Raw genomic sequence first — 49,875 nt, 5'->3', positions numbered from 1 at the left:
CCACCAGCGTTATTGCCGCCGCCCTGGTTTGCACCAGCCTTAGCATTGTCGCCACCGCCTGCGTTATTGCCGCCAGCGTTAGCGTTGTTACCGCCTGCGTTATTGCCGCCAGCCTTAGCATTGTCGCCGCCGCCAGCGTTATTACCGCCAGCGTTTACATTACCACCAGCGTTATTGCCGCCGCCCTGGTTTGCACCAGCCTTGGCATTGTTGCCGCCACCAGCGTTGTTACCACCAGCATTATTACCGCCACCAGCAACAATAGTCACATCGTTAGCTTCACCACCACGAGGGGTATCACCCTTCTTCATGGAGCCACTCAGCAGGTTAACGCTGACCTCATCACCAACGTTCGGTACAGCAACACCCTCCTTCACCTGATCTGCACCCGGGAAAGGAATCTCAGCGGTGAAGTTACCGTTAGCATCTGCCTGGATGTACAACCACACACCGGTGCTGTTACCCTTCTTACCCTCAAAAGTAGCGTCCACCTTAGGAGCCAGAGCACCACCATTGAGCTTAACAGCGATCACCGAACCGCTAGTACCATCCTGAGTCTTGAAACCCTCACCACGGATCTTCAGCGGCTGACCAACCTGCCACTGCTCAGGAATGTACACCTTGGCACCATCATCGTAGGTGTGAACATCTACTTCACCAACTACGTTATTGCCACCCTGGTTGGGGTTAGCCTGGTTACCACCCTTGTTCGGGTCGGCCTGGTTACCACCAGCATTATTACCAGCGTTGTTGCCGCCCTTATTGGGGTCGGCCTGGTTACCGCCCTGGTTGGGGTCGGCCTGGTTTCCGCCCTGGTTGGGGTCGGCCTGGTTTCCGCCCTGGTTGGGGTCGGCCTGGTTTCCGCCCTGGTTGGGGTCGGCCTGGTTTCCGCCCTTGTTCGGGTCGGCCTGGTTACCACCCTGGTTGGGGTTAGCCTGGTTTCCGCCCTTGTTCGGGTCGGCCTGGTTACCGCCCTTGTTCGGGTCGGCCTGGTTACCACCCTGGTTGGGGTCGGCCTGGTTACCACCCTGGTTGGGGTCGGCCTGGTTACCACCCTGGTTGGGGTCGGCCTGGTTACCACCCTGGTTGGGGTCGGCCTGGTTACCACCCTGGTTGGGGTTAGCCTGGTTTCCGCCCTGGTTGGGGTCGGCCTGGTTGCCACCAGCATTATTACCAGCGTTGTTGCCGCCCTTATTGGGGTCGGCCTGGTTACCGCCCTTGTTCGGGTCGGCCTGGTTACCACCAGCATTATTACCAGCGTTGTTGCCGCCCTGGTTGTTATTAACCGTGGGGGTGGAGGAAGCACCACCGTTAGGCTGCTGGCTTGCGCCAGAAGACTGGCTAGCACTCTCAACCTGAAGGGTGACGGTGTTCACAATAATCAACGCACCGGAGTTCTGGCCATAAGCGAAGAGCTTACCGCCAGAGAAAGACATATTACCGACAATATCGAACTGACCGGTGGAGGTCTTCAGATCGATAGTCTTCACCACTGCACGAGTCTGCAGGTCAATAACAGTCACATAGCCGTAGCTTGAGATATATGCCTTGCCAGAGTCCTGGTCAATCTTAATCTCACGTGCCTGGAAGCTGGACTGGCCCTGCGCACCCTGAACGGCGCCATTGCTAGTCCACAGTTCCTTCATGGTGTTCTGGTCGTAAACAGTCACCGTGCTCTTCTCGGTGTTAACAACCCAGACGGTACCGTTCACGTCATCAATAGCAATGCTGTAGGAGCTGGAACCCTGGGTAGCACCGGGCAACTGAACAGTTGCCTCAACCTGCTGGGTATCAGCGTTCACGCGGGTGACGCACCCTGCGCGGTACGAATCATAGGAAGAGTAAGTCTTCCAAGCCTTGTTGTTCTTGGCAGAGTATGCGGACTGCGACGACTGGTACTGACCAGCCAAATCCTTGCTCTGCTCAGCCTGGCCCTGGCCTTGCTGCTGGTTGCCAGCCTGGCCCTGCTGCTGTTGCTGCTGAGCGGGCTGCTGCTGTTGGTTAGCCTGGCCCTGCTGCTGGGCAGGCTGCTGCTGTTGCTGCTGAGCGGGCTGCTGCGCCTCCTGACGGGCGCCTCCCCCCAACTGCTCAGTGGGTGCATTAGCAAATGCTGCGGGAATGGTTCCCAGCGAACCTGCTACGACTGACAGTGCGCCAGCCGAAGCCAAAAGCTTGCGGGAAGTTACTTTCTTGGACGAAGAAGTCATATTCTGATCCTCGATGTCTTTGGCGATTGACCTTTAGGGTCCGTAAACCTCAAAGATTACTTGACTAACACAGTAATTAACTTAAACCTGAGATGTAGACAAGTACAGTTCGATACTAGAGATTGCATTTCCAAGAATCAACCACTAGACAGGAATTGTAATCAGATATTTATATTTTTCTTGCTTACGTTCCGTCATCAAATTTTATTTTTGTACGCAAACAAATACCCACAGCAAAGGGCCCTTCCCCGGGAAAACGGGGAAGGGCCCTTCCTCTACATACACGCCATACAGAGCGTTCGTTCTAGAAAAGCTTACTTAGCTTTTTCCAGAATCTCTACGACACGCCAACGCTTGGTAGCGGATAGCGGACGGGTCTCTGCCAACAGAACATAGTCACCAACGCCGCAGACATTCTGCTCATCGTGTGCCTTGATCTTAGAGCTACGGCGCATCACTTTGCCGTAGAGTGCGTGCTTCACGCGGTCCTCGACCTCGACGACAACGGTCTTGTCCATCTTGTCGGAGACGACGTAGCCGCGGCGGGTCTTGCGGTAGCCGCGCTCTTCGTTCTTTACTTCACTCACTTGGACTCACCTTCGGTTGCGGGACGAATACCGAGCTCACGCTCACGAAGCACGGTGTAGATACGTGCAATGTCACGCTTGATGGTGCGGCGACGACCAGCGTTAGCCTGACCGGTGACTTCCTGGAAACGGATGTTGAAGAGTTCCTTCTTCGACTCGCTCAGCTTCTCAGCCAGCTCTTCATTGGAGAGCTCTGCGAGCTTGTCGATGCTAAGATCCTTGGATCCAACTGCCATCTCTCTTATTCACCACCTTCGCGACGCACAATACGTGCCTTCATCGGGAGCTTGTGGATTGCCAGGCGCATTGCCTCACGAGCCACTTCTTCGGACACGCCATCGAGTTCAAACATGACTCGACCGGGCTTAACATTGGCAACCCACCACTCGGGTGAACCCTTACCGGAACCCATACGAGTTTCGGCAGGTTTCTTTGTCAGCGGGCGGTCCGGATAAATGTTAATCCAGACCTTACCGCCACGCTTAATGTGACGGGTCATTGCGATACGGGCAGCCTCAATCTGGCGGTTGGTCACGTACGCAGGGCTCAGGGCCTGAATGCCCCACTCACCGAAGCTAACCTCGGTGCCGCCCTTAGCCAGACCATGACGCTTGGGGTGGTGCTGCTTGCGGTACTTTACTCGACGGGGAATAAGCATTTATGCCTCACCGTTCTCTGCAGTCTTGGCTTCGGTGTTTGCCGAAGCGTTCTCGTTGCGGCGCTCACGACGGGGGCCACGGCCACCGGAGCGGCGGCGGTCACCGTCACGGCGGTTGCCGCGTCGGTTGTTGGCTGCCTGCTGAGCTGCCAGTTCCTTGTCGGTCAGATCGCCCTTGTAGATCCAAACCTTCACGCCAATACGGCCGAAGGTGGTCTTAGCCTCGAAGAAGCCGTAGTCGATATTCGCGCGAAGAGTGTGCAGGGGCACACGGCCTTCACGGTAGAACTCGGAACGGGACATTTCAGCACCGCCCAGACGACCGGAGCACTGGATACGAATACCCTTTGCACCTGCACGCTGTGCGGACTGGATAGCCTTCTTCATGGCGCGGCGGAAAGCAACACGGGATGCGAGCTGTTCCGCGATGCCCTGTGCAACCAGCTGAGCAGACAGGTCGGGGTTAGCGACCTCCAGAATGTTCAGCTGAATCTGCTTACCGGTGAGCTTCTCAAGCTCAGCGCGGATACGGTCTGCTTCAGCACCGCGGCGGCCGATCACGATACCGGGGCGAGCAGTGTGGATGTCCACACGTACACGGTCACGGGTACGCTCGATCTCAACCTTTGCAACGCCTGCGCGATCCAGGTTCTTCGCCAGCAGTTCGCGGATCTTTACGTCCTCACGGACAAAATCTGCGTAACGCTCGCCGGGCTTATTGGAATCAGCGAACCACTTAGAGACGTGTTCGGTGGTGATGCCCAGTCGGAAACCGTTCGGGTGAATTTTCTGGCCCATTTAGCGGTTCTCCTCCTTTTCGGGGGTAGCAACGACCACGGTAATGTGGCTGGTGCGCTTGTTGATGCGGTATGCACGACCCTGAGCGCGGGGCTGAATGCGCTTCATGGTCGGGCCCTCGTCCGCGTATACTTCGCTGATAAACAGCTCTTCTTCGCGGAAAGCCACACCTTCCTGGTTTGCTTTCTGGCGTGCGTTAGCCATCGCCGAAGCAACAATCTTGTATACCGGCTCCGAAGCTGCCTGCGGGGCGAACTTCAGAATCGCCAGAGCCTCTTCCGCTTGCTTACCACGGATCAGGTTGACGACACGGCGGGCCTTCATAGGCGTAACGCGAACGTAGCGCGCTGATGCCTTGGCTTCCATTGCCTATCTCTCTTTCGTCTATTGCCGAAAGGGAAACGTTAGCTGATCGGGAAAACCCGATTAGCGACGCTTGCCCTTACGGTCGTCCTTCACATGGCTGCGGAAAGTGCGGGTCGGTGCAAACTCGCCGAGCTTGTGACCAACCATCGACTCGGTGATGAACACCGGCACGTGCTTGCGTCCGTCGTACACTGCGATGGTGTGCCCGAGCATGTCGGGAATAATCATCGAGCGGCGGGACCAAGTCTTAATAACATTCTTGGTGCCCTTCTCGTTCTGAGCTGCGACCTTCAGGTAAAGGTGCTGATCAACGAAAGGGCCCTTCTTCAAACTACGAGGCATGTGTCAGGCTCCTTAGCGCTTCTTGCCAGTACGACGGCGACGAACGATGAGCTTGTCGCTTTCCTTGTTGGGGCGGCGGGTGCGGCCCTCAGGCTTACCGTTGGGGTTAACCGGGTGACGACCACCGGAGGTTTTACCTTCACCACCACCGTGCGGGTGGTCCACCGGGTTCATGACCACACCACGAACGGTCGGGCGGATGCCCTTCCAGCGGTTACGGCCAGCCTTACCCCAGTTAATGTTGGACTGTTCGGCGTTGCCGACCTCGCCCACGGTTGCACGGCAGCGAACATCCACGTTGCGGATTTCGCCGGAGGGCAGACGGAGCTGGCCGTACTTACCCTCCTTAGCAACCAGCTGAACCGAGGCACCAGCGGAACGTGCCAGCTTTGCACCACCGCCGGGACGCAGCTCAACGCAGTGGAGCACGGTACCTACGGGGATGTTGCGCAGCGGCAGGTTATTGCCGGGTTTAATATCGGCTGCGGGGCCGGATTCAACGATGTCGCCCTGTGCGAGCTTGTTCGGAGCGATAATGTAACGCTTGGAACCATCGAAGTAGTGCAGAAGCGCGATGCGTGCGGTGCGGTTCGGGTCGTACTCGATGTGTGCAACGCGTGCGTTCACACCGTCTTTGTCGTGACGACGGAAGTCGATCAGACGGTACTGACGCTTGTGCCCACCGCCCTTGTGGCGAGCGGTGATGCGACCGGTGTTGTTACGGCCGCCCTTCTTAGGGAGCGGACGAACCAGGGACTTTTCCGGGGTGGAGCGGGTGATTTCAGTGAAATCAGCAACGCTCGAACCGCGGCGACCCGGGGTCGTCGGATTGTACTTACGAATACCCATTGTTAGATATTTCTTCCTTCGTTAAAGTGGTCTCCGCTGGCCTTATGCCTGCGGACCGCCGAAGATGTCGATGTGGTGGCCGTCCTTGAGGGTCACAATGGCACGCTTGGTGTCTTTGCGAGAACCCCAACCGAAGCGGGTGCGCTTGCGCTTACCCTTGCGGTTAATGGTGTTCACGGACGCTACTTCAACCCCAAAGATCTTCTCGATGGCCTGCTTAATCTCCAGTTTGTTGGAGTTGGGGGCAACCTCGAAGGTAACTTTACCTTCGTCGATCTGGCTGTAGCTCTTTTCGGATACGACGGGGGCGATGATCACGTCGTACACAGACTTGGTGGAAACGCTCATTACTTAGCGCCCTCCTTCTTCTGGTTAGCAGTTACGAATGCATCGTATGCTGCCTTGGTGAAGACCACGTCGTCTGAAATCAGCACATCGTAGGTGTTGAGCTGGTCAGCGTACAGCACGTGTACATTCTGCAGGTTACGTGCGGACAGGGCCGCAATATCCTCGTCGCGGCCGATCACTACGAGCACGTTCTTACGCTCGGTGATGGACGCCAAAGCTGCCTTAGCAGCCTTAGTCGAGGGGGTTTCGCCTGCAACGAGGGTCTCTACCACGTGGATACGGCCGTGACGAGCGCGATCAGAAAGAGCGCCGCGCAGTGCTGCAGCAATCATCTTCTTGGGGGTGCGCTGTGCGTAGTTACGCGGGGTGGGGCCGTGCACCACACCGCCACCGGTCATATGCGGTGCGCGGATGGAGCCCTGACGTGCGTTACCGGTGCCCTTCTGCTTAAAAGGCTTACGGCCTGCACCGGACACCTCGCCACGGTTCTTGGTCTTGTGGGTGCCCTGACGTGCGGCAGCAAGCTGTGCAACGACAACCTGGTGCAGCAGGGGCACGGATGCCTGCGCGTCAAAAATCTCTGCGGGCAGGTCTACTTTAAGGGTTTTGACAGCCATGATGTACTAGGCTCCCTTCACAGCGGTACGAACTAGAACAACGCCGCCCTTAGGACCGGGGATTGCACCCTTGATCAGCAGCACATTGTTCTCAGCGTCCACACCCTGGATAGTCAGGTTCAAAGTGGTGTGGCGTGCTGCGCCCATACGGCCAGCCATGCGCATACCCTTGAACACGCGTGCGGGGTAGGATGCACCACCAATGGAACCGGGCTTACGGTGGTTCTTGTGCTGACCGTGCGATGCGCCAACACCCTTGAAGCCGTGACGCTTCATAACACCTGCGAAGCCCTTACCCTTGGTCTTGCCTACGACGTCTACCTTCTGGCCGACCTCGAACATCTCAACAGTCAGTTCCTGACCGGGGGTGTATTCTGCGGCATCTGCGGTACGTACCTCAACGAGGTGACGACGAGGGGTAACACCGGCTTTCTCGAAGTGACCAGCCAGCGGCTTGGTGACCTTACGAGAATCGATGGCACCGAAACCAATCTGCACGGCGGTGTAGCCGTCAGTTTCCTGGTTACGGATCTGGGTAACAACGTTAGAATCAGCCTTGACGACGGTAACGGGCACGAACTTCCCGTCCTCGTCCCAGACCTGGGTCATGCCAAGCTTGGTGCCCAGCAGGCCCTTCACCTGGCGCTCGAATTTGTTAGTCATTTAGATGCGATCCTCTACAGCTTGATCTCGATGTTCACGTCTGCCGGCAGGTCAAGACGCATGAGGGCATCAACAGCCTTAGGGGTCGGATCAACGACGTCGATCAGACGCTTGTGCGTACGCATCTCAAAGTGCTCGCGGCTGTCCTTGTACTTGTGGGGAGAACGGATAACGCAGTATACGTTCTTCTCGGTCGGAAGCGGCACGGGGCCAACTACAGTTGCGCCTGCACCCTTGACCGTTTCGACGATTTTCCGTGCCGAAGAATCAATGACCTCGTGATCATAGGACTTCAGACGGATGCGGATTTTCTGTCCCGCCATCTGTCGGACTCTCTTTCTTGATGTATTCCCTGTATCGGGGCGTGTGCCCCTTATAGCGGCGCTTAAGGAACGCGATATATTCATCACGTGCGCCTCCCGATACGGACTGAATCCGGCAATGCCGGGTTCCTCACCCCGCTCAGGCACCGACCCCCGAACTCGGGCGTGTCGCCTGTGCGTAGACAGACTCATCCCTTGTGTCTTTGAATCGGGTCATACGTGGGCCTGTTTTGAACAACAGACACTTTTACAACGCCGTCTATTCTCTCAAATAGGAAGGTACCGCGCAAGCGGGAATACATTAAGTGCGGAAGAACACTTAAACGGCACCTGCCATAAGCCCAACAAGCACAGCAGCCCCCTCCCATCAGACACCTGGGCACCAAGCATCCTCCAACACCCCTCACACTGGGCCGTCGGATTTTACTCAGGAAATCTGCAGAAACAATACATCTCTAAAAACACTAAAATGATATATTAGTGATTTATACATAACTAAATAGAGGTTATGAATTCTTTACACCTCTGATTCCCCCCAGGAATCTTCAAAGTTTTTCTCAGTAAGCTTTTGGCCCGCTACAGCCCAAAACATAGTGACCCGGGGTATCTGTTCAACTAAGGTGGAAGTAAACACCCGTTACCGTCACGAGGAGACTACGATGTCAGAACCTAATCAAGGGTTCCCCCCTCAGCTTCCCCCCGAGCCGGGGCAGCCTGCGCCGCAGCAGGAGGCACCCCCCAACTATGGCTCACCCCAGTACGCCCAGCAGGTTCCCCAGGGGGTACCACCACAGCCTTACCCCGGCTACTATCCCCCAGCTCCTGCCCCTTCTAACAGCCGCAGGAAAACAGAGGATCTGCTTCTGAACGTTCTGCTCTACTTAGGGTCGCTGCTGCTTATTGGCTCAGCAGCGCTGTTTATCACCAGCGTCACTTCCGAAGAAACCATCGGTCTACGTGTTGCAGCGCTCGGTTTAGGCAGCGCCCTCTTCTACGGTGCTGGCCTGATCATCTATAAAACAGTGGCACGCCTGCGTCTGGCTTCTTATTCCTTCACAGGCACCGGTTTAGCTCTTCTGCCACTAACCGGTATAGCAACCTACCATCTGGGAGTGTGGGATAACGGCCGCATGATCTGGCTCATCACCTCTTTAGTAGGTACTGTAGCCATCGTGCTGGCCTGCACCATGATGCGTAACCGTATTATGGCGTACCTGCTCGTATCCTTCTTCATTTCGGATGCCTTAGCCGCCACCCGAGTCGCAGAACTACCCTTCGTATGGTACTTCGTGCTGCTGACAGTGCTCGCCACCATCCTGGGTCTTATTCTGCGGCTCAACGCGAAGCTTGTGCCTACCGGGCTCCGTGAAGGACTCGTAGAATCCTCCCGTATTTTTGTGCCCGTCACGGCAGCGGTCGTGTTCTTCTTCGTCTCGAATATGAGCTTTCTTGAGGTGGGCGTTGTATTCGCCATTATGAGTGTGTACGCCCTCGTGTTTTTCACCCTCGACAATAAACTCGACTACTATATCCAGCTGCGTATCTACCCGCTGCTGGCCGTCATCTACTTCTGCATAGAACTGCACAATCTGCCGCTGCTGTTCACGTTCTTATTCCTTGCTGTTTTGCTCAGCAACACCCTAGCAGCCCTACTGTGCTACCCGATTATTATGCAGCGCAAAGGTTACGACCAGAATGGCGCCCCCCGCCTAGAGGTGGTTGGTCATCTTGATGCAGCCCTCAGCATCGCCGCTGCTGGTTTCACGCTCTTAGAAGCTACCATCACCATATTGTCTCACCGCTCCATTGATGGGGGAAACGTCCTAGAGCGCCTACTACCCTTCTTCGAGTCACAGAACAATGGCGGATTCCTGCCCGCGCTCTGGGTTTTGAGCGTATTCTTCCTTGTGGGCATGCTCCCCTACAAGCGTATACTGCCTGCAAACGCCATCCTCTACACGGTTTATGGCGTTGCTCTGCTTCTGTCTCTGGCCACGGCACGTTCTGATGGGGCGTTCTATGTATGCTTCGCGGTCATCCCCATAGCCCTGCTGCTAAAGCGTGCACCGGGCGTTGAGCCATTAGCGGTCTCCATCGGCGCCAAGGTGAGCGCGTTCCTCGGTATTATGCACCTGTCATACGTGACGTTCAGTGATTTCAGTGGGCGCGGCATTATCCTGCTCATGGCCGCTGTCATGGCAGGTTTCGGGGTGATCACCCTTTCCTTCGCGCACTCCGCTCAGGGCGCTAAGAGCAACAGCCGTATTGTTGAAGCGCTCGTGTATACCATCACCTCCGCCACGTTCCTGTTTCTCCGTTCGGTACTGAGCTTCCGTTACCCCGAAGGTTCCACCGAGATTCTCACCGCGATGCTCTACAGCGCGGCTCTTATCGCCCTCACCGCACTGTGCATTTGGATGATCCGCCTGGCTGTCGATACCGCCTCAGCCAACATTAACCTAGGGGCCCGCTGGGCGTTGGGTATCGCCCTCAGTGGAACAGCCATAGCATCCGTCCTTATGCCCTACTACCTGCTGTCCATCATTATGCTGGTCATACTAGGTGGCACTATCGCATTCTTAGGGTTCATCATGATCCCGGCAGGCAGCCCAAGCCGCACCTTCCTGCTCAATATGGCACGCGGACCCATCTGCTGGATAGCCCCAGTACTGTGGGCCTCAGATACGGCACGTTTTGCTGACTTCCTGCTGCTGCTATCCGGGCTCTGCCTGCTGCTGGGTGTGCTCAGCGCCGTGCTATACCGTACCAGCGGCAGCCGCGGCGAGATGGTGACTTTCCAGGTGTTCTTCTATATCGCCTGTGTACCAGCAGGTATTGCCGGACTATTCATGGTCCGCTCCGAACCGCTCGCTGCTACCCTGTGCCCGCTGGCTGTAGTGCTCATGTGGGGTATCGGAGAATGGACTAACGTACTGTTCCTTCGCTTAGCAGCCGCCTCCGCTTTGGTGCTCACGTTACAGTCCATAGCTGATGTAACTTTCAAACCATCATTCTTTGCGCTGCACAGCAATACCGGTGGACCGTTTACCTGGGTGGCGGATTTCCCCACCGTCTATGGCCTCAGCGCTCTCTTCGCCACACTGCTGCTGTACGTTGGCAAGGTACTGCTGCCCCTTGAAATTGGGGGTACCCAAAATGTACGCCCCAGCATCTCGGTACAGCTTCCGAGCACACCGCCGCGTGTGGTGCTGCTGCCGATGCACGGTCCGCTTACCAGCCCCTATCCGTATCGAAAAGCACAACACGGTTCGTTCGCCAACCGTGCATGCGGTGTACAGAATTTGCTGGTTATTATTCCTGGCATTATCGCCCTGGTTCTTTACGGGATGTTCTCCCTCGCATCAGCTAATACAACTATTAGTGCTTTCCTTTGCGCCTTCGCGGTGCTTTCTATCGCGTCGGTCTTGCCGAAGGAGAAAACGTACATAGCGTTCTTGCTCTCAGTTGTGGCTTTTGTGGGCCGGTTCCTCTTGACGATTAACAGCGGAAGCTTCTTCATTAGCTTCCTGGAACTGATATCGCTTATCCTGCTAGCACTCAGCACCGCCCCGGTACTGCGCAACGTCATGTCCAACCGTCCGGCTCGGGAAGGCATTGACGCATCGGTCGCTGGCCTGTACGCCACATTTGCTCTTCAAGGAATGGTCACCTTCATTGCGTGGGCTTCCCCACACGATATTGCCCAAGGCACCGTGATTATGACCATCAGCCTGCTCATGACCATTCTTGCGGCACTGCTGGTTGACCGTATCTGGGTCATTATTGGGGCTGTCATCGTCACCATAGACCTGGCGCTGCTGCTGAACAGCATGAACCCGCTGATGCTGATGATCATCGCGATTATCCTGATTTCCGGTGTGGTGTGGCGTTTGCTTACCCGCGATAAGAAAAACCCACCCACCGATGCTGACCGCAACGGTATGCCGCAGCCAAGCGCCCCACTACCCTATAACCCGCAGGACCACATGCCTGCCCCGGTGCAGGGTATGGGAGCCCCGCAGGGCGAACCGCAGCAGTACTACCCTCAACAGCAGCCCCCGCTGTCCCCCGACTACGCTCAGGGTCAGCAATGGCAGGGGCAACAGTACCCGCAACAGTAGCCCGCTCACCCTAACATGACGGTAACAATGGGGGCCTGGAAGGAACACTAATTGTTCCTTCCAGGCCCCCATCGTTTATTGTGTTGTGTTCACTATGCTGTACTTTAGCGTTCGCCCTGACCGTTCAGGTACCGCACCAGCTGTAAGAGGCGGCGAGCCCAGCTGTCCCAGTTCAGCCTCTCCCGCACATCCCGCACAGCCCACAGTGATGCATTGTCAATATCAACAGCCTTCATAAATTGCAGGCGCTTATACGAGTTCTGTTGGAACATGTCGGTTCGGTACAGCCAACCGCTACGATCGTGCCGCACCAGCGAAGCAATCCCCTCTACCTGCTCCCCCAGCACCGGCAGACCGCAGTACAGCGCATCGGTAACCAGCGCATCCTTACCCGCGGCAACAGGGACAAGAAGCACATCATGTTCAATATACACTTTCGCGGCTTCGTCATAGCTTGAGGGGGCCGGAACCCGACGGATCTCATACAGTAAATCTTCCGGGGAATCGCCTACGATACACAACTGCACCTTACGGACCTTCACCAGCCGCTCATACAAGTCGAGTATCATCGGCCCACCGTCCCGCTTCCAGTCCTCGCTGACAAACAGAAGCTTAAGCACATCACGGTCTGTGATGCGTGTGGGGCGGATAATCTTCGACTCCCCCACGAAGGAGCCCATCGGCACAACCTCAACCTTGCTGCTGGGAATATTCAAATCATCAATCAGCACGTCTTTAATCCATCGGTTCGCCACCGCGAACAGGCTCACCCCCGACGCGGACGCCTTCTCAAGGATCCGGCCCTGTACCGACATGAGTCGGCTAATGCCGCCGCCGCGCCGTTTCTCGGCGCGCAGTCGGGTTCCAAAAGACGAATCCGCCACCTGAATAACAGGGATTTTCCCGGATATCATAATCGTCTCAGTGGGTGGTGCTAAAGAGATAAGCGCAGCAACCCCCTGCAAATCAGCCACCTGGGAGCGGGCACGCAAACTGGTTTTCGCGGAACTAAACAAAGTATGAGTGGTCGTGTACTCCCGCCCCAAAAGTGAAGCGACCCTGCCCACCAACCGGTCAGCCAAAGGATCCTGCCCCTCGGCCACACGCACGATTAGTACCTCAGTGAGGTTCTGCAGGGCACGCACCGCAGCTGAGTTCTCCAGACCATAGGCGGGTGCCTGACTTTCGCGGCTTCCCAGAATCACGGCAACCGGCGGGTACTTTTGACCTGGCACTCATCTCTCCTAAAAGTACTGGTGTAAACTTTTATGCCACACCCCTAGAGTACCGTACCGGACTGTACGTCACTACCGTCACCATCTCAACCCCCACCGTTTAAATACAAAAGGACCCCCACAATACTGCGGGGGTCCCCTGTGTAAGATTCGCTACCTTCTAGAGGCAGAGCCTGCTACAAGAGCATAAGCGAATTGTCGTTGTTACGGCAATTACTTGATGATCTTGGTAACGCGGCCCGAACCAACGGTGCGGCCACCCTCACGGATAGCGAAGCCGAGGCCCTCTTCCATAGCGATGGGCTGGATCAGCTCAACGGTCATCTCGGTGTTGTCACCGGGCATAACCATCTCGGTGCCCTCAGGCAGCTTAATAACACCGGTCACGTCAGTGGTACGGAAGTAGAACTGAGGACGGTAGTTCGAGTAGAACGGGTTGTGACGGCCGCCCTCATCCTTGGAGAGGATGTAGACGTTTGCCTCGAACTCGGTGTGGGGGGTGATGGAGCCCGGCTCCACAACAACCTGACCACGCTCAACGTCGTCACGCTTGAGACCACGCAGAAGCAGACCACAGTTCTCGCCAGCCCATGCCTCGTCGAGCTGCTTGTGGAACATCTCGATACCGGTCACGGTGGTCTTCTGGATGGGTCGGATACCAACGATCTCAACCTCGGAGTTGATCTTCAGGGTACCGCGCTCTGCACGACCGGTCACAACGGTGCCGCGACCGGTAATGGTGAAGACGTCCTCGATGGGCATGAGGAAGGGCTTGTCCTTCTCACGAACCGGGTCGGGGATGTAGCTGTCAACAGCTTCCATGAGCTCCTCAACCTTAGCAACCCACTCGGGGTCACCCTCAAGAGCCTTCAGAGCGGAAACGCGGATCACGGGAGCCTCGTCACCGTCGAACTCCTGCGAGGAGAGAAGGTCACGGACCTCCATCTCGACGAGGTCAAGAAGCTCTTCGTCGTCAACCATGTCAGCCTTGTTCAGTGCCACCAGCAGGGTGGGCACGCCAACCTGGCGAGCGAGCAGCACGTGCTCACGGGTCTGAGCCATAGGACCGTCGGTAGCAGCAACCACGAGGATTGCGCCGTCCATCTGAGCAGCACCGGTGATCATGTTCTTGACGTAGTCGGCGTGGCCGGGTGCGTCAACGTGTGCGTAGTGGCGCTTGTCGGTCTGGTACTCAATGTGCGCGATGTTAATGGTAATACCGCGCTGACGCTCCTCAGGAGCGGAGTCGATCATGCCGAAGTCACGCTTCTCGTTCAGGTCCGGGTACTTGTCAGCCAGCACCTTGGAGATGGCAGCGGTCAGGGTGGTCTTACCGTGGTCAACGTGACCAATGGTACCGACGTTAACGTGAGGCTTGGAGCGCTCGAACTTAGCCTTAGCCAAGAGTGTTCCTCCTAGAACGTATCGAAAACATGCACCCGAATCTTATCTCCGGCGCAATCCGTAGAAAAACGGTCTAGCGTCTACAATAGCGGATTACGACGCAGAGATGAAACTGTCCATGCCTTCAATGATGGATTTTAATTAAAAATTTTAGAGTGTGGGCTGCGCGTTTCTCAACCCGCAGCCCACGGGATGAGAGCGGTGATTACTCGCCGCGGCTCTTCTGGATGATCTCGTCAGCGACGTTCTTGGGAACTTCACCGTAGCTGTCGAAGGCCATCGAGAACACTGCACGGCCCTGGGTCTTACCACGCAGGTCACCAATGTAGCCGAACATTTCGGTCAGCGGCACGAGAGCTTTCACGATCTTCACGCCGGATGCATCCTCCATGGAACGCACGTGACCACGACGGGAGTTCAGGTCGCCGATAACATCGCCCATGTACTCCTCGGGGGTACGTACCTCAACGTCCATGAGCGGTTCCAGCAGAACCGGGTTAGCGCGCTTAGCGCCTTCCTTGAACACCATGGAACCGGCGATCTTGAACGCCATTTCAGAGGAGTCAACATCGTGGTACGCACCGTCGATCAGGGTTGCTTTCACACCGACCATCGGGTAGCCAGCCAGGATACCGAACTTCATAGCGTCCTGGATACCGGCGTCAACAGAAGGAATGTACTCGCGAGGCACGCGACCACCGGTCACCTTGTCCTCAAACTCGTACAGTTCCTCGCCATCCAAGGGCAGCGGCTCGAAGGAAACCTGCACCTTTGCGAACTGACCGGAACCACCGGTCTGCTTCTTGTGGGTGTAGTCAACCTTCTCGACAGCCTTCTTAATGGTCTCGCGGTACGCCACCTGAGGCTTACCAACGTTAGCCTCAACCTTGAACTCACGCTTCATACGGTCAACAATGATGTCCAAGTGGAGCTCGCCCATACCACCGATTTCGGTCTGGCCGGTCTCTTCGTTCAGCGACACGGTGAAGGTGGGGTCCTCAGCGGAAAGCTTCTGGATAGCGGTCGACATCTTCTCCTGGTCACCCTTGGTCTTAGGCTCAATAGCCACGAAGATCACGGGGGCGGGGAAGGTCATCGACTCAAGCACAATCGGGTTTGCCGGATCGCACAGGGTATCACCAGTAGTGGTGTCCTTCAGACCAATCGCAGCATAGATGTGGCCTGCGGTGACTTCCTCAACAGGGTTCTCCTTGTTGGACTGCATCTGGAAGAGCTTGCCGAGGCGTTCCTTCTTACCCTTAGTAGAGTTAAGAACCTGCTGACCCTGGGCCGCGTGACCGGAGTACACACGGGTGTAGATGAGCTGACCGTAGAACGGGTGAGCTGCAACCTTGTAGGCCAGAGCCGCGAAAGGCTCATCAGCGGAAGCCTTACGGGTGAGCTTCTCTTCCTCATCCGAGGGGCTAGAGCCCTCCACAGCGGGCACATCCAGCGGGGAAGGCAGGTACTCGATCACGGCATCCAGCATGGGCTGAACACCACGGTTCTTGAAAGCAGAACCACAGAGCACGGGGAACGCCTCACCGTTAATGGTCAGCTGACGGATACCAGCTTTGAGCTCGTCAACGGTCAGTTCGCCCTCTTCGAGGTACTTCTCCATGAGCTCTTCGCTGGACTCAGCAACAGCCTCAACCATCTCGGCACGGTACTCTTCAGCCTTAGCCTGCAGGTCGGCGGGGATTTCCTGAACCTCGTAGGAGGCACCCATGGTCACGTCACCCTTAGAGTCACCGGGCCATACGTATGCCTTCATTTCGAGCAGGTCAACCACACCAACGAAGTCGCTCTCAGCACCAATGGGCAGCTGCAGAACGAGCGGCTTAGCGCCCAAGCGGTCGATAATGGTCTGAACAGTGAAGTAGAAGTCCGCGCCCATCTTGTCCATCTTATTGACGAAGCAGATGCGGGGAACGTCGTACTTATCAGCCTGACGCCACACGGTCTCAGACTGAGGCTCAACACCTTCCTTGCCGTCAAACACTGCTACCGCGCCGTCAAGCACGCGCAGCGAACGCTCCACCTCAACGGTGAAGTCAACGTGACCGGGGGTGTCGATAATGTTGATCTGGTTGTTTTTCCAGAAGCAGGTGATAGCTGCGGAGGTAATGGTAATACCTCGCTCCTGCTCCTGAGCCATCCAGTCCATAGTTGACGCGCCATCGTGAGTCTCACCGATCTTGTGGTTAATACCGGTGTAGAACAGGATGCGCTCAGTTGTGGTGGTCTTACCGGCGTCAATGTGCGCCATAATACCGATGTTGCGGACCTTGTTCAGGTCAGTGTACACATCATGTGCCACGTTTTTCTCCCTAAATGAGATACTCCGAAAGCCTGACGGAAAACCCGGCAGGCTCTAAACGGAGAATTACCAGCGGTAGTGAGCGAAGGCCTTGTTGGACTCGGCCATCTTGTGAGTGTCTTCGCGACGCTTCACAGCGGCACCGAGACCATTGGACGCATCCAGGATCTCGTTCATCAGACGCTCAGTCATGGTCTTCTCGCGGCGCTGCTTTGAGAAGCCAACAAGCCAGCGAAGAGCCAGAGCGGTGGAACGGCCGGGGCGAACCTCGACCGGAACCTGGTAGGTAGCGCCACCAACACGGCGGGAACGAACCTCAAGCGAGGGCTTGATGTTGTCCATAGCCTTCTTCAGGGTAACAACCGGATCAGAACCGGTCTTCTTCTCAACACCCTCAAGAGCACCGTATACGATGCGCTGGGCAACAGACTTCTTGCCGTCCAGCAGAACCTTGTTAATGAGCTGGGTGACCAGTGTCGAACCGTACACCGGATCGTTGACGAGGGGACGCTTGGGAGCGGGACCCTTACGAGGCATTACTTCTTCTCCTTCTTAGCGCCGTAGCGGGAGCGAGCCTGCCCGCGACCCTTAACACCCTGGGTATCCAGAGCGCCACGAACGATCTTGTAACGAACACCGGGGAGGTCTTTCACACGACCACCGCGAACGAGCACAATCGAGTGCTCCTGCAGGTTGTGACCTTCACCGGGAATGTATGCGGTAACCTCGACGCCGCCGTTGAGCTTGACACGAGCGACCTTACGCAGTGCCGAGTTCGGCTTCTTCGGGGTGGTGGTGTACACACGGGTGCACACGCCACGCTTCATGGGGTTGCCCTTCAGTGCGGGCGCCTTGGTCTTGACGACCTTGGGAGTCCGGCCCTTACGGACCAGCTGCTGAATAGTAGGCACGTTTTCTCCGTTGCATTGATGGGCTTATCTGTCTTCAAGCCCGCTAAACTGACTAGCTCCCGGCGCTTTCACCCCGGGCGCTCTCGGTTATAGAAGCCCGCACACACTAGCACCCCGCATGAGGTGATAAAGGGCGCGGGTTCTTGGCTCCCAGCGAATCACTTGCTACCTTACGACCGAGCTCGATTCGACCGGGGTTAGAAGTTTTTGGGCACACTTAAAAATGGCATTTAGGTGTCAGCACAAAAAGCAACACCAAAGGACGGTATCCATACTGCCATTGATTCGTTTGCCCGCGTGCCGGAATCTTCACGGCACCCGCGTAATAGCGGGCACCCCAGCACTGAGGCCAAGTACTTCGACATACGACTATACAGGTTAAAACCCGCTTAATCCAGCGGGTTTTACTGCCAAGAAGGCAACCACCGCTTTAAACCCTGTGTGATTACTCACCATCTTGGTGCGGGAGATGTTTCCACCCCGCAGGCGCATACCGTGTTTAAAGCCTCAGGAGGCGGCCCCGGCACAATGCCGAAGCCGCCTCCCTCAACTGCCCCAGTGGTTAGCACCAGAAGCAGACCGGATAGAACCTCAGGTGAGGCTACTCCATACCGCGACCGTACTCTTCCAAGGGAACCGCCATAAACCCGTTATTCGCATACGGGTACGGCTCGTCGCCCATCGGGCTAAAGACGCTCTGGTAACCGAATGCCTCCAGCGCGTTAAGCTGCTCCTGACGGGCCTGCGGGCTGGGCTCAACCTCAATATCGTTGTAGCGAGCCAAACCGGTACCGGCCGGAACCAGCTTACCGATAATGACGTTCTCCTTCAGGCCAAGCAGCGGGTCGGTCTTAGCCTCCATTGCGGCCTGAGTAAGCACGCGGGTGGTCTCCTGGAAGGATGCGGCAGAGAGCCAGGACTCGGTGGCCAGCGACGCCTTGGTAATACCCATCATCTCAGGGCGACCGGCGGCAGGTTTCTTACCCTCCGTCAGGGCCTTACGGTTAGCGCGCTGGAACACAATATTATCCACCAGCTCACCCGGAAGCAGCTCAGTATCGCCAGACTCAATGACGGTCACGCGACGCAGCATCTGACGCACAATAACCTCAACGTGCTTATCGTGAATCTCCACACCCTGAGACTTGTACACGCCCTGAACCTCGCTCACCAGGTGCTTCTGCGCCTCACGCGGGCCGCGAATACGCAGCACCTCCTTCGGATCCACCGAACCGGCGGCAAGCTGCTCGCCCACCTGCACGTGATCGCCATCCTGAAGCTTCGAAGCGGCACGGCGCAGCACCGTGTAAGACTGCGGATCAGAACCGTCATCCGGGGTCACCACAATCTTGTAGGAACGCTCCGTGTCCTCAATGCTCACCCGACCGGCAACCTCAGAAATAGGTGCCACACCCTTGGGGGTACGGGCCTCAAACAGCTCCTGGATACGAGGCAGACCCTGGGTAATGTCGTCAGCCGATGCCACACCACCGGTGTGGAAGGTACGCATGGTCAGCTGGGTACCGGGCTCACCAATAGACTGAGCCGCAATAATACCCACGGCCTCGCCAATATCGACCAGGGTGTTCGACGCCATCGAACGGCCATAGCACAGGGCGCACACGCCAATACCGGACTCACAGGTGAGCACCGAACGCACGCGCACATCCTTCACACCAGCCTTGAACAGCTTCTCAATCAGCACATCCGAGACATCCTCACCGGCGGCTGCAAGTACGCTGCCCTCAGCGTCCTTCACATCCACCGCAAGGGTGCGTCCGTGAATGGAGGTCTCAACATCCGGATGCAAGTTTGCCTCATCATCAATGAGCGGAAGCACCAGGCCGCGGCGGGTACCGCAGTCATGCTCACGCACAATCACATCCTGCGACACATCCACCAGACGACGGGTCAGGTAACCCGAGTTAGCGGTACGCAGCGCGGTATCGGCAAGACCCTTACGGGCACCGTGGGTTGCGATGAAGTACTCCAGCACCGACAGGCCCTCACGGTAGGAGGACTTAATCGGGCGGGGCATAATCTCGCCCTTCGGGTTCGACACCAGACCACGGATACCCGCAATCTGACGAACCTGCATCCAGTTACCACGTGCACCGGAAGTCACCATACGGTAAATGGTGTTCTGACCGCCATTAGCGCTCAAATTATCGCGCATCGCCTCAGCAACCTCATCAGTTGCCTGGGTCCAAATCTCGATCAGTTCCTCACGGCGCTCATCATCGCCAATGGTACCCATCTCAAAGTTCGCCTGGATAGCGGCTGCCTGCTGCTCATAGTTCTCCATGATCGCAGGTTTCATCGACGGGGTGGCAATATCAGAAACCGCCACGGTCACGCCCGAACGTGAAGCCCAGTAGAAGCCAGCGTTCTTCAGGTTATCCAGGGTGCGGGCCACGATATCCATCGGGTACTTCTCAGCAAGATCGTTAATGAGCTTGCCCAGCCCCTTCTTATCAGCAACACCAGAGAACCACGGGTAATCCTTCGGCAGAGTCTGGTTGAACAGGATCTGACCGACGGTGCACTCCAGCAGAATCGGGCCGCCCGAGGTGTAACCCTCAGGAGCTTCCCAGCCCTCAGGTGCCACGAACTCGTCACTGGCAAGACGCACCTTCACCTTGGTGTACAGCTCAATCTCGTGACGATCCATCGCCATCAGAGCCTCGGCAATCGACGAGAATGCGTGGCCCTCGTTCTTTTCACCCTCACGGGGAGTGGTCAGGTGGTACAGGCCAATGATCATATCCTGCGACGGAACAGCCACAGGGCGACCATCCGAAGGCTTCAAAATATTGTTCGAGGAGAGCATCAGGATGCGCGCCTCAGCCTGAGCCTCGGGCGAAAGCGGCAGGTGAACCGCCATCTGGTCACCGTCAAAGTCAGCGTTGAACGCGGAGCACACGAGCGGGTGCAGCTGAATAGCCTTACCCTCAACCAGCTTCGGCTCGAACGCCTGAATACCCAGACGGTGCAGGGTAGGTGCACGGTTCAGCAGCACAGGGTGCTCGGTAATGATCTCTTCGAGAACATCCCACACCTGCGGGCGGAAACGCTCCACCATACGCTTTGCACTCTTAATGTTCTGTGCGTGCGAAAGCTCCACCAGGCGCTTCATGACGAAGGGCTTGAACAGCTCCAGCGCCATCTGCTTCGGCAGACCACACTGATGCATTTCCAACTGCGGACCAACCACAATCACGGAACGGCCAGAGTAGTCCACGCGCTTACCAAGCAGGTTCTGACGGAAACGCCCCTGCTTACCCTTGAGCATATCGGAGAGCGACTTCAACGGGCGGTTACCGGGGCCGGTCACGGGGCGACCGCGACGACCGTTATCGAAGAGCGAATCCACAGCTTCCTGCAGCATGCGCTTCTCGTTATTCACGATAATCTCGGGGGCGCCAAGCTCCAGCAGGCGCTTGAGGCGGTTATTACGGTTAATCACACGACGGTACAGGTCGTTCAGGTCAGAAGTTGCGAAACGGCCACCATCGAGCTGAACCATCGGGCGCAGCTCCGGCGGGATAACCGGAACAACATCCAGCACCATACCCAGCGGGGAGTTATTGGTGGTCAAAAACGCGTTAACAACTTTCAGACGCTTCAGCGCGCGGGTCTTCTTCTGGCCCTTGCCGTTCTGGATGACCTCCTTCAGCGCCTCGGCTTCGGCCTCAAGGTCGAAATCTTCCAGGCGCTTCTTAATAGCTTCAGCACCCATTGCGCCCTCAAAGTACACGCCGTACTTATCAACCATTGAGCGGTACAGCGCCTCATCGCCTTCAAGGTCAGCGACCTTCAGGTTCTTAAAGCGGTCCCACACCTTCTCCAGGTGCTCAATCTCGCGGTCAGCGCGCTTACGGGCCGAAGCCATCTGACGTTCAGCGTTCTCACGCAGCTTACGCTTCTCAGCAGCCTTGCCGCCGTCAGCCTCAATACGCGCCAGCTCCTGCTCAACCTCGCGGGAAATAGCGGCAATATCGGCGTCGCGCTGGGTCTCCAGGGCCTTCTTATCGCGGTCATGTGCGGCCTGCAGGTTCGGCAGGTCCTCATGGCGGGAGGCCTCATCCACGCTCGTAATCATGTACGCGGCGAAGTAGATGACCTTCTCCAGGTCCTTCGGAGCCAGATCCAGCAGGTACCCCAGGCGGGAGGGAACGCCCTTGAAGTACCAGATGTGGGTGACGGGGGCAGCCAGCTCAATGTGGCCCATACGCTCACGGCGCACCTTTGAGCGGGTCACCTCAACACCGCAACGCTCACAAATGATGCCCTTAAAACGTACGCGCTTGTACTTGCCGCAGTAGCATTCCCAGTCCTTAGTAGGGCCAAAAATGCGCTCGTCGAACAGGCCCTCCTTCTCGGGCTTGAGGGTACGGTAGTTGATGGTCTCGGGCTTCTTAACCTCGCCGTAAGACCAGCGACGAATATCGTCGGCGGTGGCAAGGCCAATTCGCATCAAACCAAGCGAAGATTCGTTGGACATATCGGTCCTAATCTCTTTCTGTAGTTTACGAAGACTTCGGTTTAGCGGGCGGGGCAACCGCAGCGGCGCCCCACCCTAGAAGGAAGGCGGATTATGCCTCGTCCACAGAGCTGGGCTCTGCGTGGGTGAGGCTCACGCCCATATCTTCTGCTGCCCGGAAGCCTTCTTCCTCCGAGTCGCTCATCTCAATGGTCTTCCCGTCGGTAGAGAGCACCTCAACGTTCAGACACAGGGACTGCATTTCCTTAATAAGAACCTTGAAGGATTCGGGGATGCCCGGTTCGGGGATGTTCTCGCCCTTAACGATTGCCTCGTATACCTTCACACGACCAGCCACATCGTCAGACTTGACGGTCAAGATTTCCTGCAGGGTGTAGGCGGCGCCGTACGCTTCCAGCGCCCACACTTCCATCTCTCCGAAACGCTGACCACCGAACTGGGCCTTACCACCCAGCGGCTGCTGCGTAATCATCGAGTACGGGCCGGTGGAGCGGGCGTGAATCTTATCGTCCACCAAGTGGTGCAGCTTCAGGATGTACTGGTACCCCACCGAGATCGGGTCAGGGAACGGCTCACCTGAACGACCATCAATCAGACGGGCCTTGCCGGAGCGGTTAATCAGGCGGTCACCATCACGGTTCGGGTTTGCGTGGTCCATGAGGTCAAACAGCTCGTCCTCATGAGCGCCGTCAAACACGGGGGTTGCCAGGCGGGTGGGGCCGGACTCCTTCGGGAAGTTCGGCATATTCTTCAACCAGGCCGGGTCGCCCTCAATCTTCCAGCCCTGCTTGGCCAGCCAGCCGGTGTGAACCTCAAGCACCTGCCCAATGTTCATACGGCCGGGCACACCCAGCGGGTTCAGGATGACGTCCACGGGGGTACCGTCTTCCAGGAAGGGCATATCCTCAATCGGCAGGATCTTGGAAATAACACCCTTGTTGCCGTGGCGGCCCGCGAGCTTGTCACCATCGGTGATCTTACGCTTCTGCGCCACGTACACGCGCACCAGCTGGTTCACGCCCGGGGGCAGATCGTCTTCGTCGTCGCTTTCGCGGTCGAAGATACGAACACCGATCACAGTACCGGATTCGCCGTGAGGAACCTTCAGGGAGGTATCGCGCACCTCGCGGGACTTCTCACCAAAGATCGCGCGCAGCAGGCGCTCCTCCGGGGTCAGGTCAGTCTCGCCCTTGGGGGTGACCTTACCGACCAGAATGTCGCCAGCCTCAACTTCGGCACCAATGTGGATCACACCGCGCTCATCCAGCGCGGACAGGGCCTCATCCGAGACGTTGGGGATATCGCGGGTGATTTCCTCAGGCCCGAGCTTGGTGTCGCGGGCATCGATCTCGTGCTCCTCAATGTGGATGGAGGTCAGCACATCCTCGGAAACCATGCGCTGGGAGAGGATAATCGCATCCTCATAGTTCAGGCCCTCCCACGGCATGTATGCCACGAGCAGGTTCTTGCCCAGAGCGAGCTCGCCACGGTCGGTGGAGGGGCCGTCCGCAATAACGTCACGCTCTTCCACACGCTGACCGGCCTTGACCACAACACGCTGGTTGTAGCAGTTGCCAGGGTTCGAGCGGGAGAACTTCATGATCGGGTACGAGCTGCTGGTGCCGTCATCATTACGGACCATCACCAGGTCAGCCGAGACCTCAGAGACTACACCAGCTTTCTTCGCCAGCACGGAGTCACCGGAGTCAAGCGCAGCGTACTTCTCCATGCCGGTACCCACCACGGGAGCCTCAGACTCCAGCAGCGGCACAGCCTGACGCTGCATGTTCGCGCCCATCAACGCGCGGTTCGCGTCGTCGTGCTCAAGGTAAGGGATCAGGGCGGTTGCCACCGACACCATCTGGCGCGGGGAAACGTCCATGTACTGCACGTCAGTCGGTGCTACCAACACGGCCTCACCGGAACCATCGCCTGCACGGCAGAGAACCTCGTCCTCAGCGAAGGTGCGGTCAGCGGTCAGCGGGGCGTTTGCCTGCGCAATAATGACGCTCTTCTCGTCATCAGCAGTCAAATAACGAACCTTGTCGGTGACCTTGCCGTCTTCAACCACGCGGTAGGGGGTCTCAATAAAACCGTAAGAGTTAATGCGGCCATAGGTTGCCAACGAACCGATCAGACCAATGTTCGGGCCTTCAGGGGTCTCAATGGGGCACATACGGCCGTAGTGTGAGGGGTGCACGTCGCGCACTTCCATGCCCGCGCGGTCGCGGGAAAGACCGCCGGGGCCCAGCGCCGACAGGCGACGCTTGTGGGTTAGCCCAGCCAGCGGGTTGTTCTGGTCCATGAACTGCGACAGCTGTGACGTACCGAAGAACTCCTTAATGGCCGCCACTACGGGGCGGATGTTCACCAAGGACTGCGGGGTAATCGCGTCCACATCCTGGGTGGTCATGCGCTCACGCACCACACGCTCCATGCGGGAAAGACCGGTGCGGATCTGGTTCTCAATCAGCTCACCCACGGTACGGATACGGCGGTTCCCGAAATGGTCGATGTCGTCCACATCAACCTTCAGGTCGATCTCCTCACCGCCGCGTGAACCCTTAATGGTGGGCTCACCAGCGTGCAGGGCGCACAGGTAATGAATCATCTGTGCAATATCGTCCTGGCTCAGCACCGACGCTTCATCCGAGTCTAGGGGCACCTCCACGCCGAGCTTGCGGTTCACCTTGTACCGGCCAACCTTCGCCAAATCGTAGCGGCGCGGGGTGAAGTACATGTTGTCAAGCAGTGCCTGGGCTGCCTCGACTGTGGGGGGCTCACCCGGGCGGAGCTTGCGGTAAATATCGAGCAGGGCCTCGTCCCGGGTTGAGACGGAGTCCTTCTCTAGGGTTGCACGGATCGAGTCGTACTGGCCGAACTCTGAAAGAATCTTCGACTCGCTCCACCCCAGGGCCTTCAGCAGCACGGTCACGGACTGTTTACGCTTACGGTCCAGGCGCACACCCACCTGATCGCGCTTGTCAATCTCAAGCTCGAACCAGGCGCCGCGTGAAGGAATCACACGTGCCGAGTAGATGTCTTTATCTGAGGTGCGGTCCGGGGCTTTCTCAAAGTAAGCACCGGGCGAGCGCACCAGCTGCGAAACGACCACACGTTCGGTACCGTTAATAACGAAAGTACCGGATTCGGTCATGAGCGGGAAGTCGCCCATGAACAGGGTCTGCTGCTTAACCTCGCCCGTGGCGTGGTTAATGAACTCAGCTTTGACATAGAGCGGAGCGGCATAGGTGGCGTCACGGTCTTTGCATTCTTCAACCGTGTACTTGGGGTCCGCGAACTCCGGGTCGGAGAAGGAGAGCTGCATGGTCTCCTGAAAGTCCTTAATCGGGGAGATTTCTTCAAAAATCTCGGCAAGACCGGACTTACGCGGAACGGAGGTATCGCCAGCAGCTTCAGCTGCTTCAAGGCGAGCCAGCCACCCGGCGTTACCGACAAGGCGGTCAAAACTATCGGTCTGGATAGCCAGCAGGTTAGGAACCTTCAACGGTTCGTTAATTTTTGCGAATGAAATACGGCGGTCGGTGTTACCCGCACCGTTAGCGGCGTCATGGTTAGAGGTGCTCGAAGCGACCAAGATGGGGATCCTTCCACAGACATGTCTGTTAGCAATCAGCCTCCCGGCAACGTTACCGAAAACACAGACTTCGGGCCGCAGATACGGTGCACGAAGCTACAGATGTCGAACGGGGAAACGTCACCTTCAAGCCTGTGCCCACCGCTATATGAAGGCACTCAGGTTAGGGGAAAGCGTAAATATTAACGATACACCATTGTTTGAGGATTGTCTACCACACCCCGTGGGATGATGCAAGCGCCGGTTCGCAAGAACTTGTGATGCCCCTTGTGAAAGCTTCAATAGTATGCCCGCAATAATTTAATCACCGGCTTTTGGAACCGCTCATGAGAGTCTCTCCCCTGCCCCGGCTGGACTTCATGCTTCCTAGTGCCCGTAGTCAAAAATAGTGCCGTCAGGGTTGGTGTACGACTCAACCGCCATACCCACTTTCACCAGTTTCACACCGTCCTGGTACACCATTATCATGCCATGTTCAATATCCCACTCAGTCTCGGCTTCCACCACAATCAGCAGGCTGTTATTGTCCCAGGCAACCGTGCACCGATCCCAGATAGGGCCCACCAGGCTCCACACCTGAGATTCAGGAATATCCGGCAAGTATTGTTCCCAGCCGTACTCATCCGCCATATCAAAATACATGCGGTAGAACTGGTGCACATACGGGGTTGCCTGAGCAAAAATATCGGCATCGGGTAAGCGGAAGTTATCAATCGCGGCACGAATACGCTGCCACCCGGCGGAGTCAAGAGTCTGCAGATCGAACCTAAACGTTACTGCATTCTTCTTGAGCGCAGGCACATCCACCGGGTCGCTCACATAGAGCTCTTTATCGGTATCGTAGGTGAAGTTTATACTCTCAGGTTCAGGAGTGCTCTCAGGTTTCATCGCCGCCGCTTTCCTTCTGTATGAACTCTCATTATTTCATCGCCGCGCCCCGTTCCGGTCTTTTTAGCGAACGTGTTCTTGAATCGTTGCCTCCAGTTCTTCAAGAAACCGTGCGGTGGGCGGAGCGGGCTCTTCTTCCGACATAACACTTATCGGTGGGTGCGGGGGAAGACCTGGAATATGATGCACCCGCACTGCTGTTCCCTGTTTCTCAACGATAGACTGCGCGATTATGGCGCATCCCAGGTTTGCCGCAACCATCTCGCGGATGCTGTCCGGACTGTGCGTCTCAAAATCCACTCGCGGTTCGACTCTGATTACGCCGAATGCCTCGTTCAGCAGGTGGCGCAGACCGCTATCTGAGGGTAAGCAGACAAATGGCTCATGCGCCACATCAGCCAGTGTACTTACATGACCCCTGCCAGCAAGCGGCGTGATAAGTACCAACCGTTCACTCGTAATTTCGGTTCGCTGCCATCCCTGACGTTCATCGGCAGCACCTGCAGGCCCGATCACCACATCAACCTGACCCGCTTCTAACTTACCTAGCAGTTCTGCAATAAGCCCGGTAGACAATGAAATCGTCACCTGTGGGTACCGTGCACGAAATCGACTCAGCAGACCAGCAACATCAAAATTACCGGTGAGTGGCGTGACGGCCACACGCACATGACCCGCTGAAACTGAGCGGAAAGATTGCATCAGCCGCTTGCCTTCTTCAAGGTTCGCCAACGCAAGCCGAGCATAGGGTAAAAATTGTTCCCCGGCAGCACTGAGGGTCACAGTTCGGGAGCGGTTCAACAGCGTGACCCCTAACTCCTTCTCCAGCCTTTTGACGTGTGCGGAAATAGCAGGCTGTGCCAGATGCAGGTCAGCAGCAGCTTTGGTGAACCCGCCGCACCGCACGACTGCCTCAAAGGATTCCAGGTAGCGTAGTTCCATCTATCCATAATAAAACGTTATGGATTCTATAAAAACCTTGTCTTAGACATATAGAAGCGTGGGTGGAAAAATTTTTCATATGACATTACATCAACATACAGATAGTCCAGCCACCCGGAACCTCGGAGCTCTGATGACCTCAGCCTTAGGCTTTGGCTGCATGGGTCTGTCTCAGGGGTACGGGCCTGCTGATGATACCGAGTCCGTCGCGGCCATTCATGCTGCTCTTGATACTGGGGTTACGCTGCTTGATACAGCAATAAGCTATGGCCAGGGCCATAACGAGGCGCTGGTAGGTCGCGCCATAGCATCCAGTGGCGTACCCCGCGACAATCTGCAGATCGCAACTAAATTCGGAATTGTGCGGGGCGATCACGGTGTCCACCTGGATGCCCACCCGGACCGCATTGCAGGTTACTGTGACGAGTCGCTGCGTCGCCTCGGAACTGAAACGATTGACCTGTACTACCTGCACCGTGTAGACCCGCAGGTGCCGATCGAAGAGTCAATTGGTGCGATGAGCGAGCTGGTGTCTCGGGGGAAAGTACGCCATCTTGGAGTGTCTGAGGTGACAGCTGACCAGTTGCGCCGTGCCCACGCTATTCATCCGATTGCCGCCGTGCAATTCGAATGGTCGCTCATGTGGCGTGAACCTGAGGTAAATATTGTGCCAGCGGCACGCCAGCTGGGTGTGGGCCTAGTCCCCTATAGCCCTCTGGGCCGCGGGTTGCTTGGCGGAAGTCTCAACACCACCAGTGTTGCAGAAAGCCCCTTCCGTGCGAATGACCCGCGGTTTAACGGTTCCAGCCTCACTGCTAATATGCACCAAGTTGATGCCCTCGCCTCGTTCGCGCAATCCCGCTCCATGACCGTGGCCCAGCTGGCTCTGGCGTGGCTTCTTGCGCAGGGCAACGATGTTGTTCCTATCCCCGGAACACGCAATGCACAGAGGGCACAGGAAAATGCCGCGGCTATGCGCTACCACCTAGAGGCAGAAGATTTAGCCGCTTTAGAGAGCGTGGTACCTGCAAATGGTTGGGTGGGAGACCGCCAGTCCTTCGCTGTACCGGTTACCACCCGGCCATCACTCTAACCGTCGGCGCAAGGCCCTACCTTGAGACACACCTGCTCGCCCTGAATGCTCCTGCAGCTTCGGGCGAGCATCGTTATCAAAAAATCATAGGAGACAGGGGGCAGCAGAGCCATACTGGGCGGGCGCACCTAACACCCGGTAGCTAGCACTCCACCACATTCAGTGCGAGACCGCCCATGGAAGTCTCCTTATACCGGTGTGACATGTCCATGCCGGTTTGGCGCATGGTCTCAATCACCTGATCCAGCGATACCCGGTGCACCCCGTCCCCTCGCAGGGCCATGCGCGCCGCCGTCACCGCATTCGATGCGGCCATAGCGTTCCGCTCAATGCACGGGATCTGCACCAGCCCGCCCACGGGGTCGCAGGTCAGCCCCAGGTTATGCTCCATCGCGATCTCGGCGGCATTCTCAATCTGCTCATTCGTGCCGCCCAGCACCTGCGCCAGCCCAGCCGCCGCCATTGACGAGGCGGTACCGACCTCACCCTGGCACCCGACCTCAGCCCCCGAGATGGAGGCCCGTTTCTTATACAGCGCACCGATTGAGGCAGCCGCCAGGAAGAACTTAACCACCGCGTCCTCACGCGCAGCCTGGCCACAGTGGCGAATCCCCGGGGTGTAATTCATGGCGTAGTGCAGCACCGCCGGAATAATACCTGAGGCGCCGTTCGTTGGGGCCGTCACCACGCGCCCGCCGAAGGCGTTCTCCTCATTCACGGCAAGCGCGATCAGGTTCACCCAGTCCGTGGCGAATTCCGCTGACTTCTCGGGGTCCTCCACCATAAGGTCACGGTGCCAAGCCCCCGCACGGCACCGCACCTTAAGCGGCCCCGGCAGGTACCCTACACGTGACAGCGAAGACCCAATGCACTCTTTCATGACCTGCCGAATGCCCAGAATACCGGCGCGTACTTCCTGCTTGGACCGGACGGAACACTCATTCGCCATTTTCAGTTCGGCAATACTCAGCCCGGCGTCATTCGCCAGCTGCAGCAGCTCGGCACCGGAGCCAAACGGATAAGGCGGGTTCGACAGGGACGCCCCTCCCGTGGCCTCCTCATCACCCTCAACAACGAACCCGCCACCAATTGAGAAGTAGGTGCGCTCCGCCAGTATCTGCTCACCAGCAAACGCAGTGATTTTCATGCCGTTCGTGTGGCGTGGCAACACCGTGAGCGGGCGCAGGGTCATCTCGGCTTCACGGTAGTTCAGCACCGGCCCGTACACTTTCCCGTCCTCCCCGCCGGGGGCTCCCCCCGTGTAGGCCCGCGACGGGTACCCGGCAAGCGGCAAGGTGCCATCTACACTATTGCGCTGCATCATCGCTTCGGCATCAGCAATGCAGATGGTTTCGGGGACGAACCCGCAGAGTCCTTTCAAAGCCGCGCTCATGGTGCCGTGCCCAGCCCCGGTTGCCGCAAGGGAACCGTAAAGATCAACGTGGATACGGCTCACACTATCCAGCAGGTTCGCGTCGATCAGCTCGGCAATAAAACGGTTGGAGGCGCGCATCGGCCCCACTGTGTGCGAACTTGAGGGGCCCACCCCCACACTGAACAGCTCAAAGACACTAATGTCATACTCCAGTGCCTCCGCTTTTTTCTGCACGGCGCTGGGTATGCTGGCGGTGCTGGGGTTCCGGTCGTCATCGGGCGCACCAATGTTAAGAGCCATAGTTCACTAAACTTTCTGATTTTTTCCCGGCACGACATTGCACCGCAACAGTGTTCTCACCCAGCCCCGGGTTCTGGGGTAAGGCGGCGAAACGCTACAGTATCTGCGGTATGAGCGGAGCCGCCGAGCAGGTATCAACAGCAGACGTTTCCCATCCTATCCCACCGGGTACCAACCTTAAAACTAAGGGTGGGTTACCCCGCACTCGTGCCCGCCCGCTAAGTGTTCGTTCACCCAAGACACCACAAGCAGAGGACACACACGAAAACCGGGGTGCCGCTCCCCCACCGCTGTGAGGAACCAGCACCCCGGCCGGATCCGTGCGCAAACCCTACCGGCCGCGCGGGCGGCTACACTGTGAGCAGCCGCCGCTTGTTGCTACTTCTCGCGCTTGTAGAACGGCAGCGGAACCACATCAAACGTTGCGCGCTTGCCGCGAATATCCACGTCCACCTCGGTGCCGACCTCGGAAAATTCGCGCTTCACCAAGGCCATTGCCACCGGGTAACCCAGGGTCGGCGAGGGAATACCGGAGGTGACCTCACCAATCTGGTTGCCCTCGGCATCAACAAGGAACGAACCCGCACGTGCCGGACGCTTCGCCTGTGCCTTCAGACCCACCAGGATGCGCTCCGACGGGGACTTCGCCAGCTCGGCCAGGGCGGCACGGCCCACGAAGTCAACGGCCTTCTTCTCCAAGGCGATCTCAACCAGGCGGCCCAAGCCAGACTCGAACGGGGTAATATCCAGGCCCAGCTCGTGGCCGTAAAGCGGCATACCAGCCTCAAGGCGCAGGGAATCACGGGAAGCCAAACCAGCAGGGGTCAGCCCGAACGGCTCACCTGCGGCGGCGAGAGCCTCCCACAGTTTCACGGCATCAGCGTTCGGCACGAACAGCTCGAAACCGTCCTCGCCGGTGTAGCCGGTGCGTGCCAGCAGCACGTCCACCCCGGCGATGGTAACCGGCACAGAAGCGTAGTATTTGACCTCACGCACCGCGTCCTCATCGGAAGCACCAGCGGCCAGCAGAATCTCCTCAGCACGCGGACCCTGCACAGCAACCAGGGAGGTTTCCTCAGACTCATTGACGAACTTCACATCAAAATCGCCCAGGCGCTCACTCATGGCAGCGAAATCGTTATCAATATTGGCGGCATTGGGCACCACCAGGAACTCCTCGTCACCCAGACGGTAGGTGATGAGGTCGTCAATAACACCGCCCTTATCGTTCACCAGGATCGAGTACTTGGCGCGGCCAGGCTTCAAGACAGACATGTTGGAAACCAGCGCGTAGTCAAGGAACGCTGCGGCGTCCGGCCCGCTCACACGGAACTCGCCCATATGGGAGAGATCAAAGATACCGGCGCGGGTGCGCACAGCCTCATGCTCGGCAACATCGTTAGCGTACTTGAGCGGCATATCCCAGCCACCGAAGTCGGTGAACGAGGCGCCCAGTTTTTCGTGGACGGGGTACAGGGCGGTTTTCTTGGGTGACATATTATCTCCTTACTACACTGCTTCGTGTAAAAACTAGTGCAAGAACAATCGTTCTGCTATAAGTGTGGTTGGTGCGCTGGGGTACGCCCCGCTCCCCTGCCCTCCTGCGTCTGGGGAGGGCGAAACGGGGCGCCCCTGAACCGGTGCTACCGGCCGAAAACCCTACTGGGCTTCAAGGTCGAATGCCTCCATCGGCGGGCATTCGCAAACGAAGTGGCGGTCACCACCGGCACCATCAATACGGCCCACCGGGGTGAAGTATTTATTCAGACGCAAAGACTTCACCGGGTACGCCGCCTGCGAGCGGGTGTAGGGGCGGTCCCACTCGTCAGCAGAGACGACCTCCACAGTGTGCGGGGCATTACGAAGCACCGAATCCTCCAGTGCGACCTTGCCGTCTGCGACCTCAAGAATCTCGTCGTAGATGGTCTCCATCGCCTCAACGAAACGGTCGAGTTCCTCCTTCGACTCCGACTCGGTCGGCTCCATCATCAGGGTGCCCGGAACCGGGAACGCCAGGGTGGGGGCATGGAAGCCGAAGTCCATCAGGCGCTTGCACACGTCCTCAGCGGTCACATGCGAACGGTCGGTCAGCTCACGCACATCCAAGATGCACTCGTGACCCACCAGCCCACCCGGGCCGGTGTACAGTACGGGGAACTTATCGTTCAGTTTCTTCGCAACATAGTTGGCGTTCAGTACCGCATATGCGGAAGAGCTCTTCAGACCCTCAGCGCCGCTCATCGCAATATACATCCAGCTGATCGGCAGCACCCCGGCCGAGCCGAAGAACGCCTGCGCAATCGGAAGCGCCGCGCCTTCAGGCAGGTTACCTTCAGCGTCAGCGGTGTAGGCATCACCGGGCAGGTACTTCACCAGGTGCTCCCGCACCGCCAACGGGCCCACGCCGGGGCCGCCGCCGCCGTGCGGGATGGAGAAGGTCTTGTGCAGGTTCAGGTGGGAGACGTCGCCGCCGAACTTACCGGGCTGCGCAAAGCCCATCTGTGCGTTCAGGTTAGCGCCATCCACATACACCTGCCCGCCCGCAGCGTGCACCAGCTCGCACACCTGGGCCACCTGCTCCTCAAACACGCCGTGCGTGGAGGGGTAGGTGATCATAATGCCTGCGATCGCATCGCCGTACTTCTCAATCTTCGCCTTCAAATCCTCAACATCGATCGAGCCGTCGGATGCGGTTGCCACACCCGCAACCTTAAGCCCAGCCAATGCGGCGGATGCGGCATTCGTGCCGTGTGCAGAGAGCGGAATGAGCACAGTATTGCGCTGATGGTCACCATTAGCCTCGTGGTAGGAGCGGATGGCACGCAGACCGGCGTACTCGCCCGACGCGCCTGAGTTCGGCTGCAGCGACACCGCATCGTACCCGGTGATAGCCACCAGCCAGTCAGAAAGCTCGCGGATGAGCTCATGCCAGCCCTGGGCCTGATCAGCCGGTGCCAGCGGGTGAACGCCCGCGAATTCAGGCCACGAGATGGGCTCCATCTCGGCCGCAGCGTTCAGCTTCATGGTGCACGAACCCAGCGGAATCATCGTCCGATCCAGCGCCAAGTCCTTATCCGAGAGGCGGCGCAGGTAACGCATCATCTCAGTTTCGGAGCGGTACTTGTGGAAGATGGGGTGCTGCATGTAGTCGTCGGTGCGCAGCAGTGCATCCGGGATACCAAACGCAGGGTCAGCCTCAGCGGACAGCTCCCCGCCGAGGGCCTTCACAAGGCGCCCCAGCACGGCATCATCATGCGACTCACCCACCGAAATACCCACGCGGTTAGCGTCGAAACGGCGAATATTAACACCGGCGTTTAATGCCTTAGCCACCAGCTCATCAGCCGCGCCGGGTGCTTCGACAACAACGGTGTCGAAGAAGTTCTTGTGCGCAATACCGTAACCAGCCTTCTGCAGGGCAGTGGCCACACGTGCCGCATTCGTGTGCAGGCGTTCAGCAATAGCGCGCAGCCCCTCGGGGCCGTGGTACATGGCGTAAGCACCGGCAACAATCGCCAGCAGAGCTTGGGCGGTACAGATATTACTGGTGGCCTTCTCACGGCGGATGTGCTGCTCGCGGGTCTGCAGTGCCAACCGGTACGCAGGTTTACCTGAAGAGTCCTGCGAAACACCCACCAGACGGCCCGGCAGGGTACGTTCCATACCCTTATGAACCGCCATGTACGCGGCGTGCGGGCCGCCGAAGAAGAACGGCAAACCAAAGCGCTGGGTGTTGCCCACCGCAACATCGGCACCCAACTCACCCGGGGACTTCAACAGGGTCAAAGCCAGCAGGTCGGCGACCACGGTCACCAGGGCCTTACGTTCTTTAGCGGCCTTAATAAGCGGCTCAATATCGCGCAGCTGGCCATCCTGGGCGGGGTACGCGAAGACCACACCGTACAGGTCGCCCTCAGGCAGCCCATCCGAGAAGTCGGTGATTACAAACGGGATGTCGAGCATCTGCGCACGACCACGCACCACCGAAATCACCTGCGGCAGGCAGCGTGAGTCAATGGCGAAGAAACCGTTCTTCACCTTACGGTTAGCGCGGTGCATCATCACAACCGCTTCAGCAACCGCGGTCGCCTCATCCAGCAGGGAGGCGTTGGCGATCTCAAGACCGGTCAGTTCCATGACCGTGTTCTGGAAATTCAGCAGAGCCTCCAGGCGGCCCTGCGAAATTTCAGCCTGATACGGGGTGTATGAGGTGTAAAACCCGGGATTCTCAAGAATATTACGGCGAAGCACAGCGGGGGTTACGGCATCATAGTAGCCGGCACCAATCATCTGTGCGTACACCTTATTCTTAGCGGCATACCCAGCGATCTTAGCCAGTGCATCCTGCTCAGTCAGCGGCTCCGGCAAAGGCAGATCGGCACGAAGACGAATCTGTTCGGGGACGACGGCGTCCATCAGAGCCCCTAGGGAGTCATACCCCAGGGTGCTGAGCATCTGCTCAGCGTCTGCGGAACGGGGGCCGAGATGACGGTCAATGAAAGACATATATCTATCTCCTAATCGGCGCAAACCGTTAGCGGTTCACAACGGTGCTGTTGTGTATAACAGTACTAATTTTCCCACAATGTGGGCTTAAACTTCTAGCTGTCTATGCCCTGTGACACGCATATTATGGGGGCTTACCGGCACATATATATGCACAGGTTAGGGCGCGTCAAGAGACTTCTTGCCGCCGCGCACTATGAGCGTCATCCCCACACCGACGGCCGCGGTCAGGGCCAAGAGCATCAACCCGTTAAAGTAGCTGTTTGCGGCGGCATTATAGGTTGCGCCCATCACCAGCGGCGGGAAGAACCCGCCCAGCCCACCGGCGGCACCAATAATTCCAGACGCGATGCCCACCTTATCGGCTGGAATAGCACGGCCAACCCAGCCAAATACGCTGCCGCACCCAAGCCCCAGCAGCACCGCCATCATCAAGAACAGCGGGCCATACACATGCTCCCCTTCCGGCTGGAAGGCCACCGAGGCCCCCAACGCCACGGTTCCGCCCATACCTATCAGGGTCACCAAGCGCGGCCCCACCCGGTCGGCCAGTATCCCGCCGAGAGGACGAGCCGCCACCGCAGCAACCGCGAAGCCAGAGGCACGCATCCCCGCCTCAATCAGGTTCTTCTCGTACACGTTCGTAAGGAACGTGGGCAGGTAGTTTGAAAACGCCACAAAGGCGCCGAAGAAAATCGAGTACAAAAAGCACAGCTGCCACGTTTCTTTAACACGGGAGGCCGCCAAAAGTTTAGGGATTATCGGCTCCGTAGAACGAGTGAACTGCGGGGAATCACGCAGAACCGTAAAACATACGGCCGCCATCACCAGGCACAGGGCGGCCAGCAGAATATGGGTGGGCCAGTACCCCAGCTGCCTGTGCAAAATCGGGGTCACAAACGCCGAAACGGCGGTACCCACGGTACTCACCCCATAAATACCGGTCGCGAACCCCTTCTTCGAGGCACCGTACCAAGCTGCACTGAACGGGATACCCACCGCGAACACGGTACCGGCAATACCAAGAAGGAAGCTAAACACCAGCATCAGCCCGAACGATTTCATGGAACCCGCCAGCGCCACCAGCAGCGTTAATGGGGCGCTGAGCGCCATAACAGCGGTGAGCATCACGCGCCCGCCGTACTTATCGGTGAGCGCCCCAGCAGGGATACGCCCTACCGCCCCCACCAGTACAGGCATAGCAATCAGTAAGCTGGAGCCTCCCTCATCCAGATGCATTTGCTCTGGGGAGGAATAGAATTTGGCGAGCGGGCTAATAACGCTCCAGGCCCAGTACGCAAAAATGGAGGCGAACGTTGCCACCAGCAGGTTACGCAGCTGCCCTTTCTTCAGGTCAGCATGTTTCACTTCAGAAGCTTCCATGGTTCCTCGTTGGTGTATCGGTGTTGCGTTGTCTACTAAAACCCACACTGAATATATGCATATTTTATACGAAATTTATGGGTTATTGTGACTGTTGCCCCATCAATTTGTTGTTTTACGAGTTAAAACCCACAGAAAAAAGCTCTGGTCGTTCCCCACCAGGGTGGGGAACGACCAGAGCCGTGGAACAAACAGTTGAGTGAAAAACTCAGCTACTGTTTCGCAACAACCTAAGCCTTATGATGCTCCGGCTTGCCTCCGTGCTTGACGAAGAATGCCGAGGCGAAGGCCAAGGCCGCGGTTACAGCCAACAGGGTTAGGCCAACGAAGTAGTTACGATGTGCAGCATCGTAGGTTGCGCCCATCACCAGCGGCGGGAAGAACCCGCCCAAAGCACCAGCAGCAGCGATCACACCAGAGACCGCACCCATGTTCTTCGGGTCAGCCGCGCGGCCAACCCAGCCGAAGACCGAGCCGGAGCCCAAGCCCAGCAGAGCTGCCATCGCCAAGAAGATGGGGCCATAAACGTGCTCGGCGTCCGGCTGGAATGCGGTAACCAACGCCAAAGTCGATACGCCGCCCAACGCAATGAAGGTAATGATCTTCGGGCCGAACTTGTCAGCCAAGATACCACCGAAGGGACGAGCGACCACGGCAGCCGCCGCGAAGCCTGCGGCACGAGCACCAGCAGCTTCAGCGTCGAAGTTGTAAATATTGTTCAGGTAGGTCGGCAGGTAGTTCGAGAACGCCACGAAGCCGCCGAACACCACAGAATAAAGGAAGCACAGCTGCCAGGTGGACTTCACCTTGAACGCCCGAATGATCTTCGGCATCAGCGGGGTAACCTCGCGGTTAGCGGTCGCCGGTGAATCACGCAGGAACAGGAATGAGACCACAGCGGTCACTGCGCACAGGCCAGCGATCATGTAGTGGGTGTTCATGTAGCCCACGAGAGACAGCAGACGCGGAGTGAAGAAGGCCGACAGTGCGGTACCGACCATGCCTGCACCGAACACACCGGTTGCGAAACCTTTACGTGCGGGCGGGTACCAAGCGGAGCTGAACGGAATACCAACCGCGAACACGGTACCGGCAATACCGAGCAGGAACGAGAAGACCAGCATCAGGGGGAAGGACTTCATCGAACCGGCAAGACCGACTAGGAGCACCAGCGGGGTGCTCACAGCAAGCACCAGGCTCATCATGATGCGCCCGCCGTACTTATCGGTCAGACCACCGATCGGGATACGCCCGACTGCACCAATAAAGATCGGCATGGCAACCAGCAAACCGGTGGTGCCCGGGTTTAGGTTCATCTGTTCCGGTTTAGCGTAGTACTTAGCTAACGGACCGACGATTGTCCACGCCCAGAACCCGACGGTCGAGGCGAAGGTAATCAGCAGCAGATTAAACAGCTGACCTTTTTTCAGGTCGTAACTCTCAGCAGCGGGAGCGCTCATGTTTCCTCATTATGATTGTGTGTTTACTTATCGGCGGAAGACATCTTCACGGTCATGAGTACCGATCGGATCCCAACCACGGCGTGCGCCCACACGCTCCCCACCGCGGGAACGGTAGATGGTGTACGGGCGGAACAGGTAGTGCAGCGGCATAGTCAGCGCGTGCACCAGGCGAGTGAACGGCCAGATGATGAACAGCACCATGGCCGCAATAATATGAATCTTGAAGGATAGCGGCACGTTGACCATCAGTGCCACCTCCGGGTGGAAGTAGAAGATGGAACGGAACCATACCGCGATGGAGGTGCGGTAGTTGAACTCCACTTCGTGCCCGTTCACCGGCGGCAGGCCGCCGGAAGGATTAATTGCCGAGAACAGGGTCGCGGCGGTACCGGCCAGAATCACGGCCACCAGCACGAAGTACATGAATTTATCGTTCGCAGTGGTTGCGGTGAACACCTGGGCGTTATTGCGGCGGCGCCACAGCAGCAGTGCCAAACCGGCAATGGTGGCTAGAGCGGCAGCCGAGCCGCCCACCAATGCAACAATGTGGTAGGTGTGATCATCCACCACATAATCCGTGAGCATCTTCGGCACCACAAGACCGCCCACGTGTCCCATGAACACGGCGGCTAGGCCGTAGTGGAACAAGGGCGAACCCAAACGCAGCATCTTCGATTCGTAAATCTGCGAAGAACGTGTGGTCCAGCTGAACTGATCGGTGCGGTAACGCCAAATGGTGCCACCGATCAGGATAAGAATGGTGACGTAGGGAAGCACGCCCCACAGGAGGATATCAACAATCCCCGGCTCGCCAACAGGCACAGGCACCCCATGGGCTGCATGCTCAGATGCGAGTGCGTACACGATGTACTCCTATCGAGGGGTTTAAGGGTTATTAGGATTAGCTTGGGCGATGCGGGGGTCGGCGTACCCGGAAAGACCAACGGTCTCAACGGGCGGTCCGTACCCTGCCATCTGCTGCACCTGCTCCTGGGTCTCGGGAGAGACGCCCGGCAGGGTGCCGCAGATACTGTGCAAAAGCCCATAGTGGGGCAGGTTTCCGTCTTTCAGGGACAGACGCAGAAGCTCCAAAGAAGGGCGGTACGCCTGTAACGCGGCACGCCCTTTTGTACGATCCACAAGAGCGGCGAATTCCAGCACCAGCGGCAGGTAGTCGGGCAGTTCCCCATTGAGCTGAGTAAACATTCCCGAGTCGCGGTACATCTGCTTAAACTTGAGCAGGGTCTCACCGCGGCGGCGGGTGTCGCCATCCGTCCAATAGGAAAGGTGCAGAGCGTGGCGGCGGGAAAGGTCATACTCCTGCACGTACTCGCTCTGAACATCTTCCAAATCTTGTGCGGTCATCCAGTTAGCGACGGTCTGCACGGCCTGGGTGAACTCGTCATCCTCAGTGGCCTGCGCCAAGCGGATAAGTTCGGGAAGGGTTTGCACTAGCTCCTCGCTGGGGTAACCCAAGAGCATGCCGCTGACCTGGTAGATGACCGAATCCCGATCCTGCCCGGGACCGAAGTCCCGGTCAAAAGGGTCGATGTTATCCTGCGCGGGGTGCGCCGGATCCGAGGTTTTATCCTCGGACCCGGCTGTACCCATGAGCCTGGAGAAGAAACCAGCCACTTACCTACTTCTTTCCGGTGGTGTTCGGGAAGAGGCCGTCGGGGCGGGAATTGCCGTCCCAGCTGAAGAGACTCACCTTATTTGAGTTCTCATACACGCTCGTGGACACCGGAGTGGGGCGGCCCTCCATGTCGTTGAAGGCGTCACCGTACATGCCGGGACCGCCGTCTACGCTCAGGGAGCATCCCATCTCTTCAAGGTTGTGGGCATCTTCCATGTGGGCACGCGGAATCACGTAGCGCTCGTTGTACTTGGCGATCGCCATGAGACGGTACATCTCGTACATCTGCGCACCGGTCATGCCCACCGAATTTGCGATCTCTTCGTTGCCTTCGCCGCCCAAGGTGATGTCACGCATGTAGGCGCGCATCGCAGCCAGGCGCTTGAGCACGAAGGTGACCACTTCGGTGTCGCCCGCAGTGAACAGCTCAGCCAGGTATTCAACCGGGATGCGCAGTGCTTCAATCGCGCCGAACAGGTTCTGGCTGCTCTCAGCGTCGTGGCCCTGGTCCTTGAGCAGGTCCACGATCGGCGACAGCGGCGGCACGTACCAAACCATCGGCATGGTGCGGTATTCGGGGTGCAGCGGCAGAGCCACCTTCCACTCTTTCGCCAGCTTATACACCGGGGAGTTCTGAGCGGCAGTAACCCAGGCATCCGGAATGCCGTTTGCGCGAGCCTGCTCAATCACACGCGGATCGTGCGGGTCAAGCATCAGCGAAAGCTGTGCCTCGTACAGGTCTTTCTCGTCCGGTACGGAGGCTGCTTCGGTCACACGGTCTGCATCGTAGAGGAAGATACCGATGTAACGCATACGACCCACGCAGGTCTCGGCGCATACGGTGGGGATACCAGCCTCAAGACGGGGGTAGCAGAATGTGCACTTCTCAGCCTTACCGGTCTTGTGGTTGAAGTACACCTTCTTGTAGGGGCAGCCGGTGATGCACTGGCGCCAACCGCGGCAGCGGTCCTGGTCAACCAGAACAATACCGTCTTCGGCACGCTTGTAGATAGCGCCGGAGGGGCACGCCGCCATGCAGGACGGGTTCAGGCAGTGCTCGCAGATACGCGGCAGGTAGAACATGAAGGTCTGCTCGAACTCGAACTTAATCTTGTCCTCTGCCTTCTTGCGCACCTTCTCAACCAGCGGGTCGAGGTGGCCGTGCTCGGGGGCACCACCTAAGTTATCGTCCCAGTTCAGACCCCACTGAATCTTGGTGTCTTTACCGGTGATCAGCGAAACTGGTTTCGCTGCCGGGAAGTCATCACCCAGAGGCGCGGTGGTCAGGTTCTGGTAGTCGTAGGTCCACGGCTCGTAGTAGTCGGTCAGCTCAGGCTGAATCGGCGAGGCGAAGATGGAGAAGAGCTTCTGGAAGCGGTTACCGCTCTTGAGCTCCAGACGGCCGCGCTTATTCAGTACCCAGCCGCCCTTCCACTTCTCCTGGTCCTCGTACCGACGCGGGTACCCCTGACCGGGGCGGGTTTCAACATTGTTGAACCACACGTACTCGGTACCGGCACGGTTTGTCCATGCCTGCTTACAGGTCACGGAGCAGGTGTGGCAGCCGATGCATTTATCAAGCGCCATCACCATAGCAACTTGGGCCATAACACGCATTAGAATGTAACCTCCTGCGACTTGCGACGGCGAATGTACGAGACAATGTCACGCTGGTTGCCGGTCGGTCCGAGATAGTTGAAGGCGAATGCCTGGTGGGCGTAGCCGCCGATCATGTGGGTCGGCTTGAGCAGGATACGGGTCATCGAGTTGTGAATACCGCCGCGTTTGCCCGTGGTTTCGGTCTTCGGCGTCATCATACGCTCCTGGGCGTGGTGCACGTAGCACACACCCTCAGGCATACGGTGGGAGACAACCGCACGACCCACAAACACACCGTTGGTGTTCACACATTCGATCCATTCGCCGTCCTTGACGCCGATCTTCTCGGCATCCTGGGGGCTCATCCAGGCAGTCTGACCACCGCGGAACAGGGTCAGCATATGCTGGTTATCGAAGTACTGGGAGTGGATAGCCCACTTATTGTGCGGGGTCAGGTAGCGCACCGCAACCGAAACACCGTCGGTAGCACCAATCTCGGGTTCTTTGAAGAGCCCGGTCATATCCAGCGGCGGACGGTAAATCGGGGTTGCCTCACCCATCTCGTGCATCCAGTCGTGATCCAGGAAGAAGTGCATACGACCGGTGAGGGTATGGAACGGCTTCTTCTTCTCAATGTTCACGGTGAACGGTGCGTAGCGACGACCGCCAGTCTCCGAACCGGACCATTCGGGGGAGGTAATCACCGGCTGCGGGGATGCCTGGGTCATGGGGAAGGTAATCTTCCGCTCCTCGTTACCCTCGGCAAGGTCCACCAAGTGCAGGCCGGTCTGCTTCTCAAGCTCCTTGAAGCCCTTAAGAGCAACCTCACCGTTGGACGTACCGGAGATACGCAGAATAGACTCAGCGATCTTCACATCAGTATCCAGTGCGGGACGACCCGCGCCCTTACCGGAGTCCATCACACCAAATTCTTTCGCCATCTGAGCGACTTCGTCCTTCAGATCGTACGTCACGTATTTGGTGGTGGCACCGACCTTGTCAAAGAGCGGACCCACGGAGGTGTACATATCGTACATAGCGCCGTAGTCGCGTTCGACAGTCATGAAGTTCGGCATGTTCATGCCGGGAACGCCCACCATATCGGGGGTGTTCTTCCAGTCGGGGGCATGGCCACCAGGCTGCTTAATCTGACCGGGGGTGTCATGCAGCAGCGGAACCGAAACAATGTCTTTACGAGTACCCAGGTGCTTCTTCGCCTGACGCGTGAACTCATATGCGAGAGCCTTGAAGGTCTCGTGGTCAGTCTTTGCCTCCCACGGCGGGTCAATCGCGGGTGAGAACGCGTGCAGGAAGGGGTGCATATCGGTCGAGGAGATATCGTACTTCTCGTACCAGGTAGCGGTGGGGAACACCACATCCGAGAGCAGAGTCGTGGTGGTCATACGGAAGTCTGAAGACACCAGCAAGTCCAGCTTGCCCTGCGGGGCATCCTGGTACCACTTGACCTCACGCGGAATGGATTCCTCGTGGTCGGCACCCTGCACGTTGTCCATGCTGCCTACAAGGTGCTTGAGGAAGTAGCTCTCGCCCTTAGCGGAGGAGCCGAACAGGTTCGAGCGCCACAGCATCAGGGTACGCGGCCAGTTCACGGGGTTGTCCACGTCTTCAACCGAGAACTCCAAATCACCGGAGTTCAGACGCTGAGCCAAGTAGTCGGCGTTGTCCTTCGCCTCACCCCGTGCCACTGCCTCTTCAGCTTTATCAGCCAAGTCGAGGGAGTTCTCGGGGAACTGCGGGTAGAACGGCATCCAGCCCATACGGACAGAGCGGGCCACCACGTCTGCGGTGTGTACGTTCTTCAGCTCGCCCTTACCGAGGGGGGACTGCAGGTAGTCGGTGGAGTAACCGTCCTGACGGAACTGGTCGGTGTGCATGTACCAGAAGCCGGTACCGATCATATGACGCGGCGGGCGGCTCCAGTCCAGAGCGTTCGCCATATTGGTCAAACCGGTGAGCGGACGCGCCTTCTCCTGACCCACATAGTGGGCCCAGCCGCCGCCGTTACGGCCCTGGCACCCGGTCAGGTTCAGCAGAGCCAAAATAGCGCGGTAGGTGGTATCTGCGTGGTACCACTGGCAAATACCAGCGCCGAAGATGATCATGGAACGACCGTGCGAGTCGATAGCGTTCTGCGCAAACTCACGTGCCACGCGGATTACGGCCTCCGGCGGAACCGAAGTAATCTGCTCCTGCCATGCCGGGGTGTTCTGGATCGACCAGTCGTCGTAGCCCGAGGCCCATTCACCGGGCAGCCCGGGGCGCCCAATACCGTAGGTAGCGAGCATCAGGTCGAAGACGGTGGTAACTTCCTGGCCCTCGACGTAGCTGACGGGCACACCACGGGTAATAATGTCGCCGTGGCCCTTGGGGTTATCGAAGGTGGGAAGTTTAATCTCGACCGCTGCAGCCTCACCCTGGGGCAGATCGCGGATCGACAGAATGGGTTTACGGCCATCCAGTTCAAGGTTCCAGTTACCCTGATCAGACTCAGAGTAACGATGCCCCATGGTGCCGTTGGGAATGAAAACCTCACCGGTTTCGCGGTCCATCATGGCGGTCTTGAAGGCGGCGTTCTCCTGGTGCTTCTCCCCCGCCAGCGACGCAGCGGTCAGGAACTTGGAGGGCACCTTGGTACCGTCTTCACGAGTTTCGAGGGTAACCAAGAAAGGAAGATCCGTGTAGGTCAGCGCGAAGTCCTCAAAGAACTCCACGCGCTGATCCACGTAGTTTTCCTTAAGAATGACGTGACCCATCGCCATAGCCAGCGCCGCGTCGGTGCCTGCCTGTGCGGGCAGCCATTCATCAGCGAACTTGGTGTTGTCGGCGTAGTCGGGGCTAACCGAGACAACCTTGGTGCCGCGGTAACGCACCTCGGCAACCCAGTGGGCATCCGGGGTACGGGTCACGGGAATGTTCGAACCCCACATGATCAGGTAGGAAGCATCCCACCAGTCACCGGATTCAGGCACGTCGGTCTGATCGCCAAAGACCTGCGGGGAGGCCACAGGAAGGTCGGCGTACCAGTCGTAGAAGCTGGTCATCACGCCGCCAATAAGCTGGATGAAACGCACACCAGCGCTGAAGGAGACCATCGACATTGCAGGAATCGGGGTGAAGCCGGTGCAGCGATCGGGCCCGTAGTACTTAATGGTGTGCACATGAGCGGCCGCAACAAGTTCGAGTGCTTCAGCCCAGGTGGAGCGCACCAAACCGCCTTTACCGCGTGCACTAATGTAGCGGTTGCGTTTAACAGGGTCGGAGACGATGGAGTGGAATGCTTCCACCGGGTCGCCGTAAAGCGCCTTCGCCTCACGGTACATTTCGAGCAGCAGACCGCGCACATAGGGGTATTTCACGCGGGTCGGCGAGTACGTGTACCACGAGAAGGATGCGCCACGGGGGCACCCGCGGGGCTCATATTCGGGACGATCGGGACCGACTGTGGGATAGTCAGTTTCCTGCGCTTCCCAGGTGATAATGCCGTCTTTGACATACACCTTCCAAGAGCAGGAACCAGTGCAGTTCACCCCGTGGGTTGAGCGAACTTCTTTATCGTGGCTCCAACGGTCACGGTAGAAGGCGTCACCTTTACGGCCACCTTCACGGAAAACTGCACGGCCGTCATCTGTTTCATCCCAACGGGAGAAGAACTTACCGAATTTAATCAGTTGATCGGTAAGGGGGCCATCTGGGCCCTTGGTCTGTGATGCTTGTTCCATATAGCCAATATATCGTAAATTTGGTACCCGAAATACGATATAAAAATCTTATCTAATCGAGGGAATTCATAGGGTTATTCAGACCGTAAGCCAGCTCGAAATACCACCCGACAGAATGCGAACTGGAGCCTGTGTGAGAGGGGTAATTTCACGGGCAGCTTCGACGGATCGGGTGTATCCGGTGCAGTAAATAACCACCAAGTTTGTTTCAGGGGCAATTTTTTCGCGTAGTTTAGCGGAAAGTGAGCCCTCACGGGCCCGCGAGAGGATATCGGTCAGGGGAAAATTCACGGCATTATCGATCGCATAGGCCTCAAATTCGACCCGTTCGCGCACATCAATCACAACAACTTTTTGACGGGATATGACGTCTTGAAGCTCCGCTGCACTAATATCCGGCCGGGTGCTGTCTTCGGAAACTGTGTCCAAAAAAACCAAATTGTTACGAAATGTTACGCGATTTTCGGGCTCTTTCCTCCTCTCAGAGTGAGATTCGGCGTTTTTCTGAGGCAGAGCTTGCGTGTTAGCTAACAGAGGTATATATTTCCACTCCCCGCTTAACCCCGAGTATAGGCCAACCTCACCAACAAGTGGTTTTCCGGAACCTGTGATGACTTTAATAGTCTCCATTGCCATCGCTGAGCCCACTACCCCGGCGAGCGCTCCGATAATCCCGGCGGTACTGCACGAAGGGACGCTTCCCGGCGCAGGGGCTTGCGGGTAGAGGTCTTCGTAGACCGGCCCGCGGCCAGGCCAAAAGACACTGAGTTGTGCGTCGAAACCCAGGATTGCCGCCCAAATATGCGGGATGCCCAGCTGTTGTGCCGCAGCCGAAACCGCGTAGCGGGCCTCAAAGTTATCGCTGCCGTCGAGCACCGCATCCGCACCGCTAAGGAGCGTCGAAGCATTACTGTCAGTGAGGCGTTCTCGGATAACGGTCACCGTGATGAAGGGGTTGAGCGCGCGCATCGTTTCGGCAGCCGATTCTGCCTTCGAGTTTCCCGACCGTGCATAAGTGTGAATAACCTGCCGGTGCAGGTTCGAGATCTCAATGGAATCATCGTCGATAATGATAATCTCGCCCACCCCGGCTCCCGCAAGATAGAGCAGGGCGGGGGCACCAAGCCCACCGGCACCGAGTACAGCGACCCGTGCCGCCTTCAGCTTCAGCTGGCCCGCCATGCCGATTTCGGGCAGAATCAGCTGACGCGCATAGAAGGCGCGTTCAGCCGCGCTCAACCGGGTCGAGGGCTCCGGTGCGGTTTCGGGGTCTGGGATAAAGCTCATCCTGATGGTGTCTTTCGCGGAAATACGTGTTGAGTCTCTAGGTGTCTATGCCCACCCATTCGGTGCTGCCGTCCGTCAGCTCCTGTTCTTTCCAAATGGGAACCTGGGCTTTCACACGGTCGGCCACCGCCTCGCAGGCATCGAAGGCCCGCCCACGATGGGCCGCAGCGGCAAGCACCGTCAGCGCGGACTCCCCTATAGCAATGGGACCGACGCGGTGAACCGCCCACAGACGAACCCCCTCCAGCTCATCCGCTACAGACTGCACAACACGCGCAATATATTCTTTTGCCTGCGGATGCGCACTATAGGACAGCCCGCGCACCGCGCTGCCGTGATCATGGTTGCGTACAATGCCGTCGAATACAACAAGGGCCCCCATGGCCTCTGTCATGACCTGAGCCTTCGCGGCGTTGGCGAGCGGCTCTAAGGCTTCCTCGGTAATATCAGTGAAAATGACAACCGAACCGGTGGGCTCAGCACCGTGCGCCCCACTGTGGTCGAGCCCCTGCGGCTTAGTGGTCATGATAGTCCTCCATCTGGCGGCAAATATGTTCCACAAGCGGGTCTAGGGTTTTTACTCCATCTTTAACCCCGCCGCGCGACCCGGGCAAAGTCATCACGAAGGTTTTACCGATCACGCCCGCAACCCCGCGTGAGAGCACTGCGGAAGATACGTTCTGCAGCCCGTTCGCCCAGAAAGCGTGCATAATTCCGGGGATTTCCTTATCCAGATGCGGGCGTACCGCCTCCACGGTCTGATCGTCCGTATTCAGCCCGGTACCGCCGCTGGTGAGAATAAACGTGGGCAGGTTATTATTCTTCTTCCCATCGGCAATGAGGGTGTTGAAGTAGTCAATAATCTGCCGATCTTCAATCACGACGGCGTCCGGGGTGTCGAACCCGCGCGAACGCAGCCATTCGACTGCGATAGGCCCCGATTTATCCTCATAGATACCACGGGCGGCGCGAGTAGATGCCACAATAACAAGCCCGGTCAGATTCTCGGGAAGCTGGATTTCTTCTGCACTCATGGTGTGCCCTCCTTATAGAGTGGTTACTAGTGTGGTGATGCGGCGGGTTTACCGATCTGTTACAGCCCAGTCGCCGGATTTTCCGCCGGATTTCTCTAGTACCCGAATATTGCTGATCACGGCGTATTTATCGACCGCCTTAATCATGTCGAAAATCGTCAGCGCTGCGGTGGAGACCGCGGTCAGCGCCTCCATTTCAACCCCGGTAACGCCCCGGGTTTTCACCGACGCCACAATGCGCACATAATCCTCGCCACGTTCAAAATCCAGGGTAATTTTACCCAGGGGCAACGGGTGGCACAGCGGAATAATATCCGGGGTGCGTTTAGCGCCCATAATACCGGCCACACGCGCAACCGGCAGGGCATCGCCCTTAGGTAAGTCGGCATCAAAAATCTTGGCGATCACATCGGCGCGAGTGTGCACGGTTCCCTCAGCGAGCGCCGTGCGTGTGGTGACGTCTTTCAAGGTCACATCAACCATATGGGCCGACCCGTCGGCGCGCACATGAGTCAAGTCTTGGGCTGGCTGCGCCGCATCGGGGTGAAGGTTCTTCTCGGTCACGGTATGTCCTTAAGGTCTGTGTTGGGGTGAGGGTTCAGCCGCGTTTAGTTATCCGTAAGCCGGATGCGGTGGTACCGCACCGCTTCTCCCCCGGTGTACGTGGTGCCCGGCGCCAGCTCAATGAGCACATCGGCGGTCGCAGCGTGATGCAGCAGATGCGATCCGGGCAAAACATCGGGGTATAGCTCCACCCGATAGGTTCCCGGTTCGGACTCAACCATCGCCAGGTTACCGCGCAAAAATTGGCGTTTATTGGCCGGTGCCGTCAGCGGTTTATCAATGACGAGCACGCCACGCGGGGCATTATCGAGAGTTGCCATACGCGAGGCCACCTCGTGCGGGGTGCCGTAAGGACCGCCCGCGCGCAGGTAGGGGCGAAGCATCAGCACATAGGAAATAAGGGTACTGACGGGGTTGCCGGGGAAAGAAATCATGGGCAGACGGTGCCCGTTGAAATCCAGCACGTTCACGCCCTGCGGTCCGCCAGGCTGCTGGCTCACATGCCCGAACCAACTGAGCGGAATTGGCAGCCCCAAAGACGGTGCCATAGCGATGGCATTGCGCACCACTTCGTATTTGCCGTGGCTGATCCCGCCGGAGGTAATAATAATATCCGGTGCGAAAGTCTCATATTCTTCCCGCAAATGCTCAATCAGAAGCTCCGGGTCATCCCCAATCGAGATGCGCCGCACCACGGCGCCATCCTCGACCAGCATTGAGGTGAGCATGGGACCGTTAGCATCATAAATCTGGCCGTAGGCGAGGTCGGTGGCCGTATCGTCGCCGTCTTCGGTGAGAGTGGGGCGAATTTCGTCGCCGCCGGTGCACACCAGAACGCGCGGCCCGCAGGCGACCGTCACACGGGTATACCCCTGCGCGGCGAGTGTACCCAGCAGTGCGGGGGTCACGCGCTCGCCAGCGCGCGCAAGAACCTGCCCGGCTACCACGTCTTCGCCGCGGCGACGTATAAACTGCCCTTCGGGTGCCTGAGGGAGCCTAATTTTTTCGCTGGGACGCCCGAAAGATTCGGGTACGTCGGGGTATTCGATACGTTCAGAATGCTCAACCGGCACCACCGCCACATACCCCTTAGGGATGGGGGCACCGGTCATAATCGGGTAGGTTAAATCGTCGGATGCGCGCGAACGCTGCAGCGGCCGCCCCGCCGGAATTTCACGCCCCACCGTAAAGATGCGGTTCTCACGGCTGGCACCCTCGGCGGTTAGGGCATAACCATCCATCTGGGAGTTATCGAAACTCGGTACATCAAGCCTAGCCAGCACATCCTGTGCAAGGATGCGGTCGGTAGCACGCGCCAGCGGCAGGTTTTCGGCGCGACCAATAAAAGTATCACGCAGTAAAAGCGCCAGATAGGCGCGATACTCTTCGGTGCTGGGGGTGCCATCGAACTGGGGCTTGTGCATCTGTACTCCCAAACGGTAATAAATTATCTACTAGCTATTGTAAGAGGCTTTGGCACGCAGTTTCTTCACCACGGAAAATAGGCCAAGCAGGCCAAAGATGCACACGTACAGACTGATGAGCATGAGGGCGCTTCCCAGGGCGCCAGACATATTGCCGCCGCTAATGGCCAGATCAATGCTCAGCGGGATGGTCTCGGTTTTGCCTTTGACGTTTCCTGCGAAGGTGACGGTGGCACCGAATTCTCCCAGTGCCCTGGCGAAGGAGAGCAGGAACCCGGTGGCGATGCCGGGCGCAGCCAGTGGCAGCAGCACCCGGTAGGTGATTTCTGATGCTTTTGCGCCCTCGACTTCGGCAATTTCTTCGTATTCTCGGGGGATGGCTTGCAGGGTGGTGACGGCGCTGGCAACGAAGAATGGTAGGGCCACAAAAACTTGGGCAATAATGACGGCGGTGGTGGTGAAGGTGATTTTGATTCCGGCATCGTACAGGGCCGCCCCTATGATGCCTTTGCGGCCCCAGAAGAAAAGCAGTCCTAGGCCCGAAACAACGGGAGAGAAAATAATGGGCGTGTAGATAATGGCGTAGAGCAGGCTCCCGGCGCCGCGCAGGCGGGAGCGGTCAAGTACTTTGCAGAGTGTGAGCGCCAGCGGGGCACCAATTACACCGCAGATAAGGGTTGAGATGCTGGCGGTGACCAGTGAGAGCTGGGTGGCTCCGACCACCTCTTCATCAATAATTTCGTGCAGACCCATCCAGGGGATGTTGTACAGCAGCCCCAGCAGCGGCCCC

37 protein-coding genes and 1 pseudogene (1 of these 38 cut by a window edge) are annotated in these 49,875 nt (G+C 57.8%); 2 read left to right on the top strand and 36 right to left on the bottom strand.

Annotated features, from left to right (window positions below; genetic code table 11):
• From D8M23_RS11885 to rpsJ, 12 genes and pseudogenes are all read right to left on the bottom strand, one after another.
• Positions 1 to 2,207: pseudogene (locus D8M23_RS11885) on the bottom strand (hypothetical protein); the annotation flags it as partial.
• A 314-nt stretch (positions 2,208 to 2,521) separates the two neighbouring features.
• Entirely contained in the window at positions 2,522 to 2,794 is a 273-nt protein-coding gene (gene rpsQ / locus D8M23_RS11225) for a 30S ribosomal protein S17 (protein WP_006887720.1), read from the bottom strand.
• Positions 2,791 to 3,030: a 50S ribosomal protein L29 gene (rpmC, locus tag D8M23_RS11220; RefSeq protein WP_006887703.1), complete on the bottom strand. Its 240-nt coding sequence runs from the start codon at positions 3,028 to 3,030 to the stop codon at positions 2,791 to 2,793. Before rpmC ends, rpsQ begins: the two co-directional genes overlap by 4 nt.
• A 5-nt stretch (positions 3,031 to 3,035) precedes the next feature.
• Positions 3,036 to 3,452, bottom strand: coding sequence for a 50S ribosomal protein L16 (gene rplP / locus D8M23_RS11215; protein ID WP_006887759.1), 417 nt, complete (start codon positions 3,450 to 3,452; stop codon positions 3,036 to 3,038).
• Positions 3,453 to 4,250: a 30S ribosomal protein S3 gene (gene rpsC / locus D8M23_RS11210; protein WP_006887779.1), complete on the bottom strand. Its 798-nt coding sequence runs from the start codon at positions 4,248 to 4,250 to the stop codon at positions 3,453 to 3,455.
• Positions 4,251 to 4,616 (bottom strand): 50S ribosomal protein L22, encoded by a 366-nt coding sequence (gene rplV, locus D8M23_RS11205; RefSeq protein WP_006887795.1) that lies wholly within the window; start codon positions 4,614 to 4,616, stop codon positions 4,251 to 4,253.
• Positions 4,617 to 4,676: 60 nt separating this feature from the next.
• The gene (rpsS, locus tag D8M23_RS11200) at positions 4,677 to 4,958 is read right to left on the bottom strand and encodes a 30S ribosomal protein S19 (protein ID WP_004005282.1); all 282 of its coding nucleotides are present in this window, start codon (positions 4,956 to 4,958) and stop codon (positions 4,677 to 4,679) included.
• A 12-nt stretch (positions 4,959 to 4,970) separates the two neighbouring features.
• A complete protein-coding gene (gene rplB / locus D8M23_RS11195; RefSeq protein WP_006887702.1) occupies positions 4,971 to 5,807 on the bottom strand; it encodes a 50S ribosomal protein L2 in 837 nt (278 codons plus the stop codon).
• A gap of 42 nt (positions 5,808 to 5,849) precedes the next feature.
• Complete coding sequence (gene rplW / locus D8M23_RS11190; RefSeq protein ID WP_006887768.1) at positions 5,850 to 6,155, bottom strand: 50S ribosomal protein L23; 306 nt, start codon at positions 6,153 to 6,155, stop codon at positions 5,850 to 5,852.
• The gene (rplD, locus tag D8M23_RS11185; protein ID WP_037234081.1) at positions 6,155 to 6,772 is read right to left on the bottom strand and encodes a 50S ribosomal protein L4; all 618 of its coding nucleotides are present in this window, start codon (positions 6,770 to 6,772) and stop codon (positions 6,155 to 6,157) included. The genes rplW and rplD overlap by 1 nt, the downstream gene beginning before the upstream one ends.
• A 6-nt stretch (positions 6,773 to 6,778) precedes the next feature.
• Positions 6,779 to 7,435, bottom strand: coding sequence for a 50S ribosomal protein L3 (gene rplC, locus D8M23_RS11180; protein ID WP_006887725.1), 657 nt, complete (start codon positions 7,433 to 7,435; stop codon positions 6,779 to 6,781).
• Between the two features lie 14 nt (positions 7,436 to 7,449).
• Positions 7,450 to 7,758, bottom strand: coding sequence for a 30S ribosomal protein S10 (gene rpsJ / locus D8M23_RS11175; protein WP_004005287.1), 309 nt, complete (start codon positions 7,756 to 7,758; stop codon positions 7,450 to 7,452).
• Between the two features lie 659 nt (positions 7,759 to 8,417).
• On the opposite strand from rpsJ, the gene D8M23_RS11170 reads away from it, so the two are divergent.
• The gene (locus D8M23_RS11170; protein ID WP_126854814.1) at positions 8,418 to 11,879 is read left to right on the top strand and encodes a hypothetical protein; all 3,462 of its coding nucleotides are present in this window, start codon (positions 8,418 to 8,420) and stop codon (positions 11,877 to 11,879) included.
• A gap of 104 nt (positions 11,880 to 11,983) precedes the next feature.
• On the opposite strand, the gene D8M23_RS11165 is transcribed toward D8M23_RS11170, so the two are convergent.
• From D8M23_RS11165 to D8M23_RS11125, 9 genes are all read right to left on the bottom strand, one after another.
• On the bottom strand, positions 11,984 to 13,114 hold the full coding sequence (locus D8M23_RS11165) for a glycosyltransferase (RefSeq protein ID WP_037287318.1): 1,131 nt from the start codon (positions 13,112 to 13,114) through the stop codon (positions 11,984 to 11,986).
• A gap of 213 nt (positions 13,115 to 13,327) precedes the next feature.
• On the bottom strand, positions 13,328 to 14,518 hold the full coding sequence (tuf, locus tag D8M23_RS11160) for an elongation factor Tu (RefSeq protein ID WP_006887686.1): 1,191 nt from the start codon (positions 14,516 to 14,518) through the stop codon (positions 13,328 to 13,330).
• Positions 14,519 to 14,723: 205 nt separating this feature from the next.
• Positions 14,724 to 16,838 carry an elongation factor G gene (gene fusA, locus D8M23_RS11155; protein ID WP_126854813.1) on the bottom strand — a complete coding sequence of 705 codons (2,115 nt, stop codon included), beginning with the start codon at positions 16,836 to 16,838 and terminating at the stop codon, positions 14,724 to 14,726.
• Between the two features lie 66 nt (positions 16,839 to 16,904).
• Positions 16,905 to 17,375, bottom strand: coding sequence for a 30S ribosomal protein S7 (gene rpsG, locus D8M23_RS11150; RefSeq protein ID WP_006887788.1), 471 nt, complete (start codon positions 17,373 to 17,375; stop codon positions 16,905 to 16,907).
• Positions 17,375 to 17,749 carry a 30S ribosomal protein S12 gene (gene rpsL, locus D8M23_RS11145; protein WP_005504939.1) on the bottom strand — a complete coding sequence of 125 codons (375 nt, stop codon included), beginning with the start codon at positions 17,747 to 17,749 and terminating at the stop codon, positions 17,375 to 17,377. Before rpsL ends, rpsG begins: the two co-directional genes overlap by 1 nt.
• A 601-nt stretch (positions 17,750 to 18,350) precedes the next feature.
• On the bottom strand, positions 18,351 to 22,253 hold the full coding sequence (locus tag D8M23_RS11140; RefSeq protein ID WP_126854812.1) for a DNA-directed RNA polymerase subunit beta': 3,903 nt from the start codon (positions 22,251 to 22,253) through the stop codon (positions 18,351 to 18,353).
• Positions 22,254 to 22,344: 91 nt separating this feature from the next.
• Positions 22,345 to 25,851, bottom strand: coding sequence for a DNA-directed RNA polymerase subunit beta (gene rpoB, locus D8M23_RS11135; protein ID WP_126854811.1), 3,507 nt, complete (start codon positions 25,849 to 25,851; stop codon positions 22,345 to 22,347).
• Between the two features lie 366 nt (positions 25,852 to 26,217).
• Positions 26,218 to 26,739 (bottom strand): DUF6985 domain-containing protein, encoded by a 522-nt coding sequence (locus D8M23_RS11130; protein ID WP_126854810.1) that lies wholly within the window; start codon positions 26,737 to 26,739, stop codon positions 26,218 to 26,220.
• 63 nt (positions 26,740 to 26,802) lie between these two features.
• Positions 26,803 to 27,681, bottom strand: a complete 879-nt coding sequence (locus tag D8M23_RS11125; protein ID WP_126854809.1) for a LysR family transcriptional regulator — start codon at positions 27,679 to 27,681, stop codon at positions 26,803 to 26,805.
• A gap of 79 nt (positions 27,682 to 27,760) precedes the next feature.
• On the opposite strand from D8M23_RS11125, the gene D8M23_RS11120 reads away from it, so the two are divergent.
• The gene (locus D8M23_RS11120; RefSeq protein ID WP_126854808.1) at positions 27,761 to 28,774 is read left to right on the top strand and encodes an aldo/keto reductase; all 1,014 of its coding nucleotides are present in this window, start codon (positions 27,761 to 27,763) and stop codon (positions 28,772 to 28,774) included.
• Between the two features lie 142 nt (positions 28,775 to 28,916).
• Here D8M23_RS11120 and D8M23_RS11115 read toward each other — a convergent pair whose 3' ends face one another.
• From D8M23_RS11115 to D8M23_RS11045, 15 genes are all read right to left on the bottom strand, one after another.
• Positions 28,917 to 30,449: an L-serine ammonia-lyase gene (locus tag D8M23_RS11115; protein WP_126854807.1), complete on the bottom strand. Its 1,533-nt coding sequence runs from the start codon at positions 30,447 to 30,449 to the stop codon at positions 28,917 to 28,919.
• Between the two features lie 378 nt (positions 30,450 to 30,827).
• Positions 30,828 to 31,946, bottom strand: coding sequence for a glycine cleavage system aminomethyltransferase GcvT (gene gcvT / locus D8M23_RS11110; protein ID WP_126500406.1), 1,119 nt, complete (start codon positions 31,944 to 31,946; stop codon positions 30,828 to 30,830).
• Positions 31,947 to 32,108: 162 nt separating this feature from the next.
• Positions 32,109 to 34,955 carry an aminomethyl-transferring glycine dehydrogenase gene (gcvP, locus tag D8M23_RS11105; protein ID WP_126854806.1) on the bottom strand — a complete coding sequence of 949 codons (2,847 nt, stop codon included), beginning with the start codon at positions 34,953 to 34,955 and terminating at the stop codon, positions 32,109 to 32,111.
• A 159-nt stretch (positions 34,956 to 35,114) separates the two neighbouring features.
• Positions 35,115 to 36,338, bottom strand: coding sequence for an MFS transporter (locus tag D8M23_RS11100; protein WP_126854805.1), 1,224 nt, complete (start codon positions 36,336 to 36,338; stop codon positions 35,115 to 35,117).
• A gap of 230 nt (positions 36,339 to 36,568) precedes the next feature.
• Positions 36,569 to 37,798, bottom strand: coding sequence for an MFS transporter (locus D8M23_RS11095; RefSeq protein ID WP_126854804.1), 1,230 nt, complete (start codon positions 37,796 to 37,798; stop codon positions 36,569 to 36,571).
• A 27-nt stretch (positions 37,799 to 37,825) separates the two neighbouring features.
• The gene (narI, locus tag D8M23_RS11090; RefSeq protein WP_006887776.1) at positions 37,826 to 38,665 is read right to left on the bottom strand and encodes a respiratory nitrate reductase subunit gamma; all 840 of its coding nucleotides are present in this window, start codon (positions 38,663 to 38,665) and stop codon (positions 37,826 to 37,828) included.
• Positions 38,666 to 38,686: 21 nt separating this feature from the next.
• Entirely contained in the window at positions 38,687 to 39,436 is a 750-nt protein-coding gene (gene narJ, locus D8M23_RS11085; RefSeq protein ID WP_006887766.1) for a nitrate reductase molybdenum cofactor assembly chaperone, read from the bottom strand.
• A gap of 4 nt (positions 39,437 to 39,440) precedes the next feature.
• Positions 39,441 to 41,054 carry a nitrate reductase subunit beta gene (gene narH, locus D8M23_RS11080; protein WP_037234115.1) on the bottom strand — a complete coding sequence of 538 codons (1,614 nt, stop codon included), beginning with the start codon at positions 41,052 to 41,054 and terminating at the stop codon, positions 39,441 to 39,443.
• Positions 41,054 to 44,776 carry a nitrate reductase subunit alpha gene (locus D8M23_RS11075; RefSeq protein WP_126854803.1) on the bottom strand — a complete coding sequence of 1,241 codons (3,723 nt, stop codon included), beginning with the start codon at positions 44,774 to 44,776 and terminating at the stop codon, positions 41,054 to 41,056. The genes narH and D8M23_RS11075 overlap by 1 nt, the downstream gene beginning before the upstream one ends.
• Before the next feature lie 78 nt (positions 44,777 to 44,854).
• Positions 44,855 to 46,063: a ThiF family adenylyltransferase gene (locus tag D8M23_RS11070; RefSeq protein ID WP_126854802.1), complete on the bottom strand. Its 1,209-nt coding sequence runs from the start codon at positions 46,061 to 46,063 to the stop codon at positions 44,855 to 44,857.
• 37 nt (positions 46,064 to 46,100) lie between these two features.
• Positions 46,101 to 46,589, bottom strand: coding sequence for a molybdenum cofactor biosynthesis protein MoaE (locus D8M23_RS11065; RefSeq protein WP_126854801.1), 489 nt, complete (start codon positions 46,587 to 46,589; stop codon positions 46,101 to 46,103).
• Entirely contained in the window at positions 46,579 to 47,097 is a 519-nt protein-coding gene (locus D8M23_RS11060; protein WP_126854800.1) for a MogA/MoaB family molybdenum cofactor biosynthesis protein, read from the bottom strand. Before D8M23_RS11060 ends, D8M23_RS11065 begins: the two co-directional genes overlap by 11 nt.
• Before the next feature lie 48 nt (positions 47,098 to 47,145).
• Positions 47,146 to 47,661, bottom strand: coding sequence for a cyclic pyranopterin monophosphate synthase MoaC (gene moaC / locus D8M23_RS11055; RefSeq protein ID WP_126854799.1), 516 nt, complete (start codon positions 47,659 to 47,661; stop codon positions 47,146 to 47,148).
• A 44-nt stretch (positions 47,662 to 47,705) separates the two neighbouring features.
• A complete protein-coding gene (locus D8M23_RS11050) occupies positions 47,706 to 49,085 on the bottom strand; it encodes a molybdopterin molybdotransferase MoeA (protein ID WP_126854798.1) in 1,380 nt (459 codons plus the stop codon).
• Positions 49,086 to 49,115: 30 nt separating this feature from the next.
• Positions 49,116 to 49,875, bottom strand: the 3' portion of a protein-coding gene (locus tag D8M23_RS11045; RefSeq protein ID WP_094757541.1) for a molybdate ABC transporter permease subunit. Its footprint extends 77 nt past the window's final position; 760 of the gene's 837 nt are visible here — the last part of the coding sequence; its start codon lies beyond the right edge, outside the window; it ends in the stop codon at positions 49,116 to 49,118.

Origin of the sequence: Rothia sp. HSID18067 (genome assembly GCF_003989445.1) — a bacterium.
Classification (GTDB): domain Bacteria; phylum Actinomycetota; class Actinomycetes; order Actinomycetales; family Micrococcaceae; genus Rothia; species Rothia aeria.
This window is presented reverse-complemented; position numbering and strand designations above follow the sequence as displayed.

What these genes read in the sequence shown, in the direction of transcription:
- gcvT (WP_126500406.1), bottom strand. Translation starts at nt 31,946, where the DNA reads ATGTCACCCAAGAAAACCGCCCTGTACCCCGTCCACGAAAAACTGGGC.
- rplB (WP_006887702.1), bottom strand. Translation starts at nt 5,807, where the DNA reads ATGGGTATTCGTAAGTACAATCCGACGACCCCGGGTCGCCGCGGTTCG.
- D8M23_RS11065 (WP_126854801.1), bottom strand. Translation starts at nt 46,589, where the DNA reads ATGACCACTAAGCCGCAGGGGCTCGACCACAGTGGGGCGCACGGTGCT.
- D8M23_RS11075 (WP_126854803.1), bottom strand. Translation starts at nt 44,776, where the DNA reads ATGGAACAAGCATCACAGACCAAGGGCCCAGATGGCCCCCTTACCGAT.
- rplD (WP_037234081.1), bottom strand. Translation starts at nt 6,772, where the DNA reads ATGGCTGTCAAAACCCTTAAAGTAGACCTGCCCGCAGAGATTTTTGAC.
- D8M23_RS11140 (WP_126854812.1), bottom strand. Translation starts at nt 22,253, where the DNA reads ATGTCCAACGAATCTTCGCTTGGTTTGATGCGAATTGGCCTTGCCACC.
- D8M23_RS11050 (WP_126854798.1), bottom strand. Translation starts at nt 49,085, where the DNA reads ATGCACAAGCCCCAGTTCGATGGCACCCCCAGCACCGAAGAGTATCGC.
- rplP (WP_006887759.1), bottom strand. Translation starts at nt 3,452, where the DNA reads ATGCTTATTCCCCGTCGAGTAAAGTACCGCAAGCAGCACCACCCCAAG.
- rpsJ (WP_004005287.1), bottom strand. Translation starts at nt 7,758, where the DNA reads ATGGCGGGACAGAAAATCCGCATCCGTCTGAAGTCCTATGATCACGAG.
- rplV (WP_006887795.1), bottom strand. Translation starts at nt 4,616, where the DNA reads ATGGAAGCCAAGGCATCAGCGCGCTACGTTCGCGTTACGCCTATGAAG.
- rplC (WP_006887725.1), bottom strand. Translation starts at nt 7,435, where the DNA reads ATGACTAACAAATTCGAGCGCCAGGTGAAGGGCCTGCTGGGCACCAAG.
- D8M23_RS11115 (WP_126854807.1), bottom strand. Translation starts at nt 30,449, where the DNA reads ATGGCTCTTAACATTGGTGCGCCCGATGACGACCGGAACCCCAGCACC.
- D8M23_RS11095 (WP_126854804.1), bottom strand. Translation starts at nt 37,798, where the DNA reads ATGAGCGCTCCCGCTGCTGAGAGTTACGACCTGAAAAAAGGTCAGCTG.
- D8M23_RS11120 (WP_126854808.1), top strand. Translation starts at nt 27,761, where the DNA reads ATGACATTACATCAACATACAGATAGTCCAGCCACCCGGAACCTCGGA.
- rpsC (WP_006887779.1), bottom strand. Translation starts at nt 4,250, where the DNA reads ATGGGCCAGAAAATTCACCCGAACGGTTTCCGACTGGGCATCACCACC.
- D8M23_RS11100 (WP_126854805.1), bottom strand. Translation starts at nt 36,338, where the DNA reads ATGGAAGCTTCTGAAGTGAAACATGCTGACCTGAAGAAAGGGCAGCTG.
- D8M23_RS11125 (WP_126854809.1), bottom strand. Translation starts at nt 27,681, where the DNA reads ATGGAACTACGCTACCTGGAATCCTTTGAGGCAGTCGTGCGGTGCGGC.
- rpsG (WP_006887788.1), bottom strand. Translation starts at nt 17,375, where the DNA reads ATGCCTCGTAAGGGTCCCGCTCCCAAGCGTCCCCTCGTCAACGATCCG.
- rpmC (WP_006887703.1), bottom strand. Translation starts at nt 3,030, where the DNA reads ATGGCAGTTGGATCCAAGGATCTTAGCATCGACAAGCTCGCAGAGCTC.
- D8M23_RS11170 (WP_126854814.1), top strand. Translation starts at nt 8,418, where the DNA reads ATGTCAGAACCTAATCAAGGGTTCCCCCCTCAGCTTCCCCCCGAGCCG.
- D8M23_RS11060 (WP_126854800.1), bottom strand. Translation starts at nt 47,097, where the DNA reads ATGAGTGCAGAAGAAATCCAGCTTCCCGAGAATCTGACCGGGCTTGTT.
- rplW (WP_006887768.1), bottom strand. Translation starts at nt 6,155, where the DNA reads ATGAGCGTTTCCACCAAGTCTGTGTACGACGTGATCATCGCCCCCGTC.
- gcvP (WP_126854806.1), bottom strand. Translation starts at nt 34,955, where the DNA reads ATGTCTTTCATTGACCGTCATCTCGGCCCCCGTTCCGCAGACGCTGAG.
- D8M23_RS11070 (WP_126854802.1), bottom strand. Translation starts at nt 46,063, where the DNA reads ATGAGCTTTATCCCAGACCCCGAAACCGCACCGGAGCCCTCGACCCGG.
- D8M23_RS11130 (WP_126854810.1), bottom strand. Translation starts at nt 26,739, where the DNA reads ATGAAACCTGAGAGCACTCCTGAACCTGAGAGTATAAACTTCACCTAC.
- rpsS (WP_004005282.1), bottom strand. Translation starts at nt 4,958, where the DNA reads ATGCCTCGTAGTTTGAAGAAGGGCCCTTTCGTTGATCAGCACCTTTAC.
- narH (WP_037234115.1), bottom strand. Translation starts at nt 41,054, where the DNA reads ATGCGTGTTATGGCCCAAGTTGCTATGGTGATGGCGCTTGATAAATGC.